This window comes from Pseudoalteromonas sp. SCSIO 43101, assembly GCF_023650775.1.
In the GTDB taxonomy this organism is placed as follows: domain Bacteria; phylum Pseudomonadota; class Gammaproteobacteria; order Enterobacterales; family Alteromonadaceae; genus Pseudoalteromonas; species Pseudoalteromonas apostichopi.
The window spans coordinates 1,521,522-1,579,192 of the sequence record NZ_CP072673.1; the positions used below are offsets into that span (position 1 = coordinate 1,521,522).

Consider the following 57,671-nt stretch of genomic DNA (forward strand, 5'->3'; position numbering starts at 1 on the left):
TCGAGGGGTAGGGTTACTTGATTACAATACGGCGAACACTTCACCTGTCGCTATGTATATTGATGGCGTTGCGGTGGGGTCTGCCAATAATCAAATAGTTAACTTATACGATATTGAACAGCTCGATATTTTACGCGGCCCACAAGGCACTCTGTTTGGGCGCAATTCTACCGGTGGTGCAATTCTAATTCGCTCAAACCGCCCTGAGTTTGATAGCTATGGTTCATTGACATTAGGCATTGCCAATAATAACGCTACTAGCATCGATGGTATGTGGAACCAACAACTATCAGATTCAAGTGCAATGCGTATTGCTGTTAACTATCAAGACTACGAGTACTCAACAAATAATATCTATACAGACTCACCAACAGCAGGTATGGAGCAAAAAAATGCCCGTGTGTCTTTTCTATCTGAGTGGGATGAGGTTGATCTTTACCTGCAAGCGCATATTGAAGACTGGGATGGTATTGCCCAGCCTGTTGGCAGTATTGGTATTGTCGCCAACCCTTTAACGGGTGAGCTGTGTTCACCAGCAGATGCAGGCTCAACACGCTGCTTTGACAACTTTGGTTTTAATGATGGCAGTGATGATTTCTTTGCGGTAAGCGTCAATAATGACTCGCCTCATAAATCTGATGGCTATGGCTTTATTGCTGAAGTAAATTGGCATTTAAACGAGCAAAGTACTTTTACAACGATTTCGAGCTTTAACGATCTCGAAAGAAGCCATGCTTTTAATTGCGATGGCTCGCCAGCTCGCTTGTGTGAAGGAGTATTAGGGTTAGATACACATCTAATTAGCCAAGAATTCAGATTACTTAACGAATTTGCTGATTACACGTTAACCAGTGGGGTGTATTTTGCAGATGAAACAATTGAGCAAGATAATTTAAATGATATTTTGCGCGATTTTCGTGGCATTTTACCCACAAACTTAACCGCGACCTTTATCTACGATAACGAAATCGAGATGCAAAATTTGGCAGTATTTAGCCAAATTGAAGTGCCTGTCGCAGATAAATGGATGATCACCGCGGGTCTTAGATATGACTATGAGTCACTTGAGTATGACTCAATCGCCACGTTAAATACGGTGCTTGATGTGAACGACTTAGACGGTGTGCTTGTACCATTTTATCGCGTTACCGATGAGCAATCAGATAATGGCTTTAGCGGGCAATTTGCAATTAATTATCGCTATTCAGATGCAAGCAACCTTTATTATCGTTTTGCTAATGGTAGTAAAAGTGGCGGCTACAATGGCGGCTTTTTGTCATCTGAAGAACAAGCAATGTTAGCAAACTACGGCAAAGAGCGCTTAAATGCCCATGAAGTTGGCTTGAAGTCGTTCTGGCCTAGCCAGCAATTAAGAATGAATTGGGCAGCGTTTTACTATGATTATAACGACCAACAGGTGTTTATGAACCAAGCGTCAGAAACACCGCAAATGCCTCCTGTGCAATTACTTGAAAATGTTGCTGATTCAACTATTTATGGTCTTGAAACTGAAATTAATTACCAAGCAACTAAGCAATTAGCCATGCTACTTTCAGTAGGTTATATCCCCCATGCTGAATTTGAAGAATACGTTGACCCACTTGGTAACAGTATTACCGATAACCAACTGCCATTTACCTCTAAATGGAATGTTTCAGCGGGGATAAAATACGATACCAGCTTGGCGTCGTATCCGTTATCGGCCAACATTATTTACGATTATCAGTCTGAGTTCTATTTTGATCAGAATATGAATCCATATGCTCGCCAAGACGGCTTTAGCATTGTGAATGCGCATCTAAAATACGATGTTGATAATTGGTCATTTACTTTGTGGGGCAAAAATTTATTTGATACTGAATATAGTCAGTTAAAGTTCGATTTAAGTTCGTTCCTAGGCATGCTTGAAGACTTTAAAGGGGAAGGGCGTCGCTATGGCTTTGATGTTTCACTACAATTCTAGTCGTTGCCATCACCACAATGGTACAGGGGTTTTGTGAATGCGGTTAAAGCTGTATTTAAGTACTCTGCTGTTATTGTTTATATTAAGTGTTTCGGCTAATGCACAAGATACGTTTGTCTACACTGATGCTGTAGCTGATCAAAACCTCCATGATGTCGGTGAAGTGTTTATGGCGAACGATAATATGTTCCCGCAATCTGTGGCTGCGATTGATGCTTGGCGAGCCAGCAAAAAACCGCAATCTCGAATAAGCTCTGTCGGCGGTAGCTATTGGTTAATTGTTGAAATTGAAAATCAAAGTGATATAGAAGATTTAGTCCTCTATCCGTATAACACTTTGGTTTCGAAAATAGAAAGCCGCATTTATGATATATCTGATCCAAGTGCCCCGATACAGCACTTTGTAACCGGTGGGGTCGAGCCAAACCAATTTGCTTTTCACTATGGTAATCGTTTATCTCTTGAAAAAGGTAAGCACTACACGTTAATCACTTATTTTGAGAGTGACTACTTTTATACTCCCGCAAAACTGGTATTAACGCCTTATCAAGATTATTTTCAGAACATAACCGTCGAAAATATGATCATGATGCTGTGCTTTGGGGTCAGGGTGAGAGCATACTTTGTTAACAAGTATTAACCAAAGATAAGCTCAGCCCTGAATTCATCGTCAAAACTAGCCCTAACACACTTACTGCGTATCGAGTCTTTACGGCCTTTGTGCTGTTTTACCAGGTTGCGAACAACCCGTCTGAACAGCGCCATATTCTCCGCCGAAATCGGCTCGCTTATCTGGCAAGCGTCTTCCTTAAAGACGACATCCAACACCCAGTGCTGCTGATTTTCTATGTGCCAATGATGGCGGATTGCTTTCTGCAACATCTGTGCATCTGGCTCGACAGAAGTAACATAAAAGTGCGTGTCTATTTTTATTATTGAGTCGGACTTATTGTGCCTTTCGACTGCGACCAACGAAGTAAGCCCTGGCCATTTTTCTTTTATCTCTTTAGGCAGTTTGTCTGCTTTTAGAGCGTAAGTGATCCGTGTTTCCTGACGTCCATGCCCATTGCTGGTTTGTACGTCCTCAGGCAAATCTCCCTCTTCTTCAAAAGCTTTTTCAAAACATGAAGCGACTGCTTTATAAAGCGTTTTCTGATTTGCTTTGACCTGAACCAAATAGTCCGCATCTCTTGAAGTCAGTGCTGAGAGTGTCGCTTTCTGACAATGTAGTGCATCTAGTGTGATGATAGAGTCTGAAATATCGAGCACATCTAATAAGGCCCTAACTGCTGGGATCTCGTTAGATTTACTTTCTACGGTACGCTGATACAAAGTTAAACCAGATTCACAATCAAAAGCGGACACCAAGTGTAAGTTATCCTCACGCTTTTTACTGGCACCACGCAGAGTTTTCCCATCAAATGCAATAATTGGCTTGTCAGATTGAGTTCGTTGCTCGTTAACCCAACTAAGCAGGGCCAAAATCAGAGAGTCAGTTTCCACTGTTTTAAGAATACGAGCAATACTATGTCGCGTTGGAATACCATGTTTAAATGCTCTGAACTGTCGGAGCCAAGACAGCTTGCTGTGTCCAAACACTTCGATATCTTTCCAGCCTTCACAACCAGATAAAACCGCCGAAATGATAAGAAATAAGACATCAGTAAGGTCATGATGTTGATTGATGAAAGAACGCTTATCTTCCACAAGTTCAAGGTGGCTAAATAACGACATAATTAACAAGTAGATAGTGACAATATGGGCGTTATTAGATCAGAAAAGAGGCGGATGTTAAAGCCTTTTTACAAAGTGCGATCCCGCCGTGGCTTTGGGGTGGGCATTGCACTTGGTTTATATAATTTATTAATTTACTTGGTTTCCCGTGATGTTACACACCTGTATTACGCATTATTTACTGCATCCTGGGTGTTTGCTTGGAGCCATTTTTTCCATATTTCTGATCAGCTGTTTGGTTACTATAATCCTCATCTTCATTGGCTAGGCTTTGCCCTCACACCATTAACCAATATTCTGTTTTACAACAACTTACTTAAACTCAAAGAAACATTTCCGAAACTGGCGCAATTATCACTCACGGTGGGTGTAATTGCCACTTTGGGTATTCCGTTTTGTATTTTATGGCCAAGCTTTGGTTTTTATTGGTCAACGTTAGTAACGGGTGTTGCTTTATGTTTAGGCTTATACATAGGTATTCGCTGTATGCTCATTGGCTTTAAGCCAGCACGCTATTTTGTGCTGGCTTACATTGCCATGATGCTACCGAATATGGTGGGTAATTTAACTAATTTAGGCTTGCTGCCAGCTACTTCCATTAATTTATATTTATTGGGGTTGATAGGCACAGCCATGGACGCCATGTTGCTGGCGTTTGCTGTGGCCGATAAGTTTAGGCTGCTTCACGATGACAACGTAGAGCTCAATAAAAATCTAGAAGAAAAAGTACATTTAAGAACCCTGGAGCTTGAAGAGCTTGCCTCTGAGCTTCGCGATGCGAATGAAGCTAAAAGTCGCTTTTTAGCGAATATCAGTCATGAGATTCGCACCCCAATGACATCAATTATTGGCTATGCAGATGGCATTATGCTCGGGGACATTAAGCCTCATGAGCGCAACCATGGGATTGGCGTTATATTGCAAAATAGCCGCCATGTTCTTGGATTAATAAACGATATACTCGATATGTCGAAGATTGAAGCCAACAAGCTAGAAATAGATTTAGTCGAAACAGACTTGTTTGCCACGATTGCCAATATTGAGTCACTTATTGGCAAGCAAATCCGTGATAAGGGCTTAAAGTTCAGTGTTGATTATCAGTTCCCGTTGCCAGACTACCTAATTACTGATCCGAGTCGATTAAGGCAAATCTTATTAAACCTAACAACCAACGCCCTTAAGTTTACTCAAGTCGGGCGTATAACCTTAACGGTGAGCTGTCATAACGATAAGTTGTCGATAAGCGTAAAAGATACCGGTATCGGCATGACAGACAAAGAGCAACAAGCTTTATTTAGTGCCTTTTATCAGGCGGATTCAAGTATTTCTAGGCAATATGGCGGCACTGGTCTTGGCCTTAATATTTCTAAAAGCCTCGCCAAAAAATTGGATGGGGATATCAGTGTTAAAAGTAATGTCGGTTCTGGCAGTGAATTTATTTTTACCATGTCGGTTTATACCACAGATAATACACGTTGGCTCAATGATATGAGTGAAGTCAAACTTGTTGAAACCTCACCGTTTAGTAAGCTTGATGCACCTGAGAACTTAAAGGGTAGTGTACTACTTGCAGAAGACCACCCAGACAACCGGCGTTTAATTGCGCGAATATTAGAGCGTATGGGACTGACTGTAACAACCGTTGAAAATGGTAAAGACGCAGTGCAAGCAACCCTAGAAGAGAGTTTTGATCTTATTTTGCTTGATATTCAAATGCCAATCATGGACGGCCAAGAAGCATTAAAGATGATGCAAGCTACAGGAGTGAGCGTTCCTATCATTGCACTGACAGCGAATACCATGAAGCATGAAATTGCCCGTTATATGAAGCAAGGCTTCAATGATTTAATCGCCAAACCAATTGATAGAAACGCGTTTAGCCATAAAATTGCCAGTTACTTAGATTGCGATGAGTTAGCCGATATCAAGTTACCTGAAAAAGAATTTCAGGCGCTTAAAGATGATTATATAAAGGGCCTTGAAGAACAATATCGAGAAATGCGCGAGCAATACAAAAAGATGGACATTGATGGCTTAAGCAGAAATGTTCATATGCTTAAAGGCGCTGCAAACATGTTCGAATGTGAAATGCTCTATGTTAAAGCGGTTGCCGTTGATACTGCGCTAAAAAACGATACGGTCACGCTCGATACGCAGCTTATTGCATCCTTATTTTGTGCCATGCAAGACGAGATAACCAAGGTAACGCATTGATTGCTTGAATAGCGGCTATTTCTTTGTAAGCACAGACAAATTAATTATTTCCTGATATTAATATTGTTAAAACACCTTGCTGGGAAGACATGATGCAGTATCAACATATTTCAGTACCATCGAATGGCGTGCAAATTACTATCGATAGTAAGGGCCAATGGCATATTCCTGACAATCCAGTTATCGCTTACATCGAAGGTGATGGTGTCGGTCATGATATAAGCCCGGTGATGCGTGAGATTGTCGATGCAGCAGTGGACCATGCTTATCAAGGCGATAAACAAATACATTGGATGGAAGTGTTCAATGGCGAAAAAGCAGCAGCGCTTTACGATGGTGACTGGTTCCCACAAGAAACCTTGCATGCCGTTAGGCAGTTTAAAATTGCCATAAAAGGACCGCTAACAACTCCCCTTGGCGGTGGCTTTCGCTCTTTAAATGTGGCCCTTCGTCATGAGATGGATTTATTCGTTAACATGCGGCCCATTCGCAGTTATCCGCATTTACCATCACCTTTAAAAGAGCCTGAAAAAACTCAAATCACAGTAATCCGCGACAGCTCAGAAGACGTTTACTCAGGCATTGAGTGGCAGGCTGGCAGTATTGACAACGAGCGGATGCTTGATTTTCTGTGTCAAGAAATGGGTGTCACCCGACTACGTTTTGATAACCAATGCGGCATTGGTATTAAAAACAGCTCGAAAGAGGCGGCAGAACGCTTGATGCGCTATGCCCTTAACTTTGCCCTTAAAGAGCACAGTGAGTCACTGACTGTGGTGCACAAAGGTAATGTACTTAAATTTACCGATGGCGCTTTTAAACGCTGGGCATTTGCCCTTGCTGAGCAAGAATTTAACGCTATAGCGCATGACAATGGTCGTTGGTTAGTTATCAAACGTGAAGAGCAAGATGATTTAATCATCAAAGAAGTCATTGCCGATAACATGTTACAACAAGCGCTGCTCACTCCTGAGCAATTCGATGTGGTGGTAACAACCAATCAAAACGGCGATTACTTAGCTGATATGTTAACAGCACAAGTCGGTGGGGTAGGAATTATGCCTGCGGCAAACTTAAATAATGAAGTAGCCTTTTTTGAACCGACTCATGGCACATTTAATCGCATTGCCGGTGAAGACAGTGCAAATCCAACAAGCAGTATTTTAAGTGCGGTAATGATGCTACGTTTTATGGGCTGGCATCAAGCTGCGAATAGAATAGAAAAAGCTCTAGAAGAGACGCTTAAAGCAAATGAAATGACGTTTGACTTGGCTAATTTAGTAGCCGATGCGACGATGCTTAGTTGCAGTGATTTTGCAAAAAGCATCATCGCGCGAATAAGTAACTCAAATAATTAACCATATTATGCGGCACTGGCGCTTTTAACTGCGTAGACACATGGTTTACCTGTTAATTGTGCTGCACGTTGGTAAATATGTTCTGCACCTGGTTCATTGCTTGTCATGCCTGTTAATGTGTCCATTAACGCAACCACTAAAATAGCGGGTACTTGGCAGCAGTATTCATCGAGTACTGCAGTTGTTGTTTGAGCATCAACATGACAATGCGGGTGAGTGCGTACTGTGCTGTATGCTTTTAACAGTGTGTCCGCTTGTAAAACATCATCATCTTGATGTTTGGTTTTACGGCATTGGCAACCAAACTCATCAACCATAGTGGCTAATGTTTGGTAAATTTCTTCACAAGGTAAATTACTTTTTTTACAAAGTTGTTGCTCGATGAATGAGTGTAATTGACCATTAATGTAAAGGCCGTCCTGTTGAGTGAATTGCGCTGAAGTTTCCATAATCATTTTCTCTTTGTTTATGTGCTTAACTTCACTCTAGCCCTTCACTCATTATTAATGAAATTGTTGTTTTCAATAACTGATATTGATTTTATCAATATTACGCTGTTTTTAGCGATCAGCCACGGTGCTGGCAAAGGCAAGTAGCTCTCTGCGAAGCCACTGGTGCGGGTTTGCGTGATGTAACAAAGGGCTCCATAACATTTTCACTTCAATAGGAACAATTTGAAAAGGTACTGGACTTATTACCAAATCAGTGTGTTTTGCTAATAACATGGCTTGTCGACGAGGTAATGTGGCAATCAGTTTTGGTGATTGACACAGCAAGCTTGCCACCATGTAGTGGCGGGTGAATACGCGAATATTGCGGGTTTGTTCTAATTGCCATAATGCCTCATCGACCCAGCCGAGTTTTTGACTACCTGATTTATTCGTCAATGCCGCTTCTACGCCCCAACCTGCCCGATTCACCCAAATGTGCTCTTGTGCAAGGTAGCCTTCAAGATTTTGCTGTTGTAAGTAGGGATTGTCTGGGTGTGTTAAGCAGCAGTAATTATCGCGCCAAACACTGGCTTGGTGGAATGAGCGGGGCAGGCCGTTAAAGCGGTTTATGGCAAGGTCGATGGTGCCTTTTTCCATATCTTGAAGATTAACATCGCTTGGGCTCAAAATATCAAAGTTAAGTCCCGGATTTTTTTCCAGCTGCTGCGTGATAAACGGCGCAATTAGGGTTGATTCTAGGTAGTCGTTTGCCATAATCCGAAATGTAATTTTAGCTGTGCTAGGGTCGAATACTTCACTTGGCTGAGTAATTTCTTCGGCCATTTTTAACAGTGATTCTATTTCAGGTTTAAGGCTGAGCGCTTTTGCTGTCGGCGTCATCGTGCCAGCGGCTCTCACTAATAATGGATCATCAAATAAATCACGTAAACGCTTAAGGGCATTACTCATTGCTGGTTGAGTCAAAGCCAGTTTATTGGCGGCTTTTGACACACTTTGTTCATCAATGAGGACATTTAAATACACCAATAGGTTGAGGTCGACGTGCCTAATATTCATTTGATCAATCTTATTTATTATCTTTATTAATTACCTAAATTAAAGCGCGCTTGCTATTGTGTGTAAACAAGGCGACTAAAATAATCAGCATAAGCGATAAAAATAATGCCACAGCAGAGCTTACATTTGGCTGTTAAATCACACAGCGAACAGTTAAATCAGGTAGTAGCGACTAAGCTTGCCCGCGCGGTGTATGCTGGCTTTGAGGCAATGTTTGCAGAGTTTTTAAATATTACCCTCGGTGCACAAAGTCGTTTTGAACAGCGCCAGTGGCATCAAGTTCAAGGGGCTATGAAATCGCGATTACAGGTTTATGAAGGGCAAGTAAAAAAGGTAAGCCAAGCAGTAAAAATTATTGCTTATAGCGAGGTAGATGATCCTGCAATTTGGTTACTAGCCAAAAAAATATACGCAGAAATGGTGCAAAGCCATGAAAATCAGCCGATTGCTCATACTTTTTTTAACTCAACCTTCGGTGCTATTTGGGACTCACGAAAAATCCGCAATGTACATTTGTTTGTACTAAAAGCACGTTATCAACTTGGGCCGCGGCCTTTTGATTCATTGGTTAGCCGCATTTCTTTACAAAATGGTTTTGAAAGTGCCATCAGCAGCTTAATAAAACGCCATGTGTTTCGTTCACAATACGCTGATTTTACTGGTGATGTTGCCATGTTGCAGCGTACTTTAATTGCGGGTGCAAAACTGCAATGCCCGCAAGTCTATGAGCTACTTGCACTCAACGATGGTTATATTGAATACGCAAATTCTTTGTTTTTCAGAAATAAAGCGTGTTACATCATAGGTCGATGTATTGCTAAAAATGGCGATAACATGCCATTTGCGATTGCGTTGTTAAATAGTGAAAAAGGTCTGCATATTGATGCTGTGATGATGGGAGCTGACCAACTTAGCTTATTGTTTGGCTTTGCGCGTACTTATTTTATGGTCGATACCGACCAACCCGCACGATATGTTGATTATCTCAGTGTTTTAATGCCCCATAAGCAACGCTTTGAGTTGTTTAATGCCATAGGCTTTATCAAACATGCTAAAACCGAGTTCTATCGTTACAAAGTTGATACCACGCGCAATAGCCCTGTGGATGATAAATACATTATTGCGCCAGGAACGCCGGGCATGGTAATGCTAGTATTTACAACCCCAGGCTCAGATTATGTCTATAAGGTAATCAAAGATAAATTCAGTGCACCGAAAACAGCCACCAAACAGCAGGTCATGGCCAAATACGATTTTGTTAAACAAGCCGACAGAGTTGGCCGGTTAGTTGATACACACGAATTTCGTTATTTAGCGTTTGATTTAAGTCGATTTAGTGAAGAGCTAATAAAGACAATGCAGCAGCAAATTGGTGATAGTTTAGTAATTTCGGGGAATGCACTTATATTGCGCCATGTTTATGTAGAACGCAAAATGACGCCGCTTAATTTGTATATCAATGACTGTGATGAGCGAAAACTGCAGCAAGTCATGGTTGATTACGGTAAAGCGATAAAAGAGCTCGCGGGGGCTAATATCTTTCCCGGTGATATGCTGATGAAGAACTTTGGTGTCACTCGTTGGGGAAGAGTAGTGTTCTATGACTACGATGAAATTTGCCCAATGACAGAATGTCAATTTAGAGAGCTGCCAAAAACTGATGACTCATTAGATGAACTCAGCAGCGAAAGCTACTTTGACATCGCAGAAAACGATGTATTTCCTAGCCAGTTTAAAGTATTTTTTAGCGCCAATATGCGGGCGTTTGATTATTTTAATGCAGCCCACCAAGATATTTTCACAGCCACTATGTGGCAGCAATTACAAGCGGCTATTAACGATGGGCAATTGCTTGATGTTTATCCTTATAAGCAGTCTTGGCGCTTTTCTTCGATGAAAGCTCAAATGAAAAAATCTCAACCTATAACTGTTTAATAGTAACATAGTGTTAGCGTATGCTATTGAAAAAATTGCTAAAGAACGCACTATGAAAAACACACTGTTATTATCGAGTTTATTTATTTCGTCTATGGTAAGCGCCAATCCGTTATTAGGTAGCTGGCAATTTGTTGAAGGCAAATATGCAGCCAATGACGGCTATGTGACGGCAAAAGCGCCAGAAATAACCTCTGTTAAACTGATTACACCCAGTCATTTTAGCTATATCACCCAAAAGCAAGGCAACTTTCATTATGCTGGTGGCGGCAAATATGTTTTGCAAGACCAGCAATTTATCGAAACTTTTTCCTATGGTAATGTACCTTCACTACTTGGTAAGACCATGGCATTTGATTACAAAATAGAAGGTGACTTGTGGCACCACACCTTGTATGAAAATGGCAAATTAGTCGAAGCTGAGATCTGGCAACGAATTAAATAGAAGGCCATATGCGTTATATTAAGCACGAAGACTCACAGTTACATTTTGCGCAAACAGATAAACCAGCCCTAAAAGATAACGAAGTTCTTATTGCTGTTGCAGCAATCGGCGTTAATCGGGCAGATTGTTTACAGCGACAAGGTAAATATCCTGCGCCCAAAGGTGACAGTGAAATTCTAGGGTTAGAATGCGCCGGTACCATTGTTGAGCAAGGTAGTGCAGTATCCGGTGACTGGCTTAATAAACGCGTTTTTGCCTTGTGTGCGGGCGGTGCTTACAGCGAGTATGTTGCCGTTGATGCTGCGCAAGTGATGCCTTTACCAGATGAAATGACAATGGCCCAAGGCGCTGCTATCAGCGAAGTTTACTTAACGGCATTTTCTGCTTTGTTTCAATTTGGTCAGCTTAAAGCAGGGCAAACGGCACTTATTCATGCAGGAGCCAGTGGCGTAGGCGGTGCCGCAATTCAAATGGCTAAACGCGCTGGCGCTCAAGTGGTGATCACCGCCGGAAGCGATGAAAAGTGCGAGCATGCCAAACAGCTGGGTGCTGACCATACCATCAATTATAAAACCACCGACTTTGTAGAATACTTCAAAGCAAATAATTTACAGGCCAATACCATTGTTGATCCAGTTTCAGGGAGCTATTTAAACAAAAATGCCGCCGTTGCAGCAATGGATTGCCAAATTGTGATGTTAGCGTTTTTAGATGCGCGCTTTGCTGAGGTTGACTTTGCAAGGCTGCTTAGCAAACGTATTTCCTTTCATGCATCAACCTTACGAAACCGTTCAATTGAATTTAAGCGCGATTTAAAAGAGCAGTTTATAACCCGCTTTTATGATGATTTGGCACAAGGACTGTTGGATTGCAATATCTATAAAACGTTAAATTGGCAAGATGCAAATGAGGCTCATCGTATTTTAGATAACAACGAAAATTCGGGAAAAGTGGTGATGTTAGTTGAATAACATTAATTTGCCCATATTATTGGTTTTATTAGTAGTTAAAAGTAAAGGTTAGTATGAACCCAATTATTGCAATGCTCAAAGAGCACAATGTAAGTGACGAAAAAGTGCGTGAGCTGTTCCAAGCATTTATGGAAAACCCAATGATGGCAATGGGTTTGGTTCAACAGTTAGGTATCCCACCAGAAAAGCTTCAACAACTTATGGCATTAGTGATGACGCAGCCACACCTTATTAAAGAAGCGGCTGAATCAGTTGGGATCAGTGATGACGAAGTTGAACAAGCCAAAGCGCAGTTCAAAAATCAGCAGCCGTAAGATTTTACGATGCTTACTGAACAAAAAAGGTTAGCTAAATAGCTAACCTTTTTTGTTGGCCTATTGATATGAAAAAACATCATCCAGCTTCTTATCAAACAATTGAGCAATCTTAAAAGCCACTTCGAGCGACGGAGAATACTTACCTTTTTCAATCGCTACTATGGTTTGCCTTGAAACGCCAACAGCCTCTGCCAATGCTTGCTGAGTCATTTCATTGCGATGAAATCGAAGTTCACGAATGGTATTACTGAGCTGTTTTGTCATTTAGCTATCTCTTCGATATAAATATGCTTTGCTAGCATTAGTGATAATTTCACTAATTAAAAAACCTATAATAAGTAAATGCATAATATTATATAGATCAGAGACCTCAGGTAACAACATACGGTCTGACACACGCTCAATTTGAGTCGTTAGAAATACACACATTAAGATAATTGCAGAGCAAAACCAGTGTCCAAGTTTGGTACTTTTTAATTCAATGAGCTTATCGCGTTCATCATCACCTAAGTCTGCTTCTTTGTGTTTAATGCCTGCAAGTATCGATTGCATGATTATCTCTAAGATTACCGCTACAACAACGACCTTATATAAGTATGAAACCATGGTATCTTGGCTAAGATTTCCAGCAGCTTGTAGTGAATTAATACCTAGGAGGTAATAACTTAAAAGGCCAATTGTCACTACTAAAGTGCCCCAAATTGTCATTTCTTTGTAGCTCATATTTCATAATCCCATGTAAAATATATTTGACTTGATGTTAAGTAAACTACTCATCGCTTGCTGTGTCAAATATTTTTAACATCATGTATGATATTTTTATCTTTGACGTATCTCGTTACATTTAGTTAAGAACTAATTCTCAGCTAAAGGCTCTTAGTAAAACAAACCACAAAATAAGGAATGACTATGAACTGGATTGTAAAAGTATGGAAAAATAACCGTTCATTGATTGTATTTATCTGCTTGATGAGTGTTTTTAGAAGTGCGGTAGCTGATTGGTATGAAGTGCCAACAGGTTCAATGAATCCGACCATTGTCGAAGGGGATCGTATTTTAACGGATAAAATGGCTTATGATCTGCGTGTGCCATTTACTCATATTTCGCTTATGCGCACCGATGAGCCAAAAGCCGGGGATATCATCGTATTTGATTCCAAGGCTGCAAATAATCGTTTAATAAAGCGTGTTATTGGTGTGCCGGGCGATACAGTGACTTTAGTAGATAATAAATTGATTATTAACGGTAAAGCGCTTAATTACGCATTAACTGATGACAAGCAACAACAGCAGACACTGATTGAAAACCTTGCAGGTGTTCAGCACGCCATCCAGGTATCAAAAGCCTCTTCGGTGATGCAGCATTTTGCACCTGTCGTAATTCCTAAGGATATGTATTTAGCGATGGGTGATAATCGCGATCATAGTGCAGACTCGAGAGTGATTGGTTTAGTGCCTCGCAGTGAGTTGTTAGGTAAAGCTAAAAGAGTCATAGTGTCACTTGATTATGATGACTATTATTTACCTCGAAAAGAGCGAGTTTTACATGATTTATATTTAGCACCTTAGATGAAAATCGTATAAAAATTGGCAATTTACAGTTTTATGTCTCAATATTAACGACATAAAAATAATAAGCCAAAAAGGTTAAATATGATCAATGATAAGCTTGCTAGGTTAATTCGATGCTATTTGTTACTAGTCATTTCATTTAGTCTCGTTGCATGTGGTTCAAGCTCAAAAAGCGAAACTACAAAAGTCGATGAGCCTGACAGCTCCACCCCAGATACAACTGTTGGGCTAGTCGATAACAGTGGTAGTGCTGACTATAAAGTTATTATTTACGGTAATAGCCATAGCGCTAAATTAGGGGATTTGCTTGAACAGCTCATTTCAAGTGAGTTAACCAACGCTCAAGTATCAACCCTTACCGTCAGTGGTCGCTTTTTAGATGAGATAGTTAACGAATCGGGCAATGTTGAAAAGCTACAGCAAGACAATTGGAGTCATGCTATTTTTCAAGGTCAGAAATATTCTCAGTCTGGCTCTGTTAACTATTCTACGAGTGAGGCAGAGCGATTGATTGCAAGTGCGAAAGAGCTGGATATCACACCCATCTTATTTCCTGAGCATCCACAGCGAGGTGACAGCAAAGAAGGGGAGCTTGTCTATCAATTACACTTGTCTATTAGCGAAAAAGAAACAAGCTGTGTTGCACCTGTCGGTTTAGTTTGGGACAAAGCAATAGCTGCATTACCAGATCTGAATTTTTACAGTGCCGATGGTAATCATGCTTCAGATGCAGGGCACTTACTTACCGCAATGACTTTTTATGAAGTAGTAACCGGTGAGCTTGCTGACACTCTCGCTTACAATGCTGCTTTTGCTATCACAGAGCAACAACACCAGCAGTTCGGGCAAATAATTACTCAAGTACTGACTGAGCACCCGGCATGCCCAAGTTCATAACCATACATTCAACATAAAAAAACCGTTGTGCCTAAAACACAACGGTTTTTTAGTAGCTAGTAATTGTGCAATTACATTACGCGCATGCCAGGCTCTGAGCCTTCATCTGGGTTAAGAATATAAATTTCTTTACCGCCAGGGCCAGCTGCTAATACCATGCCTTCAGACATACCAAAACGCATCTTACGAGGCTTAAGGTTCGCTACCATTACCGTTAGCTTGCCTTCGATGTCTTCAGGAGCATATGCAGATTTAATACCTGCGAAGACTTGGCGCGTTTCGCCACCTAAATCTAAGGTTAGTTTTAATAACTTATCTGCGCCTTCAACGTGTTCTGCTTTAGCAATTCTTGCTACACGTAAATCAACTTTAGCAAAATCATCAAATTCGATTTCTGGGCTGATTGGCTCTTTTGCTAGCGGGCTGTTTGGATCAATCTTGTCTTTTTCAGCAACTAGGCTTTCTTTAGATTCTTCAATCATTTTATTTACTTTATCCATTTCAACACGTTGCATTAACGGTTTGAATTTATTAATTGCGTGACCTACAAGCGCTGTTTGCGCACCTTGCCATGTTAAACCGTCGTTTAAGAAGGCTTCTACGTTAGCAGCCATACCTGGAAGAACTGGTTTTAAGTAAGTGATAAGTACACGGAACATATTTAAACCAAGAGAGCATACATCGTGTGCTTCTTGTTGTTTTGTTTCGTCTTTAATTAACACCCACGGCGCTTTAGCATCTATAAATTGGTTTGCTTTATCAGCAAGGGCCATGATTTCACGAATTGCACGGCTGTAATCACGGTTTTCATAGTGATTTGCAATGCTTGCAGAAGCCGCTTGGAACTCACCTAACAGTGCTTCATCCATCACTGTGTCGCTAAGCTTACCGTCAAATTTCTTGGTGATGAAACTTGCACAACGGCTTGCGATGTTAACAACTTTACCTACTAAGTCAGAGTTTACACGCAGTGCAAAGTCTTCAAGGTTTAAGTCAAGGTCAGTGATGCCGTTGTTTAGTTTTGCTGCGTAGTAATAACGAAGATACTCAGGGTCTAGGTTATCAAGGTAAGTACGCGCTTTAACAAAGGTGCCTTTTGATTTAGACATCTTTGCGCCATTTACTGTCACAAAACCGTGGGCAAATACGTTTGTTGGCTTTCTGAATTTTGCGCCATCTAACATTGCCGGCCAGAATAAGCTGTGGAAATAGATGATGTCTTTACCAATGAAGTGGTAAAGCTCTGCATCTGAGTCTTCACTCCAGAATGCATCAAAATCGATACCTTTTTTATCGCACAGGTTTTTAAAGCTCGCCATGTAACCAATTGGAGCATCTAACCATACGTAGAAGTATTTACCCGGTGCACCAGGGATTTCAAAGCCAAAATAAGGTGCGTCACGGCTGATATCCCACTGCTGTAAGCCATCTGCAAACCATTCATCTAACTTGTTCGCCATTTCTTGTTGAATCGTACCTGAGTGTAACCACTCTTTAAGCATGTCTTCAAAAGCTGGAAGATCGAAGAAGTAATGCTCAGAATCTTTTAAGATTGGCTCAGCACCCGACATTACAGAACGTGGGTTGATAAGCTCAGTTGGGCTGTAAGTAGCACCACAAGAATCACAGCTGTCACCGTTTTGATCTTCTGACTTACACGTAGGGCAAGTACCTGTTACAAAACGGTCTGGTAAGAATATACCTTTCTCTGGGTCGAACAGTTGAGAAATAGTATGCTTTTTAATGTGACCCGCTTCATTTAAACGATTGTAGATTAATTCACTAAAGTGACGATTCTCTTCACTGTGCGTGCTGTGATAGTTATCAAATTCAATGTTGAAATCAGCAAAGTCGCGTTGACGCTCAACACTCACGTTTTTAACCATTTCCTCAGGCGTGATCCCTTGTTTTTGCGCATTAAGCATAATTGGTGTGCCGTGGGCATCATCCGCGCAAACGTAGTAGGTTTCATGACCTTGTTGTTTTTGGTAACGCGCCCAAATATCAGTTTGGATATATTCTAGTAAATGACCTAAGTGAGTCGGGCCATTGGCATAAGGTAATGCGCTAGTAATCAGGATCTTTCGCTGTGCCATAATCATTCCGAATTGAGATTAGTTCGATGCAAACATGCACGAATATCATTATTTAATTCATTGTGAGTTGCTTATATACAACCTAAAGCAATGATATTATCTAATTGTCTGGTTTTAATGCCTTGAATGTTACATAATTCCGCAGCACTTTTCATCAAAGAAACGCTAATTTATTGCTATGTTTGGACTGTCAAAACTATTCTCAAGTAAATCGACTGAAAAAGCACCGATCATTGATGCCTTCGCCGCCTATCGTAGTAGCGCATTTGCCATTGGTATTGAGCAAAGCTGGCTCGAAGAGCTTAATCAAAACAGCGATAAAAGCTGGCAAGTAAAACTAAGCCTACCTTTTGCTGGCTGTGGTGAAATCAACGAAATTGAAAAGTTTGTCGCCGATAAATTATCAGTGCCTGTGTCAATTAGCGCCAAAGTCAAATTACCTAATTCTTATAGTTTTAAGCAAATTAAACATATTGTTCTAGTTGCATCAGGTAAAGGTGGAGTTGGCAAATCAACCACGGCAGTGAATCTTGCCTCGGCTTTAGAGCAAGAGGGTGCACAAGTAGGTATTCTCGATGCCGACATTTATGGCCCGTCTATTCCATTACTTTTAGGTCTGCAAGGAGCTGAACCTAAAACAGCGGATGATAAAAACTTACTTCCTTTTGAGGCACATAATCTCAAAGCGCAATCGATCGGCTTTTTAGTTCCAAGTGATGATGCCACCGTTTGGCGTGGTCCTATGGCATCAGGAGCACTTAATCAATTAATGAACGAAACCGTTTGGGGAGAGCTTGATTATCTAATCGTTGATATGCCCCCTGGTACGGGTGATATTCAATTGACGATGAGCCAAAAAGTGCCTGCTAGTGGTGCTGTGATCATTACCACCCCTCAAGACTTAGCCCTTGCCGATGCACAAAAAGGTATAGCTATGTTCAATAAAGTAAACGTCCCTGTGCTTGGTTTAATTGAAAATATGAGCTACTTCTTGTGTGGCCATTGTGGGCAACCAAACCATGTATTTGGTAAAGATGGCGCCGTAAAATTAGCTCATCGCCATGGTGTGCCTGTACTTGCTAATATTCCGTTGGCCATTGAAATTCGTGAAAGCTCAGAGCAGGGCAATTTAATAGCGAAAGATAACGCGGCTCAAATAAGTGAAACATACAAAACAGCTGCCCGTGTACTTGCTAGTAGCTTGTATTATCAGCAGTCACACACAAGCTCCGTTGAAATTGTTATTACTGAAGATTGATTGTTGCAAAGATTTTGTTAATGGGTTTTTCTTATTAACAAAGACTTGATTATTTTGTACTAAATTCACTCCCAACCACGCTTTTAGCAGCATATAGCCTAAATTTTCGTAAAACATGTCAAAAAATTTGCAGTAATTGTTAATAATTTATTGACGTTTTAATAACCATGCCATACTCTAATGTAAGCGCTTACATTAATGGTTCTTTTTATTTAATCTGTTTTGTAAGCGCTTACAATTAACTGATTAAAATAATACTATATGAATCAGTTGAGTACTAACAAACACATAATGTTAGGGTTCAATGCAATGAACAAATTCAAAACACACTTAACACAACTAGCAATGGCGCTTTCAGTAGTGACTGTAGCTGGCTGCGGTGGCTCTGCCACAGATACAAAAATAGATACTGTAAACCCGACTGAGCCAGTTTCAGATTGGGTTATGGTTTGGGAAGATAACTTTGACGGCGATGCCATAGATGACAACAAATGGAATTTCGAAATAGACTGTGCAGGTGGTGGTAATAACGAAAAACAATGTTATACCGATAGTGATGAAAACGCCTTTGTTGCAGACGGTATTCTTAATATTGTTGCATTACCTGCAGAAGAAGGGGCAGCAAAACCTTATACGTCTGCACGTATCAATACTCGTTACAAAGCTGATTTTAAATATGGTCGCTTTGAAGTAAGAGCTAAATTACCAAGTGGCCAAGGCTCTTGGCCTGCGTTTTGGATGATGCCAACCGATGAAGTTTACGGTGGCTGGCCTCGTTCAGGCGAAATTGACATTGTTGAGTCGGTTAACTTGAAAGTTCCAACCGAGGATGGTGTCGAGTCAAACATCTACGGAACACTTCATTATGGTAAAGAGTGGCCAAATAACGATCAAAGCGGCAAAGCTTACACATTTGACCAAGGTGTAAACCCTGCTGATGACTTTCATACCTATGCTATTGAGTGGCAAGAGGGTGAAATCCGCTGGTACGTCGATGACTACTTGTATGCCACGCAGCGCAAATCAGAATTACTTTACAATGCAAATGGTGAGGCGCTTGCTCTAAAACATAAGGGTTGGTATACCGAGTATTTTGATCAAACAACGGGTGAGTTAGAAACTCATTGGGACACAGCCCCATTTGATCAAGAGTTTTATTTAATTCTTAACTTTGCAGTGGGCGGTGACTGGCCAGAAAACGTTAATGCTTTAGGTATTGATGCTAGTGCATTCGAAAATGGTCAGACTTTTGAAGTTGACTATGTTCGTGTTTATGAATGTTCGCAAAACCCAGACACAGGCAAAGGCTGTGAAACAGTTCGTCCTGGTTACGACAATCCAGAAGATGCACTTGTGCAGGGTGCAGCACCAGCTCCGACTCCACCGAGTGATGGCACCGTAACGCCACTCACCATTTTTGATAACAGCTTTAATCCTAACTGGCCTGCATGGGACTGCTGTGGCGGTTCAACACCTGCGCTAGTAGAAGATGCTGAGCGCGGTGATGTGGTTGAGTTTGTTGTTGGCGCAGAACCTACTGTAAATGGTTTCATTAGTCGTGATGCTTTTATCACAGATGAAAACGGAGAAGCCTCACCTTTCGATGCTAGTGCTATGTTAGAAGACGGTTATGTAACTTTTGACATGCAAGTAACTTCGCTTCCTTCAACTCCAGATGCACCTTGGTTATTTAAAATTGAGAGCGATGAAGGCTCGACAGCGGTTGAGTTAAATCTAAGTGCGAGTACTGAAGGTGTAAGTCCAGTTGCCGGTGAATGGCAAACCTATACATTCCCTCTGCAAACACTGGCAGATGCAGGGCTAAATGTTTCACTGATTGATGTGATTATGATTTTTCCTGCATGGGGTCAAGGTGAGGGCGCAGTTTACCGTGTTGATAACGTAGAGATCACCAATGGTGCAACGACGACATTACCTTCATTAACCTTATTTGCAGATGAAATGAACCTTGATTGGCCGTTATGGGATTGTTGTGGCGGTTCAACGCCTGTCGAAGTAGTCGACGATGAAGAGCATGGTGTGACAGCTGAGTTCTCTATTGGTGCTCAACCAACAGTAATGGGCTTTATCAACCGTACTTCATCAGGTGGTAGTGGTAGCCAGTTTGATGCATCAGCATTAGTTGATGATGGCATGTTGCAATTTGAAATGAAGATCACGTCTTTATCGTCAACGCCAGATGCACCTTGGCTTCTAAAAGTAGAGTCAAATGAAGGTGCTACAGCGGTTGAATTAAACCTTAACACGAGTGCTGAAGGTGTTGATCCTGTTGCTGGAGAGTGGCAAACCTATACATTCCCAATTAGCACCTTATTAAACGCTGGTTTAGATGTCAGTGCAATTGATGTAATTATGATTTTCCCTGCATGGGGGCAAGGTGAAGGTGCGGTTTACCGTGTTGACAATGCCCGCATCTATGCACCTGAGCAAGATACGGCTGCGTCAGAGCTAACATTATTTGCTAATAATGTAGCTGACCAATGGAGTATTTGGGATTGTTGTGCAGGTAGTACGCCAACAGTTGAAACTGACGACGAAGCACATGGCTCAGTTGCTGAGTTTCAAATTGGCGCTCAACCAACAGTTATGGGCTTCTTAGCTGATGACGGCGTAAGCTTTGATGCTTCACACTTATTATCACAAGGTGTGGTTCGCTTTGAAATGAAAATAGTTTCAAACGCCAGCAACCAAGATGCTCAGTGGTTATTCAAAATTGAGTCAAACGATGCAGCTCAAGCTGTGGAGCTTGCGTTAAGTGCAAGCCAAGAAGGTGTCGAGCCTGTAGTTGGTGAGTGGCAAACGTATACCTATACACTTGCTGATCTACTAAGTGCAGGTCTTGATATTAGTGCAATCGACGTTGTTATGGTGTTCCCGTCATGGGGGATGGGTGAAGGTGCGGTTTACCGTATTGATAATGCAGTTATTGCAAACCCGTAATGAACATTGGCAACAAGTGATGGGTGCTGATTACAGCACCCAGTATCCATGACAACATATTGCAAAAGCAGGTAAATCATGAAAAGCACAAAATTTATTAAAACACCTCTTGCAGCGTCAGTTGCGATGATTTTAACCGCAGGGCTAGGCACTATGTCGGCTTATGCACAGGATGAGCAAGAGAAAGCTGATAACGATATTGAAGTTATCGAAATTAAAGGTATTCGTGGCAGTATGATCCGCGCCATGGATATGAAACGTGATGCAACAGGTGTTGTTGATGCGATTTCAGCAGAAGAGATGGGTAAATTCCCAGATACTAACTTAGCTGAATCATTACAGCGTATTACCGGTGTATCGGTGAGTCGTTCAAACGGCGAAGGTAGCGAAATTACGGTACGTGGTTTTGGCCCTGAGTTTAACCTAGTAATGCTTAATGGTCGCCAAATGCCAGGCACGGGTTATACGCGTTCATACGCCCTTGAGAATATTGCCGCTGATGGTGTAAGTGCCCTTGAAGTAGCAAAATCAGGTCAAGCTGATGTACCAAGTGGTGGTCTAGGCGCTACTGTAAATATTATTACAACTCGCCCATTAAATAGCCCAGGCGAAAAGTTTAGCTCGTCTATTAAAGCTATTCATGACTCGTCAAATGAAAAAGGTGATGATGTAACGCCAGAATTTTCAGCGATGTACAGCAATACCTATGCTGATGATACATTTGGTTTTGCTGCATCTTTCTCACATCAAGAACGTGACTTTCAACAGCAAAGTGCCAATATTCAAGGTTGGCAAGCTAATGTTGATTTACCAACTCTTGATGAAGGAGAGTACATTGACCCGCGTCCATTAGATAGCGAAGGCAACCGTGTCGGTAATCATTTCTTCCCGAAAGACATGAACTACAGTATTGCTGATGTTGAACGTGAGCGTACTAATGGCCAAGTAACTTTACAGTACTCGCCAGTTGAAAGCTTTACTGCAACAGTTGATTACACAGCAAGCCGTGCTATTACTGGTGTGAATACCGTAGGTTGGGGTATCTGGAATGAGTTCGGTGGTAACATTAATGGCTATGAGCTTGATGAAAATGGTACTGCACTTTATGCCGATATCAGTGGAAACGACGGCTCATTTACTGCAAGCCGTGTTACTACAGAAGTTAAAGCGCGTTCAATCGGTTTAAACCTAGAGTGGCAAATTAACGATCAGTGGGAAGTTGAGTTCGATTATCATGATTCGAAAAACGAAACAGATAATGGTGCAGATGACGGTTTAGGCTCAGACGGTCAAATTATCCTTGGTTCTGACCAGTTAAAGAGCAAAGTATATGACTACCGCACAGGTGAAATTCCGCACGCATACGTTAACTGGAACAACGGCACAACAGTACTTGACCCAAGTGAAATTGATTCAAACTTCAGCCAGTTTAGTTATTCGCCAGGTGAGTCTAAGGTTGAGCAAGCCCAGCTTCATACAACTTGGTTTAATGAAAGCTTCGAAATTCCATTAGTTAAAGTAAAATTTGGGGCGGCAAATACCAAGCAAACCATGGGTGGTTTCACGGCCTGGAGTGGCTTAAGAGGCGGTCCGGGTTTTAATCCATCATTTACCGAAATTCTCCCTGACGGCATGTTCACTTATAACGAAACTGGTGACATGCTTGACCAGTTCGCTGGTGGTGGTAGTGCCCTTGAGCCAAATTACTATTACACCTATAGCTTTGAAGAGGCGTTAGCTCGTCAGCTTGCTTTTTTAAATGAAGATTTATTGGGTGATAATCAATATTCAATTGACCCATTCTTTGATGGTATCGACAGCGAAAGCTATGTAGAAGAGAAAACGCAAAGTTTTTATGTGAACAGCTTGTGGGAATTTGATGTAGCTAATTACTTCGTTCAGATTAACGCAGGTCTTCGTTATGAAGAAACGGATGTAACCAGTACGGTTCGCCAACGCGTTGAAAGCCAAGTGAACTGGGTGAGTGCATCTGAATGGATTATGCAGTACGAAACTGGTGGCACAGATAATTTTTATCAAGAAGAAGGTAATTACGATATTTGGTTACCTAATATCGATGTAAAAGTTGAGATCACAGACGAGCTTGTGGGGCGTGTTTCATGGGGTAAAACCATGGCCCGTGCACCGCTTGGTAACCTTGCTGGTGGCCGAAGCTTATCAGGTAGTCCTAAACCGGGTTCACGCACTGGTGGCCAAGGTAACACTAGTCTTTTACCTTTTGAATCAACTAACTTAGACTTATCGCTTGAATATTACTACGGTGAAGGTAGCTATGCATCGCTTGGCTACTTCAAAAAAGACGTTGATAACTTTATTCAAACACAAATTACTGAAACAACGATTGATGGTTTACATGACATCTTAAATGGTCCTCGTTACCAAGAGGCTGTAGCGTCAGTTGAAGCGCGCGGAGAGCAGGCTACGAGTGATGCTATTTTCAATGAAATGTTAGCGCTTGGTTATGGCAATGCGGATGGCGCTATTGAACCGACGAGCTCAGACCCCCTCATGGTATGGAACATTTCTCAGCCACAAAATACCGACAGCAAATCAGTCGATGGCTTTGAACTTGCTGTTCAACACTTATTTGGTGAAAGTGGCTTCGGTTTAGGTGTGAATGCCACATTTGTAGATGGTGATGTTGAATTTGATGTTGATAGTTTGACCCAACAAGCTCCGTTATCAGGTTTGAGCGATTCAGCTAACTTCCAAGCCTTTTATGATAAAGATGGCTTGTCAGTTAAAGTAACTTACGCATGGCGTGATTCGTACTTGATTGGTGTGGGTCAGTCACAAGGTTCATCTGATGCGCCGCCACAGTTTGGCGACACTTACGGTCAATGGGACTTAAGCGTTAACTATGACATTAACGAAAACATGACCGTTTTCTTTGAAGGTATAAATCTTAACAACGAAACTGAGCGTGGCTACGGTCGTTACGAAGAGCAATTCTTATTTGCTCGTCAATACGGACCTCGTTACACAATTGGTGCCCGTTATAGCTTTTAATATATGATCCCTGATAGAACCAAAGCCGCTCAATGAGCGGCTTTTATTTTTATTAAACTAATGGAGATAAGCTAATCGATTTAAAATAGCAGGGCTTTAAAAGAGTTTATTACGATAAAAAAAGTAACCAGAAAAATAGCAATGCCAGGATTAATTAAAAAATTTGGCATAAACACAATATCGGTTTCACCAAAACAGTAGAAGTAAAAGGCAATACTGAGCAATGAAGGTAGTGGAAAAAAGAAAGTTTCGTTAGCAACTAAGCCAACCACCGACCAGCTAGTTAATAGTAGTGAACCTACAAAAACGAGAAAGCCATACCATAAATCGTGCTTTTTAGCGTAATGTTTGGCGATTAAAATTGCGACAACGCATGCTGGCAATGTTATTACGGATAAAATAACGTAATCCATAACAACTTATCCTCATACTCCCTGTAATCGGGGAATTAAAACAAACCTCAGCAGTTCAGATAAATCGGAAATAGCTGATGTTATTAGCTGAGATGGCTTATCTTATTTTGTTGAGAATTATTCGCGCAACACGCTGTTGATTTGTGTAATATATGTCACACTATATCCACCCCATTTGGCTTTACTAATACACACGCGACTTTTGCTGTGTTTAGTTTAAAGCTTAGCGTGTTTTTTCAGCTTAAAATCAGATGTTTAAGTTGTTTTAGGTAGAATAATTAATGAGATTATCAGACACCCATATTCAGCAGTATATTGACGAAGGCCGCATTGTTATTGAGCCAACACCGAGTAAAGAAATGATTTCAGGTGTGACTGTGGACTTACGTTTGGGCAATAAATTTCGAGTCTTTCAAGATCATACCGCAGCTTATGTTGACTTAAGTGGTCCAAAAGATCAGCTAAACAAGGCGATGGAATCAATCATGAGTGATGAAATTGTGCTTGCAGAAGAAGAAGCTTTCTTCCTTCATCCTGGCGAGTTAGCTTTGGCTATCACTTATGAAAAAGTGACTTTGCCCGCTGATATTGTTGGTTGGTTAGATGGACGTTCATCATTAGCTCGCTTAGGCTTAATGGTACACGTAACCGCTCATCGTATTGATCCAGGTTGGTCTGGAAATATTGTCTTAGAGTTTTATAACTCAGGCAAATTGCCGTTAGCACTTCGTCCGATGATGAAAATTGGTGCTATGAGCTTTGAAACCATGACAAGCCCTGCAGAAAATCCATATAACACCCGTAAAGACGCGAAATATAAAGATCAAAATTCGGCCGTTGCAAGTCGTATCAGTGATGATAATAAATAATCGTATATTATGTGGCTTGAGTGCCACATAATATTTTGTTGCCAAACTTTTTACCTAATTTAGGCGTTGTTTCCTAAAAGTTTGAACTATCTTGCCAGCCTGTGATCAGATCATCTATATCCTACTAGCCCGTGCAACAACAATGAGCAAAATCACAAACTGGTCTCACTATAATCAAGCCCTCGTTAACCGCGGTAATATTCGCTTCTGGTTTGACGAAAAAGCAACGCGTCATTGGTATAACGAATGTACTCACGGTGGGCGTGGCCGCTCTAATCATTTCTCTGATCTTGCTATTGAAACTTGCTTAACACTCAAAGCTGTCTTTGGCTTGTCGTTCAGGGCACTACAAGGGTTCACACAATCGGTATTATCTTTGATGAAGCTTCCGCTTGAAGCCCCAACCTACAGTTGTCTGTGTAAGCGCAGTGCTGAGTTGAATATTAAATTTCGCAGTAAAGTCCGCACCACTGGATTTGTAGATATTGTAGTTGATAGCACAGGACTTAAGGTGTTTGGCGAAGGTGAATGGCATGCACAGAAGCACCACGTAAAGGCAAGAAAAAAGTGGCGAAAACTGCACCTTGCGGTGGATGCCAACACGCATGATATTGTGGGGGCGCAAATGACGCTCAGTAACGTCACCGACGGCGAGACCCTCCAAGATTTGATAAGACCATTACGCCGGCGTATAGATAGAGTGAGCGCTGATGGTGCTTATGATAGCCGCCGCTGCTATGCAGAAATTACTGAAAAAGGCGCGATACCTGCTATCCCGCCGAGAGAGAATGCACGGCTGTGGACTGATAAGCATCCACGCAATGAGGCTGTCATGTTGTGCAATAAGTTAGGAATCGCACAATGGAAAAAGCTCAGTGGATATCATGTGCGCTCATTAGCAGAAACAGCGATGTACCGTTTTAAACAGTTGATGGGGGCTAAGCTAAATGCGCGTGATTACAATCGCCAGCTGGTTGAAGCGATGATCAAAGTGAAGGCGCTAAATAAGATCAACACCCTTGGTCTGCCTAAATATCAGTAAGTTAAGTGAGTTTGTTAGAGAGCTGTATTTGATCAACAAGGCCTCTAATTTAGTTAACTATAATTGGCAATTTAAGCTTATCACCCCCATACTTTTAGCTGGTGTTCAAAGCACGGAGCTAAAATGCACTTTATTGGCAAGCAAGTCAGTCGGATAATTACAAAGCTGCTCATATTATGGTGTTGTGTATTGCTACACAGCGGCATTGTTTCTGCTGCTAATGAAGATTTGCCTGTATGGTTGCTTGATTCAGAGCAGCCACTTGCCAAACTGAGTCAATCCCTCGAAGCATCGTTACAAAATGCAAAAAAATTAAATGCGTTAGAAACAAGCTCGATTCGCCTTGCAGCAAAAACATCTCATTGGCTGATCATCGATTTATATCAATTACCCAAGAACAAAAACTATGTTGTTTTTCTCGGCGAGCCAAACTTAACATGGGCTAAATTTTATCTTTTAGATGAAAATTTTCAGGCTACTAATAATCAGCGGCTTGCTTCACTAGAAAGCTTATCGAATGTTCGCCCTCATTGGTTGATTGAGCATGGCCAAGGGCATCGTTGGGCATTGGTTAATTTTGTGCATGATAGGGCGTTGACCATTGAGGTGGGAGTTGTTGCTGCAAAAGTATTTGAAGCCAACTTACACCAAACAATTTTAGGTTACGGTGCTATTTTAGGTGTACTCATTTTATGTATCTTAGTAAGCGCAATGTACTTCTTTGTATCGAAGCAACCAAAATATATGGTCTTAAGTGCTTACTTTGTACTGGTTTGTATTGGTTTCTTGATTGATAACGGCCTGATTAGCTACCTGGTTGACGGCTTAGATTGGGAAGCTAAATGGCCTGTTAATGAGCTTGCATTGTGCTTTGTTAGCTATTTTTTATATCACTTTTTAGCGATTCATACTTACACAGCTAAGTTTAAAAAAGCTTGGCAAGCAATGATGGCTTGTTTGTTGATTGCGGCCTTGCTCTCATCAATATTGCCTCAATTTAATCGTCAGTGGCTATTTATAGTCAGCTGTTTGGGCTTTTTGGGCTTTGTTGCAGCAATCTTTTACAGTTTGATTAAGCGTATTAACAACCGTACTCATCTGCGTGTTTTTATGCTTTTAACCATCGTTATTCAAGTATTTAGTTTATTCATTTGGAATGGCTTTGGCATTGGTTATCATGACGTTCATAATACCATTTTGCTTATTACTTCATTGGCGATTTGTTCTGTGCTGTTGTTAAAAGATCGCCAACAAATTTCAGCATTTAGTTATTCGATGCTGCATGATGTAGATACTAAACTGCCAAATAAACAATTTTTGATCGCGCAAATTGTAAAAAAAGTATCGCAGAAACAACACTTTTCAGTTTTATTATTTAAGGCTCATGTACTTTCAAATGCACGTTCTACTTTTGGCTTTGAACAAGCCAATATTTGTATCAATGAAAGATTAAGTATTTTAAATAGTCAGCTGCAGAGTATGAATGCATTGAAACTCGAAATTCAAGCCAGCAGAAGTGCATGGCTCGCTCATGTTGATGACAGTACGTTTGGCTGTTTAGTAATGGGAGAACTTGAGCTAAGTCACATAGAGCAGTTTGCATGTTTGATCCATGGCGTGTTTGAAGAAGGACTAACTCATGAAGAGATTAATTTAGTCGACAGTGTTGATATTGGTGTTGCGTATTACCCTATGCATGGCAATACTGCGAAGCAAATTTTTCAATGTGCTATACAAGCGATGTCGGAAAAGCGTTTACAAGGTGAGCGTTGGCGTATGTTCGACTCTGAAAGTGCGCGTCTTTCTGAGCAAAGGTTATCTATTGCTGCGGCTCTTAAAATTGCAATTGATGAAAACCAACTTAGCTTGCATTTTCAGCCGCAGATATGTCTGAAAACAGGCAAAGTAGTGGGTTGTGAAGCATTACTGCGTTGGCAGCATCCAGTATTTGGCGCAGTAAGCCCTGATGTGTTTATTCCAATAGCAGAGTCAGCAGGGGTGATCAATCAGTTGACTGAATGGGTTGTTGAAAGAGGTATTGAGTGGCAAGCGAAGTTTTGCAAACTGATACCCGATCACGTTATTTCCATTAACATATCAGCAAAAGATCTATTAAATAAAGACTTACCGGTGCTTTTAATCACCATTTTAAATGAGCAAAAAGTATCGGCTGACTCAGTGATGTTAGAGCTTACAGAATCAGCAACTTTGGAAGAAAGTAAAAAGATTAAAGCAACACTGGATGACTACCGTTTAATCGGATTAAAGCTCGCGATTGATGATTTTGGTACAGGTTATTCTTCACTTGCTTATTTAAGTCAACTTGGCTTTGATGAAGTAAAAATAGATAAGCAGTTTGTATTGAATTTGCCGTTTTCGGTTAATGATCAAAGTATCTGTAGGGCAACCTGTGATATAGCCACTACTTTAGGGGCGCATGTTGTAGCTGAGGGTATCGAAGATGAGCAAAGTCTGGCTATGTTGCAAAGTTATGGCTGCCAGTTTGGGCAGGGGTACTATTTTTCAAAGCCGCTCTGTGCAGATGATTATTTAGATTGGATAAAGGAGGTGCAGAAAGTTGAAATTAGTCTTGATGCAACAGCGAACCTAATTGATTAAAGTAATTAAGTAGCGCTGCAAAACAGCGCATGGTATGTTGCTCATCTGGGTAAATTAAGCCACTTGTTGATAAACCACTTACCAAAAAGCTATTTTTTATATCAGGGTGCCTGTCAATACACTGTTCAAAACAGCGGGCCGCGAGTTCTTCAGGCATACTCATATAAAGTTGCTTAACCTGCTGATCAAAAGCGATAGATTGCTTAACAAACTCATTTGGGTTCGCACCTGAGTTGTCTAAAAATACCTGATGATAAAACTCATTTAAGCGCTGATTAAGTGGATGACTTAAATCTGGTGACCGTTCGAGCCATAGCGCTGAGCAAAATTGCATACTCTTTCTGTCGCTAAACAAATGCTGACAAATATGGTGGTCAAAAGCATGAAACCATTCATGGGCGAGTGCGCCACCACCGGCATTTTTAGCCAGAGCAAGAGTTTGACTATTGGCATTATAATGAGCCTGCACACCTTTTTGGCCGCCATGACCAAAGGCAAAATTAAGCTTCCCCCTAAGACCAATTGCCGTTGGTGGTAAAGTCAGTATTTGCGCAAGATCAGCTAAGGCATCGTAAATTAAATTTGCCGCTAATAAACGTTCTTGTTTGTTAACCCAATTGCCAACCACCATTGTACGAAAGCCAAATGTATCGCGAATATCGTCAAAATCGACCTGATCATCAAAGCGATAATCGGGTCCCTGACGATGAAAACCCGCACTAAGTCGTTTTGATACTCGCATTATAGATAGCGCGCCTTAACATTAGCTGGCATATGCTGAGTTTGCTTATCGACCAGCGCAGCTAATAATCTATATAGTGGCGTTACATCAAGGCCTTCAATTAATTTAAGGCTATGAGCCACAGCTTCTAAAGTTGATAAACTATCTGCTCGTGGCGCTTTGCGAATGACGTATTTGTTTTGTGGTACCTGTTTAAAACTCACAGCCTCAAATGCGTGGAGGCTTGGGGTTAATTGCAGCATTTTGTAGGCTTTTTTCCATGTGCCATCAATCACAATTAAATGGGTCAAAGACTGTTTGAAAGCATCTGTAGTGGCAGTGTGCTCGTCTAAATTTAATGCGTCATCCGCAGGGTAGAGTACCGCTGTTGTTGCCTTTGGTAATGTTGCAAGCTGCAAAAAGTCCCGTTCTGACTCGCCTGCGATGATTTGGCAATTCTCTAAGCCTAAATTCAGTAAATTAGCGGTGTTTTTAGTAATTTTTTCCTCATTAGGGTGGCGTAATATAATGATTTTTAGTTTATTATTGATTATGCTTATTGAATCACATAAACAGGTTTTAACTGAAAAGCCACAATGTGAGCACAATTCTCTAGCCATACGAACTCAGGTGTAAATCAAAACTATGCCTAGTATACATGAGCTTAACTCGCAAAGCAGGTTTGCTTTTTAGCTATGAACGGCTAAAGTTGCGATTTATATAATTACGTTTTTGATTAAGGGATAAAGATGACGACAATCACAATCGATGAGAGTGCACTTGAAGGGATGGAATCACTTTTAGGTGACCAATTTGCCGACACCTTGACCTTTTGTTGTAGTGAATTTCAGCGTTTAGGCTCTGAGGTACTTGCAAATCTTGGTTCAGATAACGAAGCTGCAGCACGACATGCACACAGTTTAAAATCAAATGCAGCCCAATTTGGTGCTGCGAGCCTGTCTAAACTTGCGCAGTCAATCGAACAAGCACTTAATCAAAATGATCTAGCAACTGCAGAGCAAAACTCACAGAGTTTAGATGTTCAAGTATCAGGTTCTGTAGAAAAACTACAAGCTTGGTTTGCTAATCGCTAAAAACTTGAATTTATTTCAGTTATAACCGCAAAAATCCTCTGGCGTGGTGGCCCCGTACTAGGTTAGTCTTAAGGCTAATTAGTAGAGGTAACCATGTCACAAATCAAAAAGAGTCACAAACTAGACGGTGTCTGTTATGACATACGTGGGCCTGTGCTTGCACAAGCTCGAAAAATGGAAGATGAAGGGCAAAAAGTATTAAAGCTAAACATTGGCAACCCGGCTGCCTTTGGCTTTGATATGCCTGAAGATATGCACAAAGATATCATTCGTAACTTATATTCAGCCCAAGGCTACTGTGACTCTAAAGGCCTCTACTCAGCCCGTGTGGCTGTCTATCAACACTATCAGCAACGCGGTTTATTTAATCTTGATGTCGATAATATTTATATCGGCAATGGGGTCAGCGAATTAATTCAAATGACCACCCAAGCATTACTTGATAATGACGACGAAGTGCTTATTCCCGCACCGGATTATCCGCTGTGGACAGCATCGGTTAAATTAGCAGGGGGTAACCCTGTGCATTATCTATGTGATGAAGAACAAGATTGGTTCCCTGATATTGCTGATATAAAATCGAAGATCACTTCAAAGACCAAAGCACTGGTGCTTATTAACCCTAATAACCCCACCGGTGCGGTGTATAGTGATGATCTTTTGATGGAACTTATCAATATTGCTCGTGAACACAAGCTTTTGCTATTGAGCGATGAAATTTACGAGAAAATCTTGTACGACGGTGTCACACACAGCTCTATTGGTGCATTGTGTGATGATGTGCCAATCATCACTTTTAATGGCTTAGCCAAAACGTACCGCGCTGCGGGTTTGCGAATGGGTTGGATGGTGTTAAGCGGTCGTACTAGCATGATGGACGACTTAAGTCGTGGCCTAGATATGCTGGCGTCTATGCGATTATGTGCCAACGTACCTGCGCAATACGCTATTCAGCAAGCGTTAGGTGGTGTGCAGTCGATTGATAATCTTATTAACCCAGGTGGTCGGCTGTACGTTCAGCGAGATATTGCATGGCGTGGTTTAAATGCCATTGATGGTATTAGCTGTAAAAAGCCTAAAGGGGCGCTATATGCATTTGCGAAAGTGGATACAGCACACTTTAATATCAAAAATGATGAACGCATGATTTTAGATTTACTCAAAGCTGAGAAAATCTTATTAGTGCATGGTCGCGCATTTAATTGGCCTGATCCTGATCATTTCAGATTGGTGTTTTTACCAAACAAAGATGATCTAACAGAAGCCATGAGTAAGATGCAGCGATTCTTCGCTGATTATCGACAAAGCTAAAAAAAGCGAGCCGAGGCTCGCTTTTTTAATACGCTTTATCAACACGTACCGTGTTATCGGTGAGGTACACCAGGCGTACTTTATCACCTTGGTTAAACAGCATTCGGTTATCTTTGTCTTGCACAACCATGAACTGCTCGCCGCTTTCTACTTTGATCATCAATTCAACGAGCTGATATTGTATAACGCGACTGTTTTGTTGACGGTTGTGAGCAACAGAGCCACCAATCATCGAACCTAAAATGGTTGCTACAGTGCGGCCACTGCCGCCACCGAACTGGTTACCGATAACGCCGCCAATAAGCGCACCACCAAACGTTTCCCAGCCGTTTGTTTTATCTCTGACTAGCTCTTGTTCGGTAATGGTTCGTACGGATTGTACAGAGCCAAACAACACCTGTTGTACTGGTACTGCTTTGTTACGCTGATAATCAGCATAACTAGGCGAGCTCAGTAATAAACAGCTTGCTAGGATAGTAATTAGGTATTTCATATACCCTCCTGGCTACCAGCCAAAAGTTGATTTCTCACGAGTTTTACGGATTTCAGTTTCATCAGCCCATTCAACTAGACCGCTTTTTAAATCCATTAAACGCATTGTGAATTTGTAATAAACATCAGCCTTGTCAGCATTTGATTTAACAATGCTCGATAAGTTGCCGTATAACATATATTGCGCACCAACTTGCTGGCCAAAAGCAATCGCTGTATTTGGGTCAACAAGTGGATCGACGTTTTGGAAATTAAGTTGCTCACGCACAGCTTCAACACGGGTCATATCAACAAAGCGGAACTTACCACTGCGTAATAACTGTGTTGAGATTGAATCAGTAATTGATTCAGTATCAATATGCTCGCTCGTTTTGTTTTTAATACGCTCAACAAACACGATGGGGCGAGTATTTGCTGTCATGGTGCCAACCACAGGTGAAGCAAGTAATGAGTCTGTCATCTGGCTTGCTACTTTTTGTAGATCCGTTGAGCCAAAATTTATATCAGTAGTTTCAACAGCTTGTGCATCACCATAGCTAACAACGGCTTTATTTGCACAACCAGACAGCAATAAAGCGCTTGTCATTGCAACGGCCGCAGCCGACTTAACAGAAAGTAATTTCATTGTAGTATCCTTAATCTTCAAATTCTTGTGCTTCTGTTGACACTTCACGCACTGCAAGCGAGAAGGTGACAGCATTTGCTGTCGGGGCTAGGCCCGGTAACTGGGTTTTAGCAAATCCAAATAAAGTGATAGGTTGCCAAGGCGAATGGTTGCCGCGAATAACAAAGCCATCAGCGTCATACCAAGTAAATTGATATTGTAAGTATTGAGACTTTTTGTACTGGCTTGCCAGTGTCACAACAACATCAGTTAAGCCATTTGTTTGACGTGTTTTTACATCTGTAATGGCTAATTTCTTGCCAAGTTCAGGGTTATTAACAATCAGTTGTTGGTTATACTGTTGTGATGCCTGCTCAACACCAATGCCAGAAGTGGTAGGGCGTGAGGAGCAAGCCGCAACAAGTAAAATGGTTAATAGTGGCACTAAATATTTCATCATTGCTCCTAGAGTTGTACGACATGTGTGTCGTAGTAGTTATTTATAGAGGTTAGAAAAATCAAGGTTAACCTTTGCTTACTAACCGTAAAGTCTATTTCGCCATGCCCTGGCATGCTTAAAGCGTGCTGACCTGCTGGGACATTATGCTGAGCAATACTCAGTTGACTTGGTAAAGTCGACCAGCTTCGCGTATCAGCTTGCTCTGATGCAATGTTATAAATATTCGCTAAAATATTACCGACATCGCCGCCGCTTCTTGCCAATTCTGCACGCATCTTTTCTTTCGCAACCAAACGCATAACCTGGCGGGTTATTCTGCCAGCACTTTGATCTTTTAAAGTTTTTGCTGCCAGCGCTTCAAGCCTAACAATGGGTGTAAGCGGTAAGTTTTCGCCATCGAGACTCACTGTTTTATCACTGCCCGCATAAGGCGCATCGCGATAAACAGGCATGGCAATACTGTAAAAGCGTGCATCACCCCGGGAGGTATAAATGGGTAATCGTAAATGAAACTCTTGCCTTGCTGGTATTAACCCTTGCTCTGCAATTACAATTATTTGGCCTGTGTTTGCTTGAGTTTGCTTTAGCTTGCCAAAGCGTTTGCTAAATTCTTCAAAATCCTGATCAAACCCTTGCTTTTTGGCAAGGCGTAACACTGTTTGCTGTAAGTAGCTATTTTCGCTATTTATTTCGAGTGCTTTCTTATAGTCGATATAGGCATCATCAAACTGTTTATCTGCCTCATAAAGTAGACCAGACAAATAAAACGTAAAGGCATTTTGAAAGCCATTTTTGACATTACCAATTAGCTCAGCCATATCAGGGTAGCCTTCGGCTGCCTTTTCTGCTTGTTCATCAAGTACAGCTTGGTTGTCTTTTAATGCATCTTCTTGCACTTTATTAGCACGTCTAACTTCAACTAATGCAGATTCAAGTTGTTTATCAAATACATAGCTCAGTGCTTTGTAGCTATGCAGCATAGTCATTTCATAGGCTGCTGGCTCATAACCAATCACTGAATCATTGGTCAATAATGAGTTTGTTTGTTCAAGGCCTGCACTTAGCTGTACTTTGGCTGCTTGACGCTTTTGTTCCATATTTTGATAAACAGCTTCAAAGGTCTCATTGGCCTCGGAATTTTGTTTAGCCAAAAACTCAAGACGGGCCGTTTCAAGCTGATTCAATAAATAGTTACTATGGCCTCGGCTGTTACTCGGCAAAAGTTGCTGAGCACTTGCTATGTTATTTTGAGAAACTGCTTGGCGCACAGGTTTTAGCTGCGTCGCATAATCTTGGAATAGATCAGTAATACCTATGGTACTGCAACCAGATAACAGTAAAGCAGCTCCAATAAATAAACGTCGATGCACTGAACACTCCTTTTAAACAATGTACTCAGATTAGCATACGCGGCTTAACCTTCTATGATAAATTATGTAAAAAATCGTAAGTTAATAGACAACTTTCTGGTCTTCTGTTTTGTAACGTTAAAGGACACTGCATTTGTTGAGCACCATACTGTATACCTTGATTGCACTTAGTGCTTTTGCAGCTAATTCTTTGTTGTGTCGAATGGCATTACAAAGTGGTGATATTGATCCTTTGAGCTTTACTGCTATTCGCTTAGCAAGTGGGGCATTTATGTTGCTTGGCTTACTGTTATGGCAAGCAAAGTTAAGGCAATTAAAATCGCAAAGGGCTAAACCTTTATCCGATAAAGGTAACAATATCAGTGCCCTTAGTTTATTTGTTTACGCGCTGTGCTTTTCAGTTGCTTATGTTGATTTAAATACAGGTACAGGCGCACTTATCTTATTTTCTGCAGTGCAGTTAACCATGATAGGCCATAGTGTTTTAAATAAAGAGCCGCTCAGTAAAGTGCAGTGGGGGGCTTTATTTGTCGCATTTGCGGGTTTTATTTACCTAATGCTGCCCTCAGCGACGGTGCCTTCTTTCATGCCAGCAATGCTCATGGCGTTAAGTGGTGTAGCGTGGGGTGTTTACAGTATTCGTGGAAAATCATGCAGCTCACCTTTGCAAGCAACCAGCTTTAATTTTCTAAGAAGTTTAATACTTGTGCCAATTTTAGTCTTTCTAGCCGTTGTCGATTGGCAGGGGATCACAGCAACAGGCGTTTATTTGGCGATAGCTTCAGGAGCTTTAGCATCAGGCCTTGGTTATAGCATTTGGTATATTGCACTACCAAGGCTTAAAAGTAGCCAAGCAGGTGTGGTACAGCTAACGGTTCCAGTGCTTGCTACGTTAGCTGGGGTGGTATTTTTAGATGAGCAATTAACAGCGCGTTTAATCACAGCCAGCGCCTTGATTCTTGGCGCTGTACTGGTGTTTTTAATAACTAAAAAGCGCAGCCTTTAGATTTTGGCGTATTAATATTTAACACGTAGCGTTCATACAGGGTGTTTAGTTCGGCTAGTATCGCTTGCTTGCCAATAAGTTCACTTTGTTCAATACATTGCTGTAATGTTTCAACTGACACATATTGCATCATCTTATGCGATGCATTGATATGACTGATATGCCAAGGCTCAGGGGCAACCCCCCCTTTATATTCTTGGTAAGGGCGATAAAAACCATACTTTTCGAGGTTATCATCAAGCCATGCAGCAAGCTTTGCAAACGGCCCAGTGGCCGAATACTCATCTGGCGTTAATTGCAGCTGATAATCATCGTCAATAGGGTGGTTATCGTAGATGTCGAGGTCGGTGCCAAAGTGATGTCTGCTTGCCCCAGGTAGTGCGGAGTAAAGCATTATAGCGTGGCACTTTTCAATATCACTCAAGCTTTCTAAGTCTACCGTTTTTTGTGCAAGGGTATAAACCGGTCGAAGGCCCTGAAATTTTGCATTCCAAATAGCGCTTTGACGTTGAAAGTCACGAAAGCTTGAGGCAATTGTCAGATCAATACCCGCTTCTTTCGCACCTTGCTGAAGAGCTAAAAAATCATCGACAATATCACGATGCAAGCGATGGTGTTGTAGCTCAACTAAATGTGAGCTACATGACCCGGTGGCGCATTGTTTAAGCTCAGCTTGGTTCATGTAAGCAGTTGCTCTAAAATGATTTCGTAGATATCAGCAAGTTGAATTAAATCCTCTGTGCTAACACATTCGTTTACTTTATGAATGGTTTCATTACGCGGGCCAAGTTCAATGACTTTAGCACCTGTTTGTGCGATAAAACGACCATCAGATGTCCCACCAGTGGTTTCAAGCGCTGTTTCGCGTCCAGTCACCTGCTTAATAGCATGCACAGTTGCATCAACTAACGGGCCGTGGTCGGTTAAAAACGGCAGTCCATTTACAATCCAATTTAACTCATAATTCAGATTGTGTTTTTCAACAATATCAACGACTCGTTGTTGTAGCTGCTGGTGTGTAACTTCTGTGCTAAAGCGGAAGTTAAATTGAATCTCAAGTTCACCTGGGATCACATTTCCGGCACCGGTGCCACCGTTAATATTCGAAACCTGAAAGCTCGTTGCAGGGAAAAATTCGTTACCTTGATCCCACTCGGTTTGACTTAGCTCAGTTAACGCAGGGGCGGCTAAGTGAATCGGATTTTGAGCAAGATGCGGATAAGCAACATGGCCTTGCACACCTTTAATGGTTAAAAAGCCAGTTAATGAGCCACGTCGACCATTTTTTACCACATCGCCAAGTTCATCCCGTGATGATGGCTCGCCGACTAAGCATAAATCAATCTTCTCACCACGCGCTTCAAGGGTATCGATAACACGGGTTGTGCCGTTGATGAACGGGCCTTCTTCATCTGAAGTAATTAAAAACGAAATAGATCCATTATGATCTGGGTGCTTAGCCACAAAACGCTCGGTGGCAACCACCATTGCAGCTAAAGAACCTTTCATATCGGCTGCACCGCGACCATGTAACATGCCGTCTTTTACTCGTGCCGAAAAGGGCGGGTGCTGCCAATTTTTCTCGGGACCAGTTGGTACAACATCGGTGTGACCCGCAAAACAAAAATGCGGTGACGCATCTCCCTTACGAGCCCAAGTATTTAAGGTATCAGTGAAAAACAGTGATTCTATATTAAACCCTAGCTTTTCCAAACGTTCGTTCATTAACGCTTGGCAACCGGCATCTTCAGGCGTTACTGATTCACGCTGGATAAGTGCTTGAGCAAGTTCAATAACAGGGTGAGTCATTAGGCAAAAATCTCATCGTATTGAGCTGCTTTAAAACCTAAGTAGTACTGGCCGTTATGCACGAGTACCGGACGCTTGATCATTGCAGGTTGCTCAACCAGTAATGCTAATGCTGATTCTTTATCTAGGTTTTGTTTCTGCTCATCAGATAATTGGCGGTAAGTTGTGCCGCGTTTATTAACTAAATCTTGCCAATCAATATGTGCTGCAAACTCATTAACTAGCTCAGCACTAATGCCGTCTTTACGGTAATCATGGAAAGTAAATTCTTGGTTGTTATCAGTTAAATATTTCTTGGCTTTTTTAATTGTATCGCAGTTGCTGATACCGTACATGATAGTCATAAATTCTACTTTTTAGTTACAGTGAGTAATGTGTCTACCCCAGCAATGACCTGAGATAGTGAATAATACAGAGGGCCAAGGTGTTGGCTATTGAGTACGCAAAGAGTACCGAGCATTGGGCTGCTCAGCTCGCGTAAATCAAAATAGGCTAACCGTTCACCCTGGCTAATTTTACTGCCATTTAATTTTGCAATATTGGTGTGATTAATATGTTCTTCAACCGATGAAAACGATAAGTTTAATAAAACTTTTAAACCGTTTTTTGCCTGTAAAATGTATTCTTTACCGGCATTTTTAACTTGTAATAGGGTGCCATCGAATGGTGCGATGATGTTGTGACTAGTTAATTCAACACTAATACTTGGTCCAAGTGTCGCAAAGCGGAAAAATGGCTCTGGGTGCTCGCTAATGCTTTTTACACGCCCAGTAAATGGGCTTTTAATAGCCATGCAGCGCGCTTTTCTGAGGCTGCGTTCGGGTAAGTATTGAACTTCGTTAGTCATGGCTTATTTAACATCACCTAGCACATGGTAACCGTCTTTTTTCAGGGCTGTAATTGCCTTGGCCATACTTTGCTTCTTCACCAGTACATAATCGGTATCGTAAGTTGATAAAGCAAAAATCGAAATCGACGCTTTTGCCAGTACTCCAGAAATATTTGCCATGATACCTGTTAGTGAAAAACCAAGAGGGCCAATCACCTCAAGTGCCAACCAATCCGTTTCTTGATCAAGACTGTCTAGCTCAAAACTACTTGGACACACTATAGACAACTCATCAGCGGTTTTAGCAATAAAGAAAATAGCTTGTTGAAGTAGGGTAGGATCAATCGTCGCATCGACATCTAAACTATGAATGGTAAGTTCTTCACTATGAAGTTGTAACGTTTGTTTTGACATCTGCGATCCTATCTTTGAAGCCTTTGAATTTATAGTATAGGTAAACAAAGTTAAGATAAAGCGCAATAATTTTGATTGCTGAGGAATTACTCAGCTCAGTCTTTAAATGTTGTCCACAGAATCTGTGGATAAATATGGGAATAGGTCAGTATAAAGAAGCTAATAGGCTAATTTATAAAGGTTTTATAAATTAGCCTAAATTTTGAAGGGTTAATTTTCTATGCTTTCGACTTGCTTAGCTTGAATCGCTGTAAGGGCAATGGTGTAAACAATATCGTCTACTAATGCACCACGACTTAAGTCATTTACCGGCTTGCGCATACCTTGAAGCATCGGGCCAATACTAATTAAATCAGCACTACGTTGTACTGCTTTGTAAGTTGTATTACCAGTATTCAAGTCTGGGAATACAAACACAGTTGCTTTACCTGCCACAGGGCTATCGGGTGCTTTCTTAATTGCTACATTTTCCATAATAGCTGCATCGTATTGAAGCGGGCCATCAATCACTAAGTCTGGGCGCTTTTGCTGGGCAAGCTTAGTGGCTTCACGGACTTTCTCTACATCAGCGCCTGAGCCTGACGTACCCGTGCTGTAGCTGATCATTGCAACGCGAGGTTCAATGCCAAATGCGGCAGCTGAATCAGCCGATTGAATAGCAATATCAGCTAATTGCTCAGCGGTAGGATCTGGATTGATAGCGCAGTCACCGTAAACAAGTACTTGATCAGGTAATAGCATAAAGAATACCGATGATACTAACGATGAACCCGGAGCCGTTTTAATCAATTGTAGCGGTGGGCGAATCGTGTTAGCTGTTGTGTTAACAGCACCTGACACCAAGCCGTCTACTTTACCTTGTTCAAGCATCATGGTGCCAAGTACTACGTTATCTAGTAATTGCTCTTGTGCGACCACTTCTGTTAAGCCTTTGTTTTTACGAATCTCTACCATAGGCGCCACGTAATCGTTGATTACATCAGCTGGCTCAATAATGGTTACGTTATCGTTAAGCTCAACACCTTGTTGTTCAGCAATACGTAAAATCTCTTCTTTATCGCCAAGAAGGATTGTTTTAGCAATACCACGTTGACCACAAATAGCAGCAGCTTTAATAGTACGTGGCTCATTACCTTCTGGTAAAACAACCGTTTTATTCGCTTGACGGGCTTTATCCGTTAGTAAGAAGCGAAATGCTGGAGGAGACATTTTACGAGTACGACCAACACTTTGTGCAAGGCTGTCTAACCAGTCTGAGTCAATATGGCTGGCGTTGTGATCTTTTACTTTATCGATGCGTTGATCATCATCACAAGGCACTTCCATATTGAAGTTATGCAGTAACAGTGAGGTACGCCACGTATCTTCTTCTGTTGCGATAATTGGTAAACCTGTATCCATCGCTTGTTCACATAATTTCATAATGCGATCTTCAGGTTTAAAACCACCAGTTAATAAAATTGCCCCAAGCTTGGTGCCATTCATGGCTGATAAACAAGCTGCAACTAATACATCAGAGCGATCGCCAGGAGTTACCAGCAATGCTCCAGGGGTAAAGTGGCTTAAGATATTCGACACTGTACGGGCACAGAAAGTGACGCGACGTAAACGGCGGTGAGCCATGTCACCTTCGTTAATTACTTCAGCTTTTAAGTATTCACATAAATCTCGTACACGCGGTGCTACTAGGTCAAAATCCCAAGGAATTGAGCCTAATAACTTAAATGGGTGCTTTCTGAAAATAGGCAGCGATGCTAAACGGTTTAATTCGTTCTCGAGTTGTTCAGGTTCATGGGCCTCAACAAGATCTGCACGTGCACGACCTTCGTCATCCAATGGCGCATTTACTTTATTGAAAATACAGCCTAACACGCGAGGGTGATTAACACCGCCATAGTTGCCAGAGGCGATTTCTAAACGGTCTTCAATTTGGTCATTGCTATCATTACTAGGCGTTAAAACAAAAACAATATCAGCACCTAGCGTTTGCGCAATTTCACGGTTTACGCGTCCAGCATAAGGCTGACGACGTGTTGGCACCATACCTTCGATAATGGCGATTTCGTCTTCTTTAATGGTGCTTTCAAAGCGCTCTACGATTTCTTCTAGTAAGTCGTCGCCTTTACCATCACCAATCATTTGCTCTGCATAGCTCAAATCGAATGGTGTCGGTGGATTAATTGGCGAGCCATGGGTAACAATTTGCGTCGACTTTTCTGGGCCTGTATCGCCAGAGCGTGGCTGTGCAATGGGTTTGAAAAAGTTAACTTTAAGCGCTTTTTGCTCTAGCGCACGTACCAAACCAACAGAAACAGATGTTAAACCAACCCCAGTTGAAATAGGGATCAACATAATTCTACGTGCCATTTACTTAAGCCTCCTTTGCAATGCGGGCTGCATCGTTAGCAATAACCCATTCTTCATTTGTTGGGATCACAAACGCTTTAACATGCGCTTGGCCTTTTGAAATTAGGCCTTCTTTACCAAAGCGAGCAGCCAAGTTAGCAGCTTCATCACACTCAAGGCCTAAAAAGCCTAAGTGTGAAATCACTTTGTCACGAATGATGTCTGAGTTTTCACCAATGCCACCGGTAAAAATAAGCGCATCAAGGCGTTGCAGAGGCACCAAGAACGCAGCGATTTGTTTTGCTAAGCGGTAACAGAAAATATCGAGAGCAAGGTTTGCTTGTGGGTGGCCTTCAACAGCCGCTTCTTCAATAGTGCGACAGTCATTTGATAATTCACTAATGCCTAACAGACCACTTTGTTTATTCAACAAATCATCAATTTCTTGAACTGAATAATTAAGTTGTTGAGTCAAAAAGGTGAATAAACCAGGATCGATGCTACCACTGCGCGTACCCATGACTAAGCCTTCCAGTGGGGTAAGCCCCATACTGGTATCAACACTCTTACCATCTTTAATAGCGCACACAGAACAACCATTACCTAAATGCGCACTGATCACATTAGTTTGCTGGCGTTCTTTGCCGAGTAATTTCGCCGCTTCACCGGCAACATAATAATGGCTCGTGCCATGGAAACCATAACGTCTTACACCATGTTCTTTATAAAGCGAGTAAGGTAATGCATATAAGTAGGCAATTTTTGGCATAGTTTGATGAAACGCAGTATCAAACACCGCAATTTGTGGTAGTGTCGAGAACGCTTGCTGTGAGGTGCGAATACCTAATAAATTCGCTGGATTATGTAAAGGCGCTAATGCTGCCGTTTTCTCGATTTCTATTAATACGTCATTATCAATTAATACTGACTCGGTAAAATGTTCGCCACCATGTACGACCCTATGGCCTACGGCAACTAACTTATCCTCAAGACCTAAGTTTTTGACCAGGTAAACAAGTTTATTAATTGCTGCATCATGGGCTTGTCCTTTTGCAAGTTCAATAAGTTGTTTTTCACCATTATATTTATATTTTATTGAAGGCGTATCTGATCCAAGGCGTTCAGCTAACCCTGAAATAACTTCGTCAGAAGTGGTGGCATCTAAAATGGCAAATTTTAAACTCGAACTACCACAGTTTAGTACTAAAACGTGATGTGGTGAGCAAAGGTGCTTCGGCATAGCTAGGTCCTAAAAGTACGATATCAGTCAGTGTGTATTAAGGCTTGATAATTAGAATTCTTTGCCAGTATAGTAAATAAGTATTTTGTTGCTACACTTAACAAAGCTAGGCTGTAATTACACTAAAGTCTAGTTGACTTAAGCCGATAACATTTTATCTCATTTAGACTTTAAACGTTAGTCTCATTGCCATTAATTTGGTATTAGAACTAGGACAGGTTTTGCAGGGATTGTATCCGGGAGTGTGTTACACTCGGTTGTGAAACGAGATGAAAACCCTAGGAGTGATGATGCAAAAAGGTGTCATGTCACAAGTGCAAACAGGTCGTCAGTACGCTAAAAAATGGCCGATGCGACAAGAGCTCGCTCCATTGTTTGCCGAATTTAGAGTGATCAAAGCTACTGATCTGGCAATTACTGTGATGCCAATTTTGGCAATGCTGACCGTATTCATGCAAGTTAATTACTTAGGCAGTGATTATTTTCCCCAAGCTATCACTATTGCGCTATTCTTTTTGTCACTTCCGCTGCAAGGTTTGTTGTGGTTAGGAAGACGTGCTCAAACCAGATTAGAACCAGCGATGTTAAGTTGGTATACAGAATTGCACAGTAAAATGAAGGCGCATGGTTATCAGTCACAATTAACGACTGAAAAACCACGCTATATAGATTTAGCTCAACTGTTAAAGGATATGTTCGAAAAAATGGACAAAGCTTTCACTAAAGAGCATTTTTAATCCCGAATAAACTGGCTCACATAAAACGATAACGTAATTTTTTGTGGGCCTTGCTGTTCTATTTGCTGCCAATGCTCTGGGCGAAACTTCCATGCAAACGGCGTCATCATAATTAAATGTTTAATCTCATCGACAGATAACAACACCTGTTGCTCTAGTAAATTCGTCGACTCTTTGCTGAAACCCGCTGGTGGTTCTATCTCAGTATGTGGTTTAACATCGGAATAAATAAATGCTTTTAACTCTTTTAGGTGCCAAGGGCCAGGGCTTGCAACAATTAAGCTAGCTTGTGGTTTGGCAAGGCGGGCAAGTTCTTGTGCAAATAGTGGTGCAAACACACTAACAAGCACATCCGCTTTGGCATCTGCAAAAGGGGCTTGGCTAATTGAGGCAACGCTAAAATGCGCATTTTCATATCGCTTAGCAGCGTATTTTACCGCGGGTTTCGAAATATCGACACCATAGACATCGGCACTCGATTGCGTTGCTATTGCTTGAGTGTAAAAGCCTTCACCACAGCCTAAATCAATCACTGAAGTTGGTTCGAGTGATGTCACTAAATCTGCTAAAGCTTGCTGTAAAAACAAATAGTGCCCGGCACTTAAAAATGCGCGGCGAGCCTGCACCATTTCAAGGTTATCGCCCGGTTGTTTAGACTTTTTATTTTGCACGGGAAGTAAATTGACATAACCCTCTTTGGCGATATCAAAACTGTGATTGTTGTCACAACGGTAAGTTTTGTCGGTTAGAGTAAGTTCAAGTTTGCAAAGCGGGCAGTGATAGTGAAGACTCATGAGTCTAAATAGTCCTTATCATAAAAGGTTTTAACCCAGTGAGGGCGATAGGTGATCATCAAGGTAATGGCCATGCCATTGAGCATTGCTTCAGGAAACCAAATTATGGCACAAAGAATCAGATAGTTTTCTGAAATTTCAATAAAACTGTAATCACCAAGCAAGTAATAAAACACACCACTGGTAAGTATTTTGATACAGGCAATAACAGCAGCGGTTAAAAACGCGCATAAAAAGATATAAATAAAAAAGTGCCTTGGCAGATAGCTATAGCAAAGCACAAAACACAAATAGCTTAACGTAACTGGTAAAAAAGCAGTAAACAATAAATGCACTGGCAGTATTGATACTGGCAGCTGAGCGACTAATACCAAGAGTAAACTTGCAAGAAGGCTTGCAAAAATGGCCAGTCGCCAACCTAAAATCAGGGTCACTGCAGTGACCCCTAAAATATGCAATTCGAGGCCTGGCAATATCCCCGCTTTAATACGCCACAGTACTGCAAGTACTAAAGCACAAGCGAGTACACCAACTTGTCTTATTGGTGTTGCCAATAATTGTGATGCGCTTTGTTTATCGAAACTCAGCCAAAGTATTAAAGCCACACAGCTCCACAAAGGGAGCTGCCATTGCATAGTGTCTATCATGCGTTAAAAGTTGACCAAATTGGGGCATGATCAGATGGCTTTTCGATACCACGTAATTCGTAATCGATGCCAGACTCAACACAACGTTTAGCAAGCGCTGGAGTTGCTAAGATCACATCAATACGTAAACCGCGGTTGTCATCAAAACCTTTTGAGCGGTAATCAAACCACGAATATTGCTCGGTTTTTTCTGGGTAAAGCTCTCGGAATGTATCTTTAAAGCCCCAGTTTAATAAAGTGCTTAGCCATTCACGCTCTTCTGGTTGGAACGAACACTTACCTGTTTTTAACCAGCGCTTACGGTTTGGTTCACCAATACCAATGTCGAGATCGGTCGGTGAAATATTAATGTCGCCCATCACGATAACATCTTGCTCAGGCGTGTGGTTATCTTCTAAATGGGTCATTAAATCTTTGTAGAACTGACGCTTATATGGGAACTTGGTTTCGTGGGCAATATTATCGCCTTGCGGGAAATAGCCATTCATCACCGTTAATTCACGGCCATTTTCTTGTGTCACAGTAACACTGATCATACGGCGCTGTGACTCGTCAGTATCGGTTGCAAAGCCTTTAACGACTGATTTTGGTTCTTGCTTACATAACATAGCCACGCCGTAGTGCGCTTTTTGACCGTGAAAATAAACGTGATAACCCATTTTTTGCACGTCTTCGAGAGGGAAGGCCTCATCATGCACTTTGATTTCTTGTAAGCCAATAATATCTGGTTGATGTTTATCAATTACGGCTTGCAACTGGTGTAAACGGGCGCGCAGGCCGTTAATGTTGAATGAGATTACCTTCATGGTGCACCTATTATTTTTGTTTCAGTGTTTAGCGCAATTCTATCATCAAACTAGGGCTTATTCATGAGCTAATTACGAAAATCAAATTGGGTAAATGTTGATCAATTGCTGCTTAATTTAAAAACATTGTTAACTCACTATTAATTATTAAATTAAATAAATAATTCAGTTGATCTACTTATTTTTGTTTATATAATGCGCGCAAACCATCCGTTCATATTATGTACTATTTAAAGGTAAACCATGAAAAAACAATTAGTGATGCTTTCTCTTGCATGTATCTCATTTGGCTCATTAGCAAGCAACCCGCACTACTTTTCAGCTGATAACCGTATTGAATCTAAGTTATGTAGCTTAAGTGCGAATGAAGGGTTTACCGCTGCACGTAAAGAAGCAGCAAAGCATGGCATTTCAATGTCGCGTTTTTCAAAAAGCATTTTATGCAACGGTACTGACATCCGTGACATTGCTAAAAAGGCACAATCACAAAATTCAGCATCAAAAGCAGCAGTTGAAGTGTTTGCTAAAAATGAGCAAAAAGAAACTCAACTTTGTATCACAGCACTTAAAAAAGGTTTAACACCTGTGCGTGAAAAAATTGGTAACTTAAACACCTTAAAATGTAATGGCGAAGCTGTAACAGACTTCGTTAAGCGTTACCAAAACGCAGCTATCTAATAGCGATATTATGGCTATATGGAAAAGCGCTCATATGAGCGCTTTTTTATGAAAAAATTACAGCAAGCTATGAAAAGCTTGCTAAATCATAGGCTTAACCTTAGCTTAACTGTTTTCTAAGTGCTTGATTTTAGTCAGTAAGACATTTTGGCATTCAACTTGTAATAGTCAAAGTGAATCTAATCGACTACAAGGAAATGTCTTATGAACAAGTTAACTCTAGCATCAACAATTTTGGCAGCATTAAGCCTATCAGCATGTTCTGCAAGTAACTCTTTAGCAAAAATCGACAGTGATTTTGGTAGCCTAGATAATGACAATGACGGTTATATCTCTAAAGTAGAAGCTGATGACGATGCAATTTGGGATCATTTTTCAAATATCGATACCAACATGGATGAGCAAATTAGCCGCACTGAATTTAATACTTATATGCAGTTAAATACAGGTAAAGTGGCAACTGATAGCGAGGTGTCTGAATCAGCATTTAAAGCAGAAATCGCTAGATTTGACCGCATCGAAAATGACTTTAAATCGTTAGATAACGATAAAAATGGTTATGTATCAATTGAAGAAGCAGATGACGACGACATCGCAAATCATTTTGGCTATATGGATAGCAACAAAGATAAGCGTGTAAGTCGTACTGAATTTATCAACTACATTAGCAAATATGGCAGCGATGTTGCCGAAGATGATGCCCTTGAAATGGTTAAAAACAGCTAATTTCATTATTCATTTTTGAAATATCCCCCAAAGCCAGTGTTTTACACTGGCTTTTTTATAATAATTTTTCCAACCTTGGCTGACTTCTGTCATAATAGAGCGTTAGTGATTTAAAATGACCTTTAGTAACGATGGCCACAAAACGTATCAGTGATGAACAGTTAGTCGAAATCATAGAAGCTGCGATTTTTGTTGCTGGAAAACCCGTGTCTAAACGGCATTTAAAAGAAACAGTATTAGCTGATTTAAGCGTATCTATGCCACGCATTAATAATGCAATTGAACAGATTCAAACGCATTATCAAACCAGAGGTATCAAGCTTGTTGCAGTAGGTAGCGGTTATAGATTTCAGGCCTGTGCGAGTTTAGCACCTTGGCTGGCAAACTTATGGCAAGAGCGCGCACCTAAATACTCAAGAGCACTATTAGAAACTTTATCCTTGATTGCCTACAGGCAACCTATTACCCGTGGTGAAATTGAACAAGTACGGGGAGTAACCGTTGGCTCAGGGATTATTAAAACCTTATTAGAAAGAGAGTGGGTAAGGGTTGTGGGCCACAAAGAAGTGCCAGGTCGCCCTGCTTTGTATGCAACAACATCCGCTTTCTTAGACTATTTTTCATTAGCTGGTTTAGATGAATTACCACCATTACCTGAACTTCAGGAGAGTAAAATCAACCAGCTATTGAGCGATCCTTCTGTGAGAGAACTATCTGAATGAGTAATTTAGAAACTGAAAAGTTACAAAAAGTATTAGCCCGTGCAGGCGTGGGTTCACGTCGTGAAATGGAAAAATACATCGATGCCAATCGCGTGAGCGTGAATGGTAAAGTGGCGCGTTTAGGCGACCGTGTAGAAACAACCGATGTGATTCGTGTTGACGGTCACGTGGTAAAAATTGAAGACAAAGCTGACCGTATTTGTCGTGTGCTTATGTATAACAAACCAGAAGGTGAGTTATGTACACGTAAAGATCCGGAAGGCCGCCGTACGGTATTTGATCGCTTACCACGTGTTGATGGCGAGCGCTGGATAGCGGTAGGTCGTTTAGATATTAATACCGCAGGTTTAATGCTGTTCACCAATGACGGTGAACTTGCAAATCGTTTAATGCACCCAAGTTACGAAGTAGAGCGTGAATACTCTGCTCGTGTATTTGGCGAAGTAACTAATGATACGCTGCGCACTTTAACAAAAGGTGTTGAACTTGATGATGGCCCTGCAAAATTCTTGAACATCAAACCTATGGGTGGTGAGGGGATCAATCGTTGGTTCAATGTCACATTAACTGAAGGTCGTAACCGCGAAGTACGTCGTTTATGGCAATCACAAGATGTTGAAGTATCGCGTCTTATCCGTATTCGTTACGGTAAGTTAGAGCTTGATAAGCGCTTACCGCAAGGTGGTTGGGCTGAGCTTGATTTAGATACCGTAAACTATTTACGTAAAACAGTACAACTAGGCCGCGAAACGCAAACTAAGCTGTCGGTTATTCCTGAAAAGCGTAAAGACAAGCGTGCTAAAATTAACCAAATTCGTAAGGCGGTTAAAAAGCACAATCAACGCGCTAAACAAACTAAGCGGCGTTAATCAATAATGTAGCGGTTTGCAGATAAAGCGATTTATTTGCAAACTGGCATAAAAAAAGCAGCGATATCGCTGCTTTTTTTGTTTCACAATGCTAATTAAGCATTTTCAACAGCTGTACGTGGGTCAACATATTCCATGTTGAAAGCTTCAGCTACTTCTTTATAAGTAACTTGGCCTTTGATCACGTTTAAGCCTTTTAAGAAGTTTGCATCGTCAAGAAGCGCTTTCTTGTAGCCTTTGTTAGCAAGGTTGATGATGAACGGTAATGTTGCGTTGTTAAGTGCAAACGTCGAAGTACGTGGTACAGCACCTGGCATGTTAGCAACACAGTAGTGAACAACTTCATCAACGATGAAAGTAGGATCAGCATGAGTTGTCGCTTTAGAAGTTGCGATACAACCACCTTGGTCGATTGCAACGTCAACGATTGCAGAACCAGGTTTCATTGCTTTGATGTGCTCAGCCGTTACTAGTTTAGGCGCTGCAGCACCAGGGATTAATACGCCACCGATCACAAGGTCAGCTTCTAGTACGTGTTTTTCTAACGCGTCAGCTGTAGAGTAGATAGCTTTAACTTTATTACCGAACTGCGCATCTAATGCACGTAATACATCGATGTTACGGTCAAGAACAACAACATCAGCACCTAGGCCAACAGCCATTTGCGCTGCGCTACGACCAACCATGCCGCCGCCGATAACAACTACTTTAGCTGGCTCAACACCTGGTACACCACCAAGTAACATACCACGGCCGTGGTTTGCTTTTTCAAGCGCTTGTGCACCAGCTTGAATAGACATACGACCTGCAACTTCACTCATAGGAGCTAGAAGTGGTAAACCGCCACGTGAATCAGTTACTGTTTCGTAAGCGATACATACTGCGCCACTTTTAACAAGGTCTTCAGTTTGTGGAAGATCCGGTGCTAAGTGAAGGTAAGTAAATAGAATTTGGTCTTCGCGTAACATAGCACGCTCAACAGCTTGTGGCTCTTTTACTTTAACGATCATTTCAGCTTTAGCAAAAACGTCTGCTGCTGTTGGTAAAATTTCAGCACCAGCCGCAATATAATCTTCGTTCGTAAAGCCAATGCCCATACCAGCATCAGTCTCAACAAACACTTGGTGGCCATGGTTTACTAGTTCACGAACACTCGCAGGAACCATACCTACACGGTATTCATGGTTTTTGATTTCTTTAGGTACACCAATAATCATAGTTTTTCGCCTTAATAGAACGGGATAAAATTTTTGACTATTATATTCATGACTAGCCAGTGTGTCTCACCTTTTTTTAATGTACTTCTAGTGATATAATCTAAAAATAACTTAAAAACAGTGCAAAACTCTGGTTTGGCTTATGCATCAATTACTCGACAGAATAGACCGTAAAATATTAATGGAATTACAGCACGATGGTCGGATCTCTAACGTAGAGCTGGCAAGGCGTGTAGGGCTAAGTGCCACCCCGTGTTTAGAGCGTGTAAAAAAGCTTGAAAGGGAGGGGTATATACTCGGATATAAAGCGGTAGTAGATCCTGCTAAGCTTGGGCAGGGTTTATCCGTTTATGTAGAAGTGACCATCACCAAAACATCACCTGATGTGTTCGAAGAGTTTAACGCCGCTGTTAAAAAGCACGACGAAATTATTGAATGTCACTTGGTGTCGGGTAATTTCGACTTTTTATTAAAAACGCGGGTAAATGATATGTCGGAATATCGAAATGTACTAGGCGATATTCTACTAAAACTACCTAATGTCAGTGAAAGCCGAACGTATGTGGTAATGGAAGAAGTAAAAGGTGAAGAAGGGGTCATTATTCGCCCATATATTGCTTAAACTGTTAAAATACACATAGAGTAACAAAAACTTGTTCATTATCAGTCCATCAAGGCTAAGATAAAGTGCATCAAACGGCATTTCCTGCTAAGGTATTTCACTGCTAATCGATCAGTAAAGAATAATAAGGAATAGGGAGCTATGCGCCTAAATGGTGTTCAAAGACTGTTAGAAACGGGGCTAATCATCAGCACCTTTGCTGCAGTATTTATTTTATGTGCATTAATCAGTTTTGATCCTGCCGACCCTTCATGGTCGCAAACCGGTGAATTTGTTAATGTTAAGAATATTACCGGCACTGCGGGGGCCTGGGTTGCAGATATCCTATTACTCACTTTTGGCTGGCTTGCTTATTTAGTCCCTGTTGCTATTCAATTATTTGGTTATTTATTGTTTAAACAGCCACATCGTATTTTTCAGCTTGATTACACCACACTTGCCTTACGTGTCATTGGCTTTGCGCTGTTTATTACTTCAGCGACTGCCATTAGCAGCATTAACTTCGACGATATTTATAACTTCTCATCTGGTGGGGTAGTAGGGGATGTCATTGCAACAGCAATGATGCCGACCTTTAATTTTACCGGCACCTCGATTCTATTACTGTGCTTTTTCTTTGCTGGATTAACCCTATTAACGGGGATTTCTTGGGTACAATTTGTCGATTTTGTCGGCAAGTGGGTAATGAAATTATTCTACTTTTTACGTGAGCAATTTTCTGCTTGGATGCACCGTGAAAAAGAAGCAGTTAAAGATGTCGCCACCACAGAGCCTGACGCCAACTTTGTAGAACCAGAAAACGAGCCAGCTATTAGCTTCAATGATGCTGATGAAGATGAGCCAAAAGCGACCAAGCAACAGCAAAAGTCTGCTGAAAAAGCAGATGAAGACTTCAAAGGCTTTGATGAGCTTGATGATATTCTTGACCAAGAAATTGGATTCAGTGCTCTTGATGATGAATCATTCGATACCGTATCGGCACTTAATGCGCTTGATCAGAGCCCTGTAGTAGAGCAAGAAAAGCCTGTAACAACGGTTGTTTCGCCTGCTCGCCCAATGCCTAAACCAAAACCTGCGTATCAGCCACCACCAACAGCGAAAGAAAAATTCGAAGCTTTGCTCGAAGAGCAACCGCCTGTAAATCCGTTACCATCGCTGGATTTATTAGATCGTCCAGATAAAGCAAAAAACCCATTATCACAAGAAGAATTAGATGGTATTTCTCGTTTAGTTGAAACCAAATTACTTGATTTTAACATTCAAGCTGCGGTTGTGGGCGTATACCCAGGTCCGGTTGTAACGCGTTTTGAGCTTGATTTAGCGCCGGGTATCAAAGTAGCTAAAATCACTGGCTTAGCTAAAGATTTAGCGCGTTCACTCTCTGCAGTAAGCGTACGTGTTGTAGAAGTTATTCCGGGTAAAACTTATGTTGGTTTAGAGTTACCTAACAAACATCGTGAAATCGTGCGTTTAAGTGAAGTTATTAACGCACCTAAATTTGAATCAAACCCATCACCACTGACTATGGTGTTAGGTAAAGACATTGCTGGCGAGCCTGTGTGTGCTGACCTTGGCAAAATGCCACATTTACTTGTTGCGGGTACAACTGGTTCAGGTAAGTCAGTGGGCGTTAATGTAATGATATTAAGCTTACTATACAAATCGGGCCCTGATGATGTTCGTATGATCATGATCGACCCGAAAATGCTTGAACTTTCTGTGTACGAAGGCATCCCACATTTATTATGTGAAGTTGTTACTGACATGAAAGAAGCAGCCAATGCATTGCGTTGGTGTGTAGGCGAAATGGAACGTCGTTATAAGCTGATGTCGGCACTTGGGGTGCGTAACTTAAAAGGTTATAACCAAAAAGTGTTGGATGCCAAAGAAGCGGGTCAACCAATTCTAGATCCACTGTTTAAAGATACCGACGGTATGGCCGATGGCCCTGAAGAGCTAGATAAACTACCAAGTATTGTGGTGGTTATTGACGAATTTGCCGACATGATGATGATCGTGGGTAAAAAAGTGGAAGAGCTGATTGCACGTATCGCACAAAAAGCCCGTGCTGCAGGTATTCACTTAGTGTTAGCAACACAACGCCCATCGGTTGACGTTATTACAGGTTTGATTAAAGCGAATATTCCAACACGTATGGCGTTCCAAGTTTCAAGTAAAATTGATTCGCGTACCATTTTAGATCAGCAAGGTGCTGAAAACTTACTTGGTATGGGTGACATGCTTTACTTACCACCAGGTACTAGTGTACCAGTGCGTGTGCATGGCGCGTTTGTTGACGACCACGAAGTTCATGCGGTCGTAGATGATTGGAAAAAACGTGGCAAACCAAATTATATAGATGAAATTTTGAGTGGCGATGCCACAGAAGAAATTCTACTACCAGGAGAAACCAGTGAAGACGGTGATGAAGAGTCAGATCCGCTTTACGATGAAGCAGTATCATTTGTAATTGAAACCGGCAAAGTGTCGGTATCGAGTGTACAGCGTAAGCTTCGTGTAGGTTATAACCGCGCAGCTCGTTTAGTTGAACAAATGGAAACATCAGGCATTGTTAGCGCACCAGGACATAACGGTGCCCGCGAAGTCTTAGTGCCAAATGGTGGAGCAAATTAATGAAAAAAATTAAATACCTAGCCCTAATTATGGGTTGTTTATTAAGCGGTCAAAGTTTTGCAGACGACAGCGAAGCATTGCAACAACAACTGGCTGCGATTAAAAGTTTTAAAGCAGAGTTTTCGCAGCAAGTTACCGATTCGCAAGGCGAAGCTATCATGCAAGGTGAAGGGAATATTGCTCTTCAACAACCTATGATGATCCGCTGGCAACAGCAAAGCCCAGACGATACCTTGTTTGTATCTAATGGCGACAAAACGTATTACTTCGATAGCTTTGCTGAGCAAGTAACGATTATGAATACCCACAGCTTGATTGATTCAACACCGTTTGTATTGCTGACCTCTAAAGATCCTGAGCAATGGGCTAAATACCAAGTTGTGGCAACCGATGCAGGCTTTAGCGTAACACCAAACAAAGGCGTTGAGAGCCAAGTTGAAAAGTTAGACATTAGCTTTAATGCTAAAGAACAAGGACTAGCATCACTGACAGTATTAGATACCTCTGGTCAGCAGTCTTTATTTACCTTTAAAGATGCTAAAGTAAACGAAGCACTTGCAACTCAAACCTTTGAATTTACCATTCCTGAGGGCGTTGAAGTTGACGACCAAAGCCAAGGTGATTAAGGCTTGAGTAATCTCGGATTTAATTTTGGTCCTGATGTGCGCCCACTTGCGGCGCGCATGCGACCCGAAACACTCAATGACTACATAGGTCAGCAGCACCTTTTAAGCCCCGATAAACCTCTTTACCAAGCCATTCTTGCAGGTCGATGCCACAGCCTCATTTTGTGGGGGCCGCCAGGCGTTGGTAAAACTACGTTAGCGCAAATTATTGCGAACCATGCCGATGCAAGCCTTATTCAAATGTCGGCGGTCACAGCAGGTGTCAAAGACATTCGTGAAGCGGTAAGCGAAGCAAAAGCAAATCTTGCAGGGCGAGGACAACGCACCTTACTGTTTGTCGACGAAGTGCATCGCTTTAATAAATCTCAGCAAGATGCATTCTTACCACATATTGAAGATGGTACTTTTATTTTTGTTGGCGCGACCACCGAAAACCCATCATTTGCACTTAATAACGCAATACTTTCTCGTGCCCGTGTTTATGTATTAAAAGCACTTAAGCAAGCCGATTTATTTACTGTGATTGAGCGCGCTTTACGCGAAGACGTTGAGCTAAGCCAAAAACACATTGAAATTGCCGATAACGCCAAACAAGCACTTTGCCAAGCAAGTGATGGCGATGCTCGTAAAGTGCTTAACTTACTAGAACAAGCTGTTGATTTAACCACTGAGCAGCAGGGCAAATACCTTGTTGATCAACATGTTTTAAGCCAAGTTCTACCAACTCACTTAGCCAAGTACGACAAAGGCGGCGATGAGTTCTACGACTTAATTTCAGCGTTTCATAAATCGGTGCGTGGTAGTTCTCCTGATGGCGCCTTATATTGGTACTGCCGAATTTTAGCAGGTGGCGGCGACCCGCTTTATGTAGCTAGGCGTTTATTAGCGATTGCTACAGAGGATATCGGCAATGCCGACCCACGTGCAATGGAAGTAGCACTAAATGCATGGGATATTTTTCAACGTGTTGGTCCAAGTGAAGGTGAGCGCGCTATAGCTCAGGCCACCATTTACTTAGCCAGCGCACCGAAAAGTAACGCGGTGTATATGGCGTTTAATCAAGCAATGCAAGATGCTAAAAATGAACCGAGTTATCCTGTGCCAGAGCATTTACGTAATGCGCCAACAAGTCTAATGAAAGATTTAGGCTATGGTGCAGAGTATCGTTATGCACACAATGAAGAAGGCGCATTTGCTGCTGGCGAGAAGTATTTCCCAGAAGCAATTCATGATCGTCAGTATTACTTCCCAACAGATCGCGGGCTTGAACAAAAAATAAAACAAAAGCTGGAATATTTAACCCAGCGCAACGAGCAAAGTGATATTAAACGTTATGAATAGTTTGAAACTTTACATGATGATTGCAATGGGTGGTGCTTCTGGGGCGTGTTTGCGCTATTTTCTTAGCGAAACCATGCTAAAACTGCTCGGTAGGGGATTCCCTTTTGGCACGTTGACAGTTAATATTCTTGGTTCATTGTTAATGGGCATATTATACGGCTTGATTGAAAAAGAAATAATCGCTGTTAGCCCCGCTAAAACCTTAATTGGTATTGGCTTTTTAGGTGCATTGACCACCTTTTCAACATTCTCAATGGATTCGTTGTTGCTAATGCAACAAGGTCACTTTTTTAAAATGGCCCTCAATATCACCTTAAACGTGGTGGTGTGTATATTTATGGCTTGGCTGGGCCTTCAGCTGGTAATGCAAAAAGGTTAAAAATCAAACATGTTAGATTCTAAATATTTACGTCAAGATATCGAACAAGCGGCTGCACGTTTAGCAACACGTGGTTTCGAACTTGATATTGCAGCGGTAACTGCACTTGAAGAAAAACGCAAAACATTACAAGTAAAAACGCAAGAACTTCAAAGCGAGCGTAATGCAAGTTCCAAAGCTATCGGCCAAGCAAAAGCGAAAGGCGAGCACGAGAAAGCACAACAGTTGCTTGATTCAGTAAGTACTCTTGGTGACCAACTAGACAGTGTTAAAGCAGAGCAAGACGCTGTATTAGAAGAGCTTAAGCAAATCGCGCTAGCTATTCCAAACTTACCTGATGAGTCTGTGCCAGTTGGTGAAGACGAAGAGCAAAACGTTGAAATTTTAACGTGGGGCACGCCTAAGTCATATGATTTTGAAGTAAAAGATCACGTAGATGTTGGTCAAGACGTAAACGGCCTAGACTTTGAAATGGGTGTTAAAATCAGTGGCGCACGTTTTACTGTTATGCGCGGCCAAGTGGCCCGTATGCACCGTGCTCTTACTCAGTTTATGCTTGATACGCACACAGAGCAAAATGGCTACACAGAAATGTATGTGCCTTACCTAGTAAATAGCGCAAGCTTATACGGTACAAGCCAATTACCTAAGTTTGCCGGTGACTTATTCCATACATTAGGTTTAGTGGATGACGACGGTCAGCAACAACCTGGTTTTAGCTTAATTCCAACTGCTGAAGTACCGCTTACAAATAGTGCCCGTGACGAAATCTACGACGAAAGCGATTTACCAATTCGCTTAACTGCTCACACACCATGTTTCCGTAGTGAAGCTGGTAGCTATGGTCGTGATACACGTGGTCTTATTCGTCAACACCAATTCGACAAAGTTGAATTAGTACAACTTGTAAAACCAGAAGATTCAATGCAAGCACTAGAAGAACTAACAGGTCACGCTGAGCAAATCTTACAAGCATTAGAGCTTCCTTACCGTAAAGTAATTTTATGTACGGGTGATATGGGCTTTGGCGCAGCAAAAACTTACGATTTAGAAGTTTGGTTACCTGCACAAAACACCTATCGTGAAATCTCATCATGTTCAAACATGGTTGATTTCCAAGCGCGTCGTATGCAAGCGCGTTTCCGTCGTCAAGGCGAGAAAAAGCCAGAGTTACTACACACACTAAACGGTTCAGGTTTAGCGGTTGGTCGTACACTTGTAGCAATCTTAGAGAACTACCAACAAGCTGACGGCTCGATTGTTGTTCCAGAAGTATTACGCCCATATATGGGTGGCTTAGAAATTATTAAATAACTTTAATTATTCTGAGCTTTAAAGCCGCATCGGGAAACCATGCGGCTTTTTTGTTGGCTAAATTAAATAGAACAAAAGAGAGTAAAGCGATTAAGCTAAAGTCGATCTAAACCTCGACAATCAACGTATTCAAAGCATTAAGTTAATAGTGTGAAGCAATATGAGTAATAAACAAAAGTCTGTGCCAACATCACGGTTTTCACGCGCTGCTCGGCTTGGTTCTTTAGCTGGTAAAGTCGCGGGTAATATGTTGTTTGAAGGCACAAAAGCATGGGCTATGGGTAAGCAAACATCACGACAAGAGTTATTGTTACAGCCAAAAAATATTCAACGCTTTGCAGAGCAACTTGCAAACCTGCGTGGCGCAGCAATGAAATTGGGGCAGCTACTGTCTATGGACAGTGGCGAATTACTTACACCTGAGCTATCTGCAATCTTAGCAAGGCTGCGTGCAGAGGCGACAGCTATGCCGCAAAAGCAGCTAGTTAAAGTAATGCGTGAGCATTGGGGCGATGCATGGCTAGAGCACTTATCGCACTTTGAACTCAGACCATTTGCTGCAGCATCGATAGGGCAAGTGCATATTGCTTACCGAGAATCGGGCGAAAAACTAGCAGTTAAAGTTCAGTACCCAGGTATTGCAAAAGGTATAGCCAGTGAT

Annotated in this window: 55 protein-coding genes (2 of these 55 cut by a window edge); 31 read left to right on the plus strand and 24 right to left on the minus strand. The window is 41.5% G+C overall.

The genetic code is table 11. The features are described 5' to 3' along the window. Both J8Z25_RS07150 and J8Z25_RS07155 read left to right on the plus strand, forming a co-directional pair. Nucleotides 1-1,963: the 3' portion of a TonB-dependent receptor gene (locus J8Z25_RS07150; RefSeq protein WP_250661906.1), read on the plus strand. Its footprint begins 302 nt before the window's first position; 1,963 of the gene's 2,265 nt are visible here — the last part of the coding sequence; its start codon lies off the left edge, out of view; the stop codon is at nt 1,961-1,963. 37 nt (nt 1,964-2,000) lie between these two features. Continuing rightward, nucleotides 2,001-2,603 (plus strand): hypothetical protein, encoded by a 603-nt coding sequence (locus J8Z25_RS07155; RefSeq protein WP_250661907.1) that lies wholly within the window; start codon nt 2,001-2,003, stop codon nt 2,601-2,603. Here J8Z25_RS07155 and J8Z25_RS07160 read toward each other — a convergent pair. Beyond that, nucleotides 2,600-3,697: an ISAs1 family transposase gene (locus J8Z25_RS07160; protein WP_175081192.1), complete on the minus strand. Its 1,098-nt coding sequence runs from the start codon at nt 3,695-3,697 to the stop codon at nt 2,600-2,602. The genes J8Z25_RS07155 and J8Z25_RS07160 overlap by 4 nt on opposite strands. Before the next feature lie 54 nt (nt 3,698-3,751). Between J8Z25_RS07160 and J8Z25_RS07165 the strand changes: the two genes are divergently transcribed. Both J8Z25_RS07165 and icd read left to right on the plus strand, forming a co-directional pair. Next, the gene (locus tag J8Z25_RS07165) at nt 3,752-5,911 is read left to right on the plus strand and encodes an ATP-binding protein (RefSeq protein ID WP_250661908.1); all 2,160 of its coding nucleotides are present in this window, start codon (nt 3,752-3,754) and stop codon (nt 5,909-5,911) included. A gap of 92 nt (nt 5,912-6,003) precedes the next feature. After that, a complete protein-coding gene (gene icd, locus J8Z25_RS07170; RefSeq protein WP_130052299.1) occupies nt 6,004-7,269 on the plus strand; it encodes an NADP-dependent isocitrate dehydrogenase in 1,266 nt (421 codons plus the stop codon). A gap of 5 nt (nt 7,270-7,274) precedes the next feature. Here the strand turns inward: icd and J8Z25_RS07175 are convergent, their stop codons facing one another. Together J8Z25_RS07175 and J8Z25_RS07180 are read right to left on the minus strand one after the other, a co-directional pair. Then, nucleotides 7,275-7,718 carry a hypothetical protein gene (locus tag J8Z25_RS07175; RefSeq protein ID WP_130051758.1) on the minus strand — a complete coding sequence of 148 codons (444 nt, stop codon included), beginning with the start codon at nt 7,716-7,718 and terminating at the stop codon, nt 7,275-7,277. A gap of 111 nt (nt 7,719-7,829) precedes the next feature. Continuing rightward, nucleotides 7,830-8,777, minus strand: coding sequence for a LysR family transcriptional regulator (locus J8Z25_RS07180; RefSeq protein WP_130051757.1), 948 nt, complete (start codon nt 8,775-8,777; stop codon nt 7,830-7,832). Between the two features lie 105 nt (nt 8,778-8,882). Here J8Z25_RS07180 and aceK point away from each other — a divergent pair, with 105 nt between their 5' ends. From aceK to J8Z25_RS07200, 4 genes are read left to right on the plus strand one after another with little or no spacing between them, the layout of a single operon-like run. Further along, entirely contained in the window at nt 8,883-10,712 is a 1,830-nt protein-coding gene (gene aceK / locus J8Z25_RS07185) for a bifunctional isocitrate dehydrogenase kinase/phosphatase (protein WP_250661909.1), read from the plus strand. Between the two features lie 52 nt (nt 10,713-10,764). Next, a complete protein-coding gene (locus J8Z25_RS07190) occupies nt 10,765-11,157 on the plus strand; it encodes a hypothetical protein (protein ID WP_250661910.1) in 393 nt (130 codons plus the stop codon). Nucleotides 11,158-11,165: 8 nt separating this feature from the next. Next, a complete protein-coding gene (locus J8Z25_RS07195) occupies nt 11,166-12,128 on the plus strand; it encodes a zinc-binding dehydrogenase (protein ID WP_178926847.1) in 963 nt (320 codons plus the stop codon). A gap of 53 nt (nt 12,129-12,181) precedes the next feature. Further along, nucleotides 12,182-12,442, plus strand: a complete 261-nt coding sequence (locus tag J8Z25_RS07200) for a DUF2999 family protein (protein WP_130051754.1) — start codon at nt 12,182-12,184, stop codon at nt 12,440-12,442. A gap of 60 nt (nt 12,443-12,502) precedes the next feature. Here the strand turns inward: J8Z25_RS07200 and J8Z25_RS07205 are convergent, their stop codons facing one another. Continuing rightward, nucleotides 12,503-12,709: a helix-turn-helix transcriptional regulator gene (locus J8Z25_RS07205; protein WP_250661911.1), complete on the minus strand. Its 207-nt coding sequence runs from the start codon at nt 12,707-12,709 to the stop codon at nt 12,503-12,505. Next, nucleotides 12,710-13,168, minus strand: coding sequence for a hypothetical protein (locus J8Z25_RS07210; RefSeq protein WP_130051753.1), 459 nt, complete (start codon nt 13,166-13,168; stop codon nt 12,710-12,712). A gap of 186 nt (nt 13,169-13,354) precedes the next feature. Here J8Z25_RS07210 and lepB point away from each other — a divergent pair, with 186 nt between their 5' ends. Together lepB and J8Z25_RS07220 are read left to right on the plus strand one after the other, a co-directional pair. Continuing rightward, a complete protein-coding gene (gene lepB, locus J8Z25_RS07215) occupies nt 13,355-14,014 on the plus strand; it encodes a signal peptidase I (RefSeq protein ID WP_167658610.1) in 660 nt (219 codons plus the stop codon). 84 nt (nt 14,015-14,098) lie between these two features. After that, complete coding sequence (locus tag J8Z25_RS07220) at nt 14,099-14,914, plus strand: hypothetical protein (RefSeq protein ID WP_130051751.1); 816 nt, start codon at nt 14,099-14,101, stop codon at nt 14,912-14,914. 71 nt (nt 14,915-14,985) lie between these two features. On the opposite strand, the gene metG is transcribed toward J8Z25_RS07220, so the two are convergent. After that, a complete protein-coding gene (metG, locus tag J8Z25_RS07225) occupies nt 14,986-17,010 on the minus strand; it encodes a methionine--tRNA ligase (RefSeq protein ID WP_167658608.1) in 2,025 nt (674 codons plus the stop codon). Between the two features lie 178 nt (nt 17,011-17,188). Here metG and apbC point away from each other — a divergent pair, with 178 nt between their 5' ends. From apbC to J8Z25_RS07240, 3 genes are all read left to right on the plus strand, one after another. Then, on the plus strand, nt 17,189-18,268 hold the full coding sequence (apbC, locus tag J8Z25_RS07230; RefSeq protein ID WP_250661912.1) for an iron-sulfur cluster carrier protein ApbC: 1,080 nt from the start codon (nt 17,189-17,191) through the stop codon (nt 18,266-18,268). A 309-nt stretch (nt 18,269-18,577) separates the two neighbouring features. Then, on the plus strand, nt 18,578-21,229 hold the full coding sequence (locus J8Z25_RS07235; protein WP_250661913.1) for a glycoside hydrolase family 16 protein: 2,652 nt from the start codon (nt 18,578-18,580) through the stop codon (nt 21,227-21,229). 78 nt (nt 21,230-21,307) lie between these two features. Further along, complete coding sequence (locus J8Z25_RS07240; protein WP_130051747.1) at nt 21,308-24,259, plus strand: TonB-dependent receptor; 2,952 nt, start codon at nt 21,308-21,310, stop codon at nt 24,257-24,259. An 80-nt stretch (nt 24,260-24,339) separates the two neighbouring features. Here the strand turns inward: J8Z25_RS07240 and J8Z25_RS07245 are convergent, their stop codons facing one another. Next, complete coding sequence (locus tag J8Z25_RS07245; RefSeq protein WP_178926851.1) at nt 24,340-24,672, minus strand: hypothetical protein; 333 nt, start codon at nt 24,670-24,672, stop codon at nt 24,340-24,342. A gap of 281 nt (nt 24,673-24,953) precedes the next feature. On the opposite strand from J8Z25_RS07245, the gene dcd reads away from it, so the two are divergent. The 3 genes from dcd (at nt 24,954) to J8Z25_RS07260 (ending at nt 29,202) form a co-directional block, all read left to right on the plus strand. Next, nucleotides 24,954-25,541 carry a dCTP deaminase gene (gene dcd / locus J8Z25_RS07250; protein WP_130051745.1) on the plus strand — a complete coding sequence of 196 codons (588 nt, stop codon included), beginning with the start codon at nt 24,954-24,956 and terminating at the stop codon, nt 25,539-25,541. 142 nt (nt 25,542-25,683) lie between these two features. Next, nucleotides 25,684-26,583: an IS5 family transposase gene (locus tag J8Z25_RS07255; protein WP_250661049.1), complete on the plus strand. Its 900-nt coding sequence runs from the start codon at nt 25,684-25,686 to the stop codon at nt 26,581-26,583. A 123-nt stretch (nt 26,584-26,706) separates the two neighbouring features. Beyond that, the gene (locus J8Z25_RS07260) at nt 26,707-29,202 is read left to right on the plus strand and encodes an EAL domain-containing protein (protein ID WP_250661914.1); all 2,496 of its coding nucleotides are present in this window, start codon (nt 26,707-26,709) and stop codon (nt 29,200-29,202) included. Here the strand turns inward: J8Z25_RS07260 and J8Z25_RS07265 are convergent. Then, nucleotides 29,168-29,944: a CLCA_X family protein gene (locus J8Z25_RS07265; RefSeq protein WP_167658604.1), complete on the minus strand. Its 777-nt coding sequence runs from the start codon at nt 29,942-29,944 to the stop codon at nt 29,168-29,170. The genes J8Z25_RS07260 and J8Z25_RS07265 overlap by 35 nt on opposite strands. Next, nucleotides 29,944-30,543 (minus strand): tRNA-uridine aminocarboxypropyltransferase, encoded by a 600-nt coding sequence (locus tag J8Z25_RS07270; protein WP_130051742.1) that lies wholly within the window; start codon nt 30,541-30,543, stop codon nt 29,944-29,946. The genes J8Z25_RS07265 and J8Z25_RS07270 overlap by 1 nt, the downstream gene beginning before the upstream one ends. A gap of 129 nt (nt 30,544-30,672) precedes the next feature. Here J8Z25_RS07270 and J8Z25_RS07275 point away from each other — a divergent pair, with 129 nt between their 5' ends. Continuing rightward, nucleotides 30,673-31,017: an Hpt domain-containing protein gene (locus tag J8Z25_RS07275; RefSeq protein WP_130051741.1), complete on the plus strand. Its 345-nt coding sequence runs from the start codon at nt 30,673-30,675 to the stop codon at nt 31,015-31,017. Between the two features lie 93 nt (nt 31,018-31,110). Next, nucleotides 31,111-32,328, plus strand: a complete 1,218-nt coding sequence (locus J8Z25_RS07280) for a pyridoxal phosphate-dependent aminotransferase (RefSeq protein WP_130051740.1) — start codon at nt 31,111-31,113, stop codon at nt 32,326-32,328. A gap of 25 nt (nt 32,329-32,353) precedes the next feature. On the opposite strand, the gene J8Z25_RS07285 is transcribed toward J8Z25_RS07280, so the two are convergent. From J8Z25_RS07285 to J8Z25_RS07300, 4 genes are read right to left on the minus strand one after another with little or no spacing between them, the layout of a single operon-like run. Beyond that, entirely contained in the window at nt 32,354-32,821 is a 468-nt protein-coding gene (locus tag J8Z25_RS07285) for an outer membrane lipoprotein (protein ID WP_250661915.1), read from the minus strand. Between the two features lie 12 nt (nt 32,822-32,833). After that, nucleotides 32,834-33,445 carry a penicillin-binding protein activator LpoB gene (gene lpoB / locus J8Z25_RS07290; RefSeq protein WP_054552953.1) on the minus strand — a complete coding sequence of 204 codons (612 nt, stop codon included), beginning with the start codon at nt 33,443-33,445 and terminating at the stop codon, nt 32,834-32,836. Nucleotides 33,446-33,455: 10 nt separating this feature from the next. After that, a complete protein-coding gene (locus tag J8Z25_RS07295; RefSeq protein WP_054552954.1) occupies nt 33,456-33,881 on the minus strand; it encodes a YcfL family putative periplasmic lipoprotein in 426 nt (141 codons plus the stop codon). 8 nt (nt 33,882-33,889) lie between these two features. Continuing rightward, a complete protein-coding gene (locus tag J8Z25_RS07300; RefSeq protein ID WP_250661916.1) occupies nt 33,890-35,254 on the minus strand; it encodes a COG3014 family protein in 1,365 nt (454 codons plus the stop codon). A gap of 136 nt (nt 35,255-35,390) precedes the next feature. Here J8Z25_RS07300 and J8Z25_RS07305 point away from each other — a divergent pair, with 136 nt between their 5' ends. Beyond that, nucleotides 35,391-36,260, plus strand: coding sequence for a DMT family transporter (locus J8Z25_RS07305; RefSeq protein WP_250661917.1), 870 nt, complete (start codon nt 35,391-35,393; stop codon nt 36,258-36,260). On the opposite strand, the gene J8Z25_RS07310 is transcribed toward J8Z25_RS07305, so the two are convergent. The 7 genes from J8Z25_RS07310 to J8Z25_RS07340 form a co-directional block, all read right to left on the minus strand. Further along, the gene (locus J8Z25_RS07310; RefSeq protein WP_250661918.1) at nt 36,241-36,942 is read right to left on the minus strand and encodes a M15 family metallopeptidase; all 702 of its coding nucleotides are present in this window, start codon (nt 36,940-36,942) and stop codon (nt 36,241-36,243) included. The genes J8Z25_RS07305 and J8Z25_RS07310 overlap by 20 nt on opposite strands. After that, nucleotides 36,939-38,069: a succinyl-diaminopimelate desuccinylase gene (dapE, locus tag J8Z25_RS07315; RefSeq protein WP_250661919.1), complete on the minus strand. Its 1,131-nt coding sequence runs from the start codon at nt 38,067-38,069 to the stop codon at nt 36,939-36,941. The genes J8Z25_RS07310 and dapE overlap by 4 nt, the downstream gene beginning before the upstream one ends. Further along, nucleotides 38,069-38,413 (minus strand): ArsC family reductase, encoded by a 345-nt coding sequence (locus tag J8Z25_RS07320; RefSeq protein ID WP_130051734.1) that lies wholly within the window; start codon nt 38,411-38,413, stop codon nt 38,069-38,071. Before J8Z25_RS07320 ends, dapE begins: the two co-directional genes overlap by 1 nt. A 5-nt stretch (nt 38,414-38,418) precedes the next feature. Beyond that, nucleotides 38,419-38,862, minus strand: a complete 444-nt coding sequence (locus J8Z25_RS07325; RefSeq protein ID WP_233786733.1) for a PTS glucose transporter subunit IIA — start codon at nt 38,860-38,862, stop codon at nt 38,419-38,421. Between the two features lie 57 nt (nt 38,863-38,919). Continuing rightward, nucleotides 38,920-39,312, minus strand: a complete 393-nt coding sequence (locus J8Z25_RS07330) for an ACT domain-containing protein (protein ID WP_130051732.1) — start codon at nt 39,310-39,312, stop codon at nt 38,920-38,922. A gap of 210 nt (nt 39,313-39,522) precedes the next feature. Beyond that, nucleotides 39,523-41,679, minus strand: a complete 2,157-nt coding sequence (pta, locus tag J8Z25_RS07335; RefSeq protein ID WP_130051731.1) for a phosphate acetyltransferase — start codon at nt 41,677-41,679, stop codon at nt 39,523-39,525. A 4-nt stretch (nt 41,680-41,683) separates the two neighbouring features. After that, nucleotides 41,684-42,898, minus strand: coding sequence for an acetate kinase (locus tag J8Z25_RS07340; protein WP_250661920.1), 1,215 nt, complete (start codon nt 42,896-42,898; stop codon nt 41,684-41,686). A gap of 290 nt (nt 42,899-43,188) precedes the next feature. On the opposite strand from J8Z25_RS07340, the gene yfbV reads away from it, so the two are divergent. Next, a complete protein-coding gene (gene yfbV, locus J8Z25_RS07345) occupies nt 43,189-43,635 on the plus strand; it encodes a terminus macrodomain insulation protein YfbV (RefSeq protein ID WP_130052297.1) in 447 nt (148 codons plus the stop codon). On the opposite strand, the gene J8Z25_RS07350 is transcribed toward yfbV, so the two are convergent. From J8Z25_RS07350 to xthA, 3 genes are read right to left on the minus strand one after another with little or no spacing between them, the layout of a single operon-like run. After that, nucleotides 43,632-44,429 (minus strand): putative RNA methyltransferase, encoded by a 798-nt coding sequence (locus tag J8Z25_RS07350; RefSeq protein ID WP_130051729.1) that lies wholly within the window; start codon nt 44,427-44,429, stop codon nt 43,632-43,634. The two genes, yfbV and J8Z25_RS07350, sit on opposite strands and share 4 nt — an antisense overlap. Continuing rightward, nucleotides 44,426-45,076, minus strand: coding sequence for an energy-coupling factor ABC transporter permease (locus tag J8Z25_RS07355; RefSeq protein WP_167658598.1), 651 nt, complete (start codon nt 45,074-45,076; stop codon nt 44,426-44,428). Before J8Z25_RS07355 ends, J8Z25_RS07350 begins: the two co-directional genes overlap by 4 nt. Then, nucleotides 45,073-45,882, minus strand: coding sequence for an exodeoxyribonuclease III (gene xthA / locus J8Z25_RS07360; RefSeq protein WP_167658597.1), 810 nt, complete (start codon nt 45,880-45,882; stop codon nt 45,073-45,075). The genes J8Z25_RS07355 and xthA overlap by 4 nt, the downstream gene beginning before the upstream one ends. 243 nt (nt 45,883-46,125) lie before the next feature. On the opposite strand from xthA, the gene J8Z25_RS07365 reads away from it, so the two are divergent. The 4 genes from J8Z25_RS07365 (at nt 46,126) to rluB (ending at nt 48,877) form a co-directional block, all read left to right on the plus strand. Beyond that, a complete protein-coding gene (locus J8Z25_RS07365) occupies nt 46,126-46,560 on the plus strand; it encodes an exonuclease III (RefSeq protein ID WP_130051726.1) in 435 nt (144 codons plus the stop codon). A gap of 204 nt (nt 46,561-46,764) precedes the next feature. Beyond that, the gene (locus J8Z25_RS07370; protein WP_130051725.1) at nt 46,765-47,286 is read left to right on the plus strand and encodes an EF-hand domain-containing protein; all 522 of its coding nucleotides are present in this window, start codon (nt 46,765-46,767) and stop codon (nt 47,284-47,286) included. 131 nt (nt 47,287-47,417) lie between these two features. After that, nucleotides 47,418-48,008, plus strand: coding sequence for an SMC-Scp complex subunit ScpB (gene scpB, locus J8Z25_RS07375; RefSeq protein ID WP_130051724.1), 591 nt, complete (start codon nt 47,418-47,420; stop codon nt 48,006-48,008). Then, nucleotides 48,005-48,877 carry a 23S rRNA pseudouridine(2605) synthase RluB gene (gene rluB / locus J8Z25_RS07380; RefSeq protein ID WP_130051723.1) on the plus strand — a complete coding sequence of 291 codons (873 nt, stop codon included), beginning with the start codon at nt 48,005-48,007 and terminating at the stop codon, nt 48,875-48,877. The genes scpB and rluB overlap by 4 nt, the downstream gene beginning before the upstream one ends. Nucleotides 48,878-48,972: 95 nt before the next feature. Here rluB and ald read toward each other — a convergent pair whose 3' ends face one another. Then, a complete protein-coding gene (ald, locus tag J8Z25_RS07385) occupies nt 48,973-50,094 on the minus strand; it encodes an alanine dehydrogenase (RefSeq protein WP_130051722.1) in 1,122 nt (373 codons plus the stop codon). Nucleotides 50,095-50,236: 142 nt separating this feature from the next. On the opposite strand from ald, the gene lrp reads away from it, so the two are divergent. The 7 genes from lrp to J8Z25_RS07420 form a co-directional block, all read left to right on the plus strand. Then, complete coding sequence (lrp, locus tag J8Z25_RS07390; RefSeq protein ID WP_130051721.1) at nt 50,237-50,716, plus strand: leucine-responsive transcriptional regulator Lrp; 480 nt, start codon at nt 50,237-50,239, stop codon at nt 50,714-50,716. Nucleotides 50,717-50,857: 141 nt separating this feature from the next. Beyond that, nucleotides 50,858-53,350 (plus strand): DNA translocase FtsK, encoded by a 2,493-nt coding sequence (locus tag J8Z25_RS07395; protein WP_130051720.1) that lies wholly within the window; start codon nt 50,858-50,860, stop codon nt 53,348-53,350. Continuing rightward, nucleotides 53,350-53,976: an outer membrane lipoprotein periplasmic chaperone LolA gene (gene lolA, locus J8Z25_RS07400; protein ID WP_062565165.1), complete on the plus strand. Its 627-nt coding sequence runs from the start codon at nt 53,350-53,352 to the stop codon at nt 53,974-53,976. The genes J8Z25_RS07395 and lolA overlap by 1 nt, the downstream gene beginning before the upstream one ends. Nucleotides 53,977-53,979: 3 nt before the next feature. Further along, nucleotides 53,980-55,317: a replication-associated recombination protein A gene (locus J8Z25_RS07405; protein ID WP_167658593.1), complete on the plus strand. Its 1,338-nt coding sequence runs from the start codon at nt 53,980-53,982 to the stop codon at nt 55,315-55,317. Then, nucleotides 55,310-55,696 (plus strand): fluoride efflux transporter CrcB, encoded by a 387-nt coding sequence (gene crcB / locus J8Z25_RS07410; protein ID WP_130051717.1) that lies wholly within the window; start codon nt 55,310-55,312, stop codon nt 55,694-55,696. The genes J8Z25_RS07405 and crcB overlap by 8 nt, the downstream gene beginning before the upstream one ends. Nucleotides 55,697-55,705: 9 nt before the next feature. Continuing rightward, nucleotides 55,706-57,010 (plus strand): serine--tRNA ligase, encoded by a 1,305-nt coding sequence (gene serS, locus J8Z25_RS07415; protein ID WP_250661921.1) that lies wholly within the window; start codon nt 55,706-55,708, stop codon nt 57,008-57,010. Nucleotides 57,011-57,170: 160 nt separating this feature from the next. Next, a protein-coding gene (locus J8Z25_RS07420) for an ABC1 kinase family protein (protein WP_250661922.1) crosses the window boundary here: on the plus strand, nt 57,171-57,671 show its 5' end (the start). Its footprint extends 822 nt past the window's final position; the window shows 501 of its 1,323 coding nt (coding positions 1-501); the start codon lies at nt 57,171-57,173; the stop codon falls past the right edge of the window.

Bases quoted from the DNA above. Each gene is read 5' to 3' on its own strand.
- lepB (WP_167658610.1), top strand. From the start codon at position 13,355: ATGAACTGGATTGTAAAAGTATGGAAAAATAACCGTTCATTGATTGTA.
- aceK (WP_250661909.1), top strand. From the start codon at position 8,883: ATGCCACAGCAGAGCTTACATTTGGCTGTTAAATCACACAGCGAACAG.
- J8Z25_RS07310 (WP_250661918.1), bottom strand. From the start codon at position 36,942: ATGAACCAAGCTGAGCTTAAACAATGCGCCACCGGGTCATGTAGCTCA.
- J8Z25_RS07240 (WP_130051747.1), top strand. From the start codon at position 21,308: ATGAAAAGCACAAAATTTATTAAAACACCTCTTGCAGCGTCAGTTGCG.
- apbC (WP_250661912.1), top strand. From the start codon at position 17,189: ATGTTTGGACTGTCAAAACTATTCTCAAGTAAATCGACTGAAAAAGCA.
- J8Z25_RS07195 (WP_178926847.1), top strand. From the start codon at position 11,166: ATGCGTTATATTAAGCACGAAGACTCACAGTTACATTTTGCGCAAACA.
- xthA (WP_167658597.1), bottom strand. From the start codon at position 45,882: ATGAAGGTAATCTCATTCAACATTAACGGCCTGCGCGCCCGTTTACAC.
- ald (WP_130051722.1), bottom strand. From the start codon at position 50,094: ATGATTATTGGTGTACCTAAAGAAATCAAAAACCATGAATACCGTGTA.
- icd (WP_130052299.1), top strand. From the start codon at position 6,004: ATGCAGTATCAACATATTTCAGTACCATCGAATGGCGTGCAAATTACT.
- J8Z25_RS07255 (WP_250661049.1), top strand. From the start codon at position 25,684: ATGAGCAAAATCACAAACTGGTCTCACTATAATCAAGCCCTCGTTAAC.
- J8Z25_RS07355 (WP_167658598.1), bottom strand. From the start codon at position 45,076: ATGATAGACACTATGCAATGGCAGCTCCCTTTGTGGAGCTGTGTGGCT.
- J8Z25_RS07280 (WP_130051740.1), top strand. From the start codon at position 31,111: ATGTCACAAATCAAAAAGAGTCACAAACTAGACGGTGTCTGTTATGAC.
- crcB (WP_130051717.1), top strand. From the start codon at position 55,310: ATGAATAGTTTGAAACTTTACATGATGATTGCAATGGGTGGTGCTTCT.
- J8Z25_RS07285 (WP_250661915.1), bottom strand. From the start codon at position 32,821: ATGAAATACCTAATTACTATCCTAGCAAGCTGTTTATTACTGAGCTCG.
- J8Z25_RS07340 (WP_250661920.1), bottom strand. From the start codon at position 42,898: ATGCCGAAGCACCTTTGCTCACCACATCACGTTTTAGTACTAAACTGT.
- J8Z25_RS07370 (WP_130051725.1), top strand. From the start codon at position 46,765: ATGAACAAGTTAACTCTAGCATCAACAATTTTGGCAGCATTAAGCCTA.
- J8Z25_RS07205 (WP_250661911.1), bottom strand. From the start codon at position 12,709: ATGACAAAACAGCTCAGTAATACCATTCGTGAACTTCGATTTCATCGC.
- J8Z25_RS07155 (WP_250661907.1), top strand. From the start codon at position 2,001: ATGCGGTTAAAGCTGTATTTAAGTACTCTGCTGTTATTGTTTATATTA.
- J8Z25_RS07165 (WP_250661908.1), top strand. From the start codon at position 3,752: ATGTTAAAGCCTTTTTACAAAGTGCGATCCCGCCGTGGCTTTGGGGTG.
- dcd (WP_130051745.1), top strand. From the start codon at position 24,954: ATGAGATTATCAGACACCCATATTCAGCAGTATATTGACGAAGGCCGC.
- J8Z25_RS07330 (WP_130051732.1), bottom strand. From the start codon at position 39,312: ATGTCAAAACAAACGTTACAACTTCATAGTGAAGAACTTACCATTCAT.
- J8Z25_RS07200 (WP_130051754.1), top strand. From the start codon at position 12,182: ATGAACCCAATTATTGCAATGCTCAAAGAGCACAATGTAAGTGACGAA.
- J8Z25_RS07190 (WP_250661910.1), top strand. From the start codon at position 10,765: ATGAAAAACACACTGTTATTATCGAGTTTATTTATTTCGTCTATGGTA.
- J8Z25_RS07265 (WP_167658604.1), bottom strand. From the start codon at position 29,944: ATGCGAGTATCAAAACGACTTAGTGCGGGTTTTCATCGTCAGGGACCC.
- yfbV (WP_130052297.1), top strand. From the start codon at position 43,189: ATGCAAAAAGGTGTCATGTCACAAGTGCAAACAGGTCGTCAGTACGCT.
- J8Z25_RS07235 (WP_250661913.1), top strand. From the start codon at position 18,578: ATGAACAAATTCAAAACACACTTAACACAACTAGCAATGGCGCTTTCA.
- pta (WP_130051731.1), bottom strand. From the start codon at position 41,679: ATGGCACGTAGAATTATGTTGATCCCTATTTCAACTGGGGTTGGTTTA.
- J8Z25_RS07245 (WP_178926851.1), bottom strand. From the start codon at position 24,672: ATGGATTACGTTATTTTATCCGTAATAACATTGCCAGCATGCGTTGTC.
- J8Z25_RS07210 (WP_130051753.1), bottom strand. From the start codon at position 13,168: ATGAGCTACAAAGAAATGACAATTTGGGGCACTTTAGTAGTGACAATT.
- J8Z25_RS07320 (WP_130051734.1), bottom strand. From the start codon at position 38,413: ATGACTATCATGTACGGTATCAGCAACTGCGATACAATTAAAAAAGCC.
- J8Z25_RS07160 (WP_175081192.1), bottom strand. From the start codon at position 3,697: ATGTCGTTATTTAGCCACCTTGAACTTGTGGAAGATAAGCGTTCTTTC.
- J8Z25_RS07175 (WP_130051758.1), bottom strand. From the start codon at position 7,718: ATGGAAACTTCAGCGCAATTCACTCAACAGGACGGCCTTTACATTAAT.
- lpoB (WP_054552953.1), bottom strand. From the start codon at position 33,445: ATGAAATTACTTTCTGTTAAGTCGGCTGCGGCCGTTGCAATGACAAGC.
- serS (WP_250661921.1), top strand. From the start codon at position 55,706: ATGTTAGATTCTAAATATTTACGTCAAGATATCGAACAAGCGGCTGCA.
- lrp (WP_130051721.1), top strand. From the start codon at position 50,237: ATGCATCAATTACTCGACAGAATAGACCGTAAAATATTAATGGAATTA.
- J8Z25_RS07260 (WP_250661914.1), top strand. From the start codon at position 26,707: ATGCACTTTATTGGCAAGCAAGTCAGTCGGATAATTACAAAGCTGCTC.
- J8Z25_RS07275 (WP_130051741.1), top strand. From the start codon at position 30,673: ATGACGACAATCACAATCGATGAGAGTGCACTTGAAGGGATGGAATCA.
- J8Z25_RS07295 (WP_054552954.1), bottom strand. From the start codon at position 33,881: ATGAAATATTTAGTGCCACTATTAACCATTTTACTTGTTGCGGCTTGC.
- scpB (WP_130051724.1), top strand. From the start codon at position 47,418: ATGGCCACAAAACGTATCAGTGATGAACAGTTAGTCGAAATCATAGAA.
- J8Z25_RS07220 (WP_130051751.1), top strand. From the start codon at position 14,099: ATGATCAATGATAAGCTTGCTAGGTTAATTCGATGCTATTTGTTACTA.
- J8Z25_RS07365 (WP_130051726.1), top strand. From the start codon at position 46,126: ATGAAAAAACAATTAGTGATGCTTTCTCTTGCATGTATCTCATTTGGC.
- rluB (WP_130051723.1), top strand. From the start codon at position 48,005: ATGAGTAATTTAGAAACTGAAAAGTTACAAAAAGTATTAGCCCGTGCA.
- J8Z25_RS07270 (WP_130051742.1), bottom strand. From the start codon at position 30,543: ATGGCTAGAGAATTGTGCTCACATTGTGGCTTTTCAGTTAAAACCTGT.
- metG (WP_167658608.1), bottom strand. From the start codon at position 17,010: ATGGCACAGCGAAAGATCCTGATTACTAGCGCATTACCTTATGCCAAT.
- J8Z25_RS07395 (WP_130051720.1), top strand. From the start codon at position 50,858: ATGCGCCTAAATGGTGTTCAAAGACTGTTAGAAACGGGGCTAATCATC.
- J8Z25_RS07350 (WP_130051729.1), bottom strand. From the start codon at position 44,429: ATGAGTCTTCACTATCACTGCCCGCTTTGCAAACTTGAACTTACTCTA.
- J8Z25_RS07325 (WP_233786733.1), bottom strand. From the start codon at position 38,862: ATGGCTATTAAAAGCCCATTTACTGGGCGTGTAAAAAGCATTAGCGAG.
- dapE (WP_250661919.1), bottom strand. From the start codon at position 38,069: ATGACTCACCCTGTTATTGAACTTGCTCAAGCACTTATCCAGCGTGAA.
- J8Z25_RS07180 (WP_130051757.1), bottom strand. From the start codon at position 8,777: ATGAATATTAGGCACGTCGACCTCAACCTATTGGTGTATTTAAATGTC.
- lolA (WP_062565165.1), top strand. From the start codon at position 53,350: ATGAAAAAAATTAAATACCTAGCCCTAATTATGGGTTGTTTATTAAGC.